This is a genomic window from Microbacterium sp. SLBN-111, assembly GCF_049739645.1.
Classification (GTDB): domain Bacteria; phylum Actinomycetota; class Actinomycetes; order Actinomycetales; family Microbacteriaceae; genus Microbacterium.
This window is the reverse complement of the sequence record NZ_JBMGQH010000001.1, coordinates 343,688-401,064: the sequence shown is the minus strand read 5'-3', so window position 1 is coordinate 401,064 and position 57,377 is coordinate 343,688. Positions and strand designations below refer to the sequence as shown.

At 70.4% G+C, this 57,377-nt stretch carries 48 protein-coding genes, 2 pseudogenes and 1 riboswitch (2 of these 51 running past the window's edge); of the genes and pseudogenes, 17 read left to right on the top strand and 33 right to left on the bottom strand.

The genetic code is table 11. From position 1 onward, the window contains the following. The 3 genes in view from hpaE to RKD05_RS01840 are tightly spaced (at most 44 nt apart) and all read right to left on the bottom strand, a layout consistent with a single transcriptional unit that may run on beyond the window. A protein-coding gene (gene hpaE, locus RKD05_RS01850) for a 5-carboxymethyl-2-hydroxymuconate semialdehyde dehydrogenase (RefSeq protein ID WP_424707666.1) crosses the window boundary here: on the bottom strand, positions 1-1,185 show its 5' portion. It extends 312 nt beyond the left edge of the window; only the first 1,185 of its 1,497 coding nucleotides appear in the window; it begins with the start codon at positions 1,183-1,185; the stop codon falls past the left edge of the window. Positions 1,186-1,229: 44 nt separating this feature from the next. After that, on the bottom strand, positions 1,230-1,952 hold the full coding sequence (locus tag RKD05_RS01845) for a GntR family transcriptional regulator (RefSeq protein WP_424707665.1): 723 nt from the start codon (positions 1,950-1,952) through the stop codon (positions 1,230-1,232). Beyond that, on the bottom strand, positions 1,952-3,409 hold the full coding sequence (locus tag RKD05_RS01840) for a fumarylacetoacetate hydrolase family protein (RefSeq protein WP_424707663.1): 1,458 nt from the start codon (positions 3,407-3,409) through the stop codon (positions 1,952-1,954). The genes RKD05_RS01845 and RKD05_RS01840 overlap by 1 nt, the downstream gene beginning before the upstream one ends. A gap of 117 nt (positions 3,410-3,526) precedes the next feature. Between RKD05_RS01840 and RKD05_RS01835 the strand changes: the two genes are divergently transcribed. Continuing rightward, positions 3,527-4,909: an MFS transporter gene (locus tag RKD05_RS01835; protein ID WP_424707662.1), complete on the top strand. Its 1,383-nt coding sequence runs from the start codon at positions 3,527-3,529 to the stop codon at positions 4,907-4,909. A 176-nt stretch (positions 4,910-5,085) separates the two neighbouring features. On the opposite strand, the pseudogene RKD05_RS01830 reads toward RKD05_RS01835, so the two are convergent. From RKD05_RS01830 to RKD05_RS01810, 5 genes and pseudogenes are all read right to left on the bottom strand, one after another. Then, a pseudogene (locus RKD05_RS01830) lies at positions 5,086-6,733 on the bottom strand (thiamine pyrophosphate-binding protein). Positions 6,734-6,865: 132 nt separating this feature from the next. Beyond that, positions 6,866-7,729: an SGNH/GDSL hydrolase family protein gene (locus tag RKD05_RS01825; protein ID WP_424707660.1), complete on the bottom strand. Its 864-nt coding sequence runs from the start codon at positions 7,727-7,729 to the stop codon at positions 6,866-6,868. Between the two features lie 35 nt (positions 7,730-7,764). Beyond that, positions 7,765-8,730, bottom strand: a complete 966-nt coding sequence (locus RKD05_RS01820) for an ABC transporter permease (RefSeq protein WP_424707659.1) — start codon at positions 8,728-8,730, stop codon at positions 7,765-7,767. A 54-nt stretch (positions 8,731-8,784) separates the two neighbouring features. Then, a complete protein-coding gene (locus RKD05_RS01815; protein ID WP_424707657.1) occupies positions 8,785-9,768 on the bottom strand; it encodes a sugar ABC transporter substrate-binding protein in 984 nt (327 codons plus the stop codon). Positions 9,769-9,839: 71 nt separating this feature from the next. Continuing rightward, on the bottom strand, positions 9,840-10,616 hold the full coding sequence (locus RKD05_RS01810; RefSeq protein WP_424707656.1) for an ATP-binding cassette domain-containing protein: 777 nt from the start codon (positions 10,614-10,616) through the stop codon (positions 9,840-9,842). Between the two features lie 191 nt (positions 10,617-10,807). On the opposite strand from RKD05_RS01810, the gene RKD05_RS01805 reads away from it, so the two are divergent. The 3 genes from RKD05_RS01805 (at position 10,808) to RKD05_RS01795 (ending at position 13,291) form a co-directional block, all read left to right on the top strand. After that, positions 10,808-11,980: an ROK family transcriptional regulator gene (locus tag RKD05_RS01805; protein WP_424707654.1), complete on the top strand. Its 1,173-nt coding sequence runs from the start codon at positions 10,808-10,810 to the stop codon at positions 11,978-11,980. A gap of 73 nt (positions 11,981-12,053) precedes the next feature. After that, positions 12,054-12,653, top strand: coding sequence for a TetR/AcrR family transcriptional regulator (locus RKD05_RS01800; RefSeq protein WP_424707652.1), 600 nt, complete (start codon positions 12,054-12,056; stop codon positions 12,651-12,653). Continuing rightward, entirely contained in the window at positions 12,650-13,291 is a 642-nt protein-coding gene (locus tag RKD05_RS01795; RefSeq protein WP_424707651.1) for a zinc ribbon domain-containing protein, read from the top strand. The genes RKD05_RS01800 and RKD05_RS01795 overlap by 4 nt, the downstream gene beginning before the upstream one ends. Positions 13,292-13,298: 7 nt before the next feature. On the opposite strand, the gene RKD05_RS01790 is transcribed toward RKD05_RS01795, so the two are convergent. Beyond that, positions 13,299-14,003, bottom strand: coding sequence for an IclR family transcriptional regulator (locus RKD05_RS01790; RefSeq protein ID WP_424707650.1), 705 nt, complete (start codon positions 14,001-14,003; stop codon positions 13,299-13,301). A 117-nt stretch (positions 14,004-14,120) separates the two neighbouring features. Here RKD05_RS01790 and RKD05_RS01785 point away from each other — a divergent pair, with 117 nt between their 5' ends. Both RKD05_RS01785 and RKD05_RS01780 read left to right on the top strand, forming a co-directional pair. Then, positions 14,121-15,956: an FAD-dependent monooxygenase gene (locus RKD05_RS01785; protein WP_424707649.1), complete on the top strand. Its 1,836-nt coding sequence runs from the start codon at positions 14,121-14,123 to the stop codon at positions 15,954-15,956. 257 nt (positions 15,957-16,213) lie between these two features. Further along, on the top strand, positions 16,214-17,686 hold the full coding sequence (locus RKD05_RS01780; protein ID WP_424707647.1) for an NAD-dependent succinate-semialdehyde dehydrogenase: 1,473 nt from the start codon (positions 16,214-16,216) through the stop codon (positions 17,684-17,686). 79 nt (positions 17,687-17,765) lie between these two features. On the opposite strand, the pseudogene RKD05_RS01775 reads toward RKD05_RS01780, so the two are convergent. Then, positions 17,766-19,216 (bottom strand): annotated as a pseudogene (locus RKD05_RS01775) (helix-turn-helix domain-containing protein). Positions 19,217-19,333: 117 nt separating this feature from the next. Between RKD05_RS01775 and RKD05_RS01770 the strand changes: the two are divergent. Next, complete coding sequence (locus RKD05_RS01770) at positions 19,334-21,220, top strand: phosphoenolpyruvate carboxykinase (GTP) (RefSeq protein ID WP_424707645.1); 1,887 nt, start codon at positions 19,334-19,336, stop codon at positions 21,218-21,220. Positions 21,221-21,459: 239 nt separating this feature from the next. On the opposite strand, the gene RKD05_RS01765 is transcribed toward RKD05_RS01770, so the two are convergent. From RKD05_RS01765 to RKD05_RS01725, 9 genes are all read right to left on the bottom strand, one after another. Next, entirely contained in the window at positions 21,460-23,340 is a 1,881-nt protein-coding gene (locus RKD05_RS01765) for an ABC transporter ATP-binding protein (protein WP_424707644.1), read from the bottom strand. Positions 23,341-23,579: 239 nt separating this feature from the next. After that, positions 23,580-25,034, bottom strand: a complete 1,455-nt coding sequence (locus RKD05_RS01760; protein ID WP_424707642.1) for an MFS transporter — start codon at positions 25,032-25,034, stop codon at positions 23,580-23,582. Between the two features lie 179 nt (positions 25,035-25,213). Next, positions 25,214-25,567, bottom strand: coding sequence for a Fe-S protein (locus RKD05_RS01755; protein WP_424707641.1), 354 nt, complete (start codon positions 25,565-25,567; stop codon positions 25,214-25,216). An 86-nt stretch (positions 25,568-25,653) separates the two neighbouring features. After that, positions 25,654-26,127 carry a 6,7-dimethyl-8-ribityllumazine synthase gene (gene ribH / locus RKD05_RS01750; protein WP_022879280.1) on the bottom strand — a complete coding sequence of 158 codons (474 nt, stop codon included), beginning with the start codon at positions 26,125-26,127 and terminating at the stop codon, positions 25,654-25,656. After that, on the bottom strand, positions 26,127-27,395 hold the full coding sequence (gene ribA / locus RKD05_RS01745) for a GTP cyclohydrolase II (RefSeq protein ID WP_424707639.1): 1,269 nt from the start codon (positions 27,393-27,395) through the stop codon (positions 26,127-26,129). Before ribA ends, ribH begins: the two co-directional genes overlap by 1 nt. Next, entirely contained in the window at positions 27,392-28,048 is a 657-nt protein-coding gene (locus tag RKD05_RS01740; protein ID WP_424707638.1) for a riboflavin synthase, read from the bottom strand. The genes ribA and RKD05_RS01740 overlap by 4 nt, the downstream gene beginning before the upstream one ends. Beyond that, entirely contained in the window at positions 28,048-29,079 is a 1,032-nt protein-coding gene (gene ribD, locus RKD05_RS01735) for a bifunctional diaminohydroxyphosphoribosylaminopyrimidine deaminase/5-amino-6-(5-phosphoribosylamino)uracil reductase RibD (protein ID WP_424707637.1), read from the bottom strand. The genes RKD05_RS01740 and ribD overlap by 1 nt, the downstream gene beginning before the upstream one ends. A 62-nt stretch (positions 29,080-29,141) precedes the next feature. Continuing rightward, a riboswitch (FMN riboswitch) is annotated at positions 29,142-29,290 on the bottom strand. A 69-nt stretch (positions 29,291-29,359) separates the two neighbouring features. Next, positions 29,360-30,223, bottom strand: coding sequence for an Fpg/Nei family DNA glycosylase (locus RKD05_RS01730; protein WP_424707635.1), 864 nt, complete (start codon positions 30,221-30,223; stop codon positions 29,360-29,362). Between the two features lie 96 nt (positions 30,224-30,319). Next, positions 30,320-31,342 carry an aldo/keto reductase gene (locus tag RKD05_RS01725; protein WP_424707633.1) on the bottom strand — a complete coding sequence of 341 codons (1,023 nt, stop codon included), beginning with the start codon at positions 31,340-31,342 and terminating at the stop codon, positions 30,320-30,322. Between the two features lie 84 nt (positions 31,343-31,426). Between RKD05_RS01725 and RKD05_RS01720 the strand changes: the two genes are divergently transcribed. Beyond that, a complete protein-coding gene (locus tag RKD05_RS01720) occupies positions 31,427-32,005 on the top strand; it encodes a TetR/AcrR family transcriptional regulator (protein WP_424707631.1) in 579 nt (192 codons plus the stop codon). Between the two features lie 99 nt (positions 32,006-32,104). On the opposite strand, the gene RKD05_RS01715 is transcribed toward RKD05_RS01720, so the two are convergent. Beyond that, positions 32,105-32,668 carry a GNAT family N-acetyltransferase gene (locus RKD05_RS01715; RefSeq protein ID WP_424707629.1) on the bottom strand — a complete coding sequence of 188 codons (564 nt, stop codon included), beginning with the start codon at positions 32,666-32,668 and terminating at the stop codon, positions 32,105-32,107. 267 nt (positions 32,669-32,935) lie between these two features. Here RKD05_RS01715 and RKD05_RS01710 point away from each other — a divergent pair, with 267 nt between their 5' ends. Next, positions 32,936-33,748, top strand: a complete 813-nt coding sequence (locus RKD05_RS01710) for an endonuclease domain-containing protein (RefSeq protein WP_424707627.1) — start codon at positions 32,936-32,938, stop codon at positions 33,746-33,748. A gap of 165 nt (positions 33,749-33,913) precedes the next feature. Here the strand turns inward: RKD05_RS01710 and trpS are convergent, their stop codons facing one another. The 7 genes from trpS to sdhC all read right to left on the bottom strand — a co-directional run bounded on the left by trpS (position 33,914) and on the right by sdhC (position 40,744). Next, positions 33,914-34,918, bottom strand: a complete 1,005-nt coding sequence (gene trpS, locus RKD05_RS01705; protein WP_424707626.1) for a tryptophan--tRNA ligase — start codon at positions 34,916-34,918, stop codon at positions 33,914-33,916. Positions 34,919-34,972: 54 nt separating this feature from the next. Further along, positions 34,973-35,821, bottom strand: a complete 849-nt coding sequence (locus tag RKD05_RS01700; RefSeq protein WP_424707624.1) for an exodeoxyribonuclease III — start codon at positions 35,819-35,821, stop codon at positions 34,973-34,975. A 42-nt stretch (positions 35,822-35,863) separates the two neighbouring features. Further along, on the bottom strand, positions 35,864-37,054 hold the full coding sequence (locus RKD05_RS01695) for a YihY/virulence factor BrkB family protein (protein WP_424707622.1): 1,191 nt from the start codon (positions 37,052-37,054) through the stop codon (positions 35,864-35,866). A gap of 127 nt (positions 37,055-37,181) precedes the next feature. Beyond that, positions 37,182-37,967 (bottom strand): succinate dehydrogenase iron-sulfur subunit, encoded by a 786-nt coding sequence (locus RKD05_RS01690; protein WP_022878937.1) that lies wholly within the window; start codon positions 37,965-37,967, stop codon positions 37,182-37,184. Continuing rightward, positions 37,967-39,796, bottom strand: coding sequence for a succinate dehydrogenase flavoprotein subunit (sdhA, locus tag RKD05_RS01685; protein ID WP_424707621.1), 1,830 nt, complete (start codon positions 39,794-39,796; stop codon positions 37,967-37,969). The genes RKD05_RS01690 and sdhA overlap by 1 nt, the downstream gene beginning before the upstream one ends. Before the next feature lie 58 nt (positions 39,797-39,854). Next, the gene (locus tag RKD05_RS01680) at positions 39,855-40,310 is read right to left on the bottom strand and encodes a succinate dehydrogenase hydrophobic membrane anchor subunit (RefSeq protein ID WP_022878792.1); all 456 of its coding nucleotides are present in this window, start codon (positions 40,308-40,310) and stop codon (positions 39,855-39,857) included. Beyond that, positions 40,310-40,744 (bottom strand): succinate dehydrogenase, cytochrome b556 subunit, encoded by a 435-nt coding sequence (sdhC, locus tag RKD05_RS01675; protein WP_022878791.1) that lies wholly within the window; start codon positions 40,742-40,744, stop codon positions 40,310-40,312. The genes RKD05_RS01680 and sdhC overlap by 1 nt, the downstream gene beginning before the upstream one ends. A gap of 238 nt (positions 40,745-40,982) precedes the next feature. Between sdhC and RKD05_RS01670 the strand changes: the two genes are divergently transcribed. The 8 genes from RKD05_RS01670 (at position 40,983) to RKD05_RS01635 (ending at position 50,591) form a co-directional block, all read left to right on the top strand. Then, positions 40,983-42,101, top strand: a complete 1,119-nt coding sequence (locus tag RKD05_RS01670; protein ID WP_424707619.1) for a mannose-1-phosphate guanylyltransferase — start codon at positions 40,983-40,985, stop codon at positions 42,099-42,101. 193 nt (positions 42,102-42,294) lie between these two features. Beyond that, positions 42,295-43,395, top strand: a complete 1,101-nt coding sequence (locus RKD05_RS01665) for a BMP family lipoprotein (protein ID WP_424707618.1) — start codon at positions 42,295-42,297, stop codon at positions 43,393-43,395. Between the two features lie 157 nt (positions 43,396-43,552). Further along, on the top strand, positions 43,553-45,073 hold the full coding sequence (locus RKD05_RS01660; protein ID WP_424707617.1) for an ABC transporter ATP-binding protein: 1,521 nt from the start codon (positions 43,553-43,555) through the stop codon (positions 45,071-45,073). Beyond that, on the top strand, positions 45,070-46,434 hold the full coding sequence (locus tag RKD05_RS01655) for an ABC transporter permease (RefSeq protein WP_424707616.1): 1,365 nt from the start codon (positions 45,070-45,072) through the stop codon (positions 46,432-46,434). Before RKD05_RS01660 ends, RKD05_RS01655 begins: the two co-directional genes overlap by 4 nt. Next, entirely contained in the window at positions 46,431-47,729 is a 1,299-nt protein-coding gene (locus RKD05_RS01650) for an ABC transporter permease (protein ID WP_424707615.1), read from the top strand. The genes RKD05_RS01655 and RKD05_RS01650 overlap by 4 nt, the downstream gene beginning before the upstream one ends. 44 nt (positions 47,730-47,773) lie before the next feature. After that, positions 47,774-48,175, top strand: a complete 402-nt coding sequence (locus tag RKD05_RS01645; protein WP_022878797.1) for a cytidine deaminase — start codon at positions 47,774-47,776, stop codon at positions 48,173-48,175. Beyond that, positions 48,172-49,461, top strand: a complete 1,290-nt coding sequence (locus tag RKD05_RS01640; RefSeq protein WP_424707613.1) for a thymidine phosphorylase — start codon at positions 48,172-48,174, stop codon at positions 49,459-49,461. The genes RKD05_RS01645 and RKD05_RS01640 overlap by 4 nt, the downstream gene beginning before the upstream one ends. Positions 49,462-49,484: 23 nt before the next feature. Further along, on the top strand, positions 49,485-50,591 hold the full coding sequence (locus tag RKD05_RS01635) for an adenosine deaminase (protein ID WP_424707611.1): 1,107 nt from the start codon (positions 49,485-49,487) through the stop codon (positions 50,589-50,591). 311 nt (positions 50,592-50,902) lie between these two features. Here the strand turns inward: RKD05_RS01635 and RKD05_RS01630 are convergent, their stop codons facing one another. From RKD05_RS01630 to ptsP, 6 genes are all read right to left on the bottom strand, one after another. After that, positions 50,903-51,751: a hypothetical protein gene (locus tag RKD05_RS01630; RefSeq protein WP_424707610.1), complete on the bottom strand. Its 849-nt coding sequence runs from the start codon at positions 51,749-51,751 to the stop codon at positions 50,903-50,905. Between the two features lie 217 nt (positions 51,752-51,968). Next, positions 51,969-52,748, bottom strand: coding sequence for an alpha/beta hydrolase (locus tag RKD05_RS01625; RefSeq protein WP_424707609.1), 780 nt, complete (start codon positions 52,746-52,748; stop codon positions 51,969-51,971). Between the two features lies 1 nt (position 52,749). Continuing rightward, a complete protein-coding gene (locus RKD05_RS01620) occupies positions 52,750-53,901 on the bottom strand; it encodes a mannitol-1-phosphate 5-dehydrogenase (protein WP_424707608.1) in 1,152 nt (383 codons plus the stop codon). After that, positions 53,898-54,335, bottom strand: a complete 438-nt coding sequence (locus tag RKD05_RS01615; protein ID WP_077050468.1) for a PTS sugar transporter subunit IIA — start codon at positions 54,333-54,335, stop codon at positions 53,898-53,900. Before RKD05_RS01615 ends, RKD05_RS01620 begins: the two co-directional genes overlap by 4 nt. A 100-nt stretch (positions 54,336-54,435) precedes the next feature. Beyond that, positions 54,436-56,094, bottom strand: coding sequence for a PTS mannitol transporter subunit IICB (locus RKD05_RS01610; RefSeq protein WP_424707607.1), 1,659 nt, complete (start codon positions 56,092-56,094; stop codon positions 54,436-54,438). A 52-nt stretch (positions 56,095-56,146) separates the two neighbouring features. Next, positions 56,147-57,377 carry the 3' portion of a phosphoenolpyruvate--protein phosphotransferase gene (gene ptsP, locus RKD05_RS01605; RefSeq protein ID WP_424707606.1) on the bottom strand. Its footprint extends 452 nt past the window's final position, so 1,231 of the gene's 1,683 nt are visible here — the last part of the coding sequence; its start codon lies off the right edge, out of view; its stop codon occupies positions 56,147-56,149.

Below are 57,377 nucleotides of genomic sequence, written 5' to 3'. Positions count from 1 at the left end.
GACCGGGCCGAAGATCTCCTCCTGGAAGATGCGGGCGTCGGGCGCGACGTCGGCGAACACCGTGGGACGGACGAAGTTCCCCTCCGGGAAGTCGTCGGGGCGGCCGCCGCCGGCGACGAGGCGCCCCTCGGTCTTGCCGAGCTCGACGTACGACATGACCTTCGCGTAGTGCTCGGGGTGCACGAGAGCCCCGACCTCGGTCGCGGGGTCGTCGGGGTATCCGACCTTCACCCGGTCGGCCTGCGCGGCGTACCGCTCCACGAACTCGTCGTACACGGCCCGCTGCACGAGGATGCGGCTCCCCGCGGTGCAGCGCTCGCCGTTGAGCGAGAAGACGCCGAAGATGGTGGCGTCGATCGCGGCATCCAGGTCGGCGTCCGCGAAGACGATCGCCGGGCTCTTGCCGCCGAGCTCCATCGACAGGCCCTTCAGGAACGGGGCGGCGTTGGCGAAGATGATCTGCCCGGTGCGGCTCTCGCCGGTGAACGAGATGAGCGGCACGTCGGGGTGCTTCACGAGCGCGTCGCCGGCGTCCTCGCCGAGACCGTTGACGAGGTTGAACACGCCCTCCGGCAGCCCCGCCTCCTCGAAGATCGCGGCCCACAGGGATGCCGACAGCGGCGTGAACTCGGCGGGCTTCAGCACGACCGTGTTGCCCGTGGCGAGCGCAGGGGCGAGCTTCCACGACTCGAGCATGAACGGCGTGTTCCACGGCGTGATGAGTCCGGCCACGCCGATCGGCTTGCGGTTGACGTAATTGAGCTGGCGTCCCGGCACCTTGAAGGCGTCGTCGGTCTGCGCCACGATCAGGTCGGCGAAGAACCGGAAGTTCTCGGCCGCGCGGCGGGCCTGCCCGAGGGCCTGCGTGATCGGCAGGCCCGAGTCGAAGGACTCCAGCTCCGCCAGTCGCGCGTCGCGCGACTCGACGAGGTCGGCGATGCGGTGCAGCACGCGCGAGCGTTCGCGGGGCAGCATGCGCGGCCACGGACCCTCGGTGAACGCCGCGCGGGCGGCGGCGACGGCGGCGTCGATGTCGGCCTTCTTGCCGGCCGCGGCGCGGACGTAGGTCTCGTTCGTCACGGGGTCGAGCACGTCGAACTCGTCGCCGTCGATCGAGTCGACGAACGCGCCGCCGATGTAGTGCTGGATGCGCGCGGGCAGGTCTGCCGGGGTGCGGCGGGTCATGGGTGCTCCTTCGATGGAGGGGAGGGATGCCGGTGGCATCCGGTTCAGAAAGCCGGAAGGCCGAGCGACTCGTCGGGGTGCTCGTGGATGAGATAGGCGTCGAGGGTCGCGGACCGGTGTCGCCGGGCCGTCTTCTCGATCTCGGCGAGCGGGGCGCCGTTCTCGATCAGGACGAGGATGTTCTCGTGCTCGCGCACCGACTCGGCGGCGCGACCGGGCACGAAGCTGAAAGTGGAGTCGCGCAGGTGCCCCAGGCGCGCCCATTCCGCGCGGACGAGGTCGAGCATGCGCGGATTCGCGCACTTCTCGAACAGGGTCGCGTGGAACTCCTGGTTCAGCGCGGTGAAGGCCCGCGGGTCGAAGTGGTCGAGCGTCTCGACCATCAGCTCGTTGATGCGTCGCGCGTGGCGGACGTCCTCGGTCGTGAGGGCGCGCGCCGACAGCGCGGTGGCCGCGCCCTCGAGGATGCTCAGCGACTGCATGCTGAACCGGTACTGCGAGTCGTCGACCATCGACACGCGCGCGCCGACGTTGCGTTCGAACGTCACGAGCCCCTCGGCCTCGAGCTGGCGGATCGCCTCGCGCACCGGAACGACGCTCATGTCGAGGTCACCCGCGATCGTGCCGAGCACGAGCCGGTAGCCGGGGGTGAACTCCTGGGCCGCGATCCGCTCCTTGATCCAGTGGTACGCCTGCTGCGACTTGCTCTGCGCGTTCGCCGCGGTCGTGCTCGCCGGGGTCGTGGCGGCGGGGGTCATGGCATCCATTAGGCGTTCCTCTCGGCTTCGTAGCGCGCACGCCAGGCGGCGTTCATCGGGAAGAGTCCGTCGACGGGGTGACCGGATGCCACCTGGCGGGCGACCCACGCGTCCTCTTCTTCTTGCGCGAGGGCGGCGTCGGCGACCTCCTCGGCGAGGTTCGGCGGGATCACGATGACGCCGTCCCCGTCGCCGACCAGGATGTCGCCGGGTTCGACCGTGGTGCCGCCGCAGCCGATCGCGACGTCGGTCTCCCACGGCACGTGCCGACGGCCGAGGACGGCGGGGTGGGCGCCGGCGGAGAACACCGGGATGCCGACCGCCGCCACCGCTTCGGCATCCCGGACGCCGCCGTCGGTGACGATCGCCGCCGCACCGCGCGCGTGGGCGCGGAGCGCGAGGATGTCGCCGAGCGTTCCGGACCCGGTCTCGCCGCGCGCCTCGATGACGATGACCTCGCCCGTGCCGACCGCGTCGAACGCGCGCTTCTGGGCGTTGTAGCCGCCGCCGCGCGCGGCGAACAGGTCTTCGCGGTGGGGGAGGAAGCGGAGCGTCCGCGCGGTGCCGACGAACCGACTGCCGGGGGTCAGAGCGTGCACGCCGTCGATCGTGACGTCGTCGAGCCCGCTCTTGCGCAACTGCGCGCTGAGTCCCGCGACCGGAACGCGTTCGAGCTTCGCGCGGAGTTCGGGCGTGAGGGCGGGGGCCGGCGCCAGGCCCGCCGCCTCGGCGGAACCCCACGCCTCAAGCCGCTGCGTGTCGTCGACCGCGGGGAGGGAGCCGAGGGCGGCGTCGAAGGGTCGTGTGCCCTGGGTCACGGTCGTGCGGAGCCGGCCGGTCGACTGGGTCCCGGCCTCCACCTGCACCTCGACGACGTCGCCCGGCACGACCACGCTCGACCCCGCGGGCGTGCCCATGAGGATCACGTCACCGCTCTCGAGCGTGAAGTGCTGCGACAGGTCGGCGACGATCTGCGCGAGGGGGAAGAGGAGGCCCGCGGTGGAGTCGTCCTGCACCAGCTCGCCGTTGACCCACGTCCGCAGGCGCACCGCGGCCGGGTCGACCGAGCGCGCGTCCAGCAGCGCGGGGCCGAGAGGCGTGTAGCCGTCGCCGCCCTTGGATCGGACGTTCGAGCCCTTGTCGTTCGCGCGGAGATCGTAGAGCCCGAAGTCGTTCGCGGCGGTGAGGGATGCCACGTGCCTCCAGGCGTCGTCGGGGCCCACCCATCGCGCGGGCTCGCCGATGACGAGCGCGATCTCGCCCTCGAACGCGAGCAGCTCGGTGCCGGCGGGCCGCTCGATCTCGGCGCCCGAGGGGGCGAGCGAGCTGGACGGCTTGAAGAAGTACGAGGGCGCGGCGGGCCGGCGACCGCGCTGGTCGGCGCGCGAGGAGTACGAGAGGTGGACCGCGACGATCTTTCCCGGCCGGGCGCCCAGGACGGCGAAGCGGGGGTCGGTGGTGGTCATGAAGCTCCCTTGCGTCGTATTCGAAATCGTATATGATCCAGAAACGCTCCCGCAACTCGCACCGTCGGCGTCGACGGCGAAGCGGTGAGTCGACGACGACGTCACGAAGGAGTCCCCATGTCTCGCCCCTCATCCCCGGGCTTCACGCCCACCGGCACGATCTCGACGACCGGCGACCGGCGCCGCGTCGTCTTCGCCACCGTGGTCGGCACCACCGTCGAGTGGTACGACTTCTTCCTCTACGCCTCGGCGGCGGGCCTGGTGTTCGGCCAGCTGTTCTTCGCCCCTGCGGGTCAGGGGATCGCCCAGATCCTGTCCTTCTTGACGGTGGGTCTGAGCTTCCTGTTCCGCCCGCTCGGCGCGTTCCTGGCCGGGCACCTGGGTGACAAGTACGGCCGCCGGGTCGTGCTCATGCTGACGCTGATCCTCATGGGGGCCTCGACCACGCTCATCGGCGTGCTGCCTACGTACGAGGTCATCGGCGTCGCCGCCCCGGTGCTGCTGATCCTGCTGCGCGTGCTGCAGGGTATCTCTGCCGGTGGAGAGTGGGGCGGTGCCGTGCTCATGGCCGTCGAGCACGCGCCCAAGACCAAGCGGAGCCTGTTCGGTGCCTCGCCGCAGCTCGGCGTCCCGCTCGGCCTGCTGCTCGCGAGCGGCATGCTCGCGCTCATGGCGTTGATCGCTCCCGGCGACGCGTTCCTCGCGTGGGGTTGGCGCGTGCCGTTCCTGCTGTCGTTCGTGCTGATCCTCGTGGGCTACTACGTGCGCAAGAAGGTCGAGGAGAGCCCCGTGTTCCTCGAGCTCGCCGAGCGCAAGGAGAAGACCCGGATGCCGATCGTGCAGCTGTTCCGCAAGCACGCGCTGCTCGTGCTCGTCGCCGCGCTCGTGTTCGCCGGCAACAACGCCGTCGGCTACATGACCACGGGCGGCTACATCCAGCGGTACGCGACCAACCCGAACGGTCCGATCGGTCTCGCGACCGCCGACGTGCTCGGCGCGGTGACCCTCTCGGCGGTGTCGTGGCTCGTGTTCACGTGGCTCGGCGGGTGGATCGGCGACAAGATCGGCCGCCGCAACACGTACCTCCTGGGCTGGGCCGCCCAGCTCGTCGGCGTCTTCCTGCTGTTCCCGCTCGTGAACACCGGCAGCATCGGTCTGCTGACCCTCGCGCTCGTCGTCCTCACGGTCGGTCTCGGCCTCACCTACGGTCCGCAGGCGGCGCTGTACGCCGAGCTGTTCCCGGCATCCATCCGCTTCTCCGGGGTCTCGATCTCGTACGCGATCGGGGCGATCCTGGGCGGAGCGTTCGCCCCGACGATCGCGGAGGCGCTCGTCAAGGCCACGGGCACGACGATGTCGGTCACCTGGTACCTCGCGGGGATGACGGTGGTCGGTCTGCTCGCGACGCTCGTGCTGCGCGATCGCAGTGGCATCCCGCTGGGTCCGGACCACGAGGCGGAGCAGGAGCAGAGCCCGATCCGCGGCCTCGCGAAGGTCTGAGGCCTGTGCACCGGCCCCGCCGCACCTGCGCGGCGGGGCCTTTGCGTTTCGTGCGCGGCGGGGCCTTGCGTCGTGCGGGGCGACCCTCGTCCCACTTCTGACAGATCATGTCCCAGAACGTGCCGCTCAGGCGGCCCCGCGACAGCAAAAAGTGGGACGAGGGTCGTCAGGCTCCGTCACTGCGCGGCGATCTCCTCCCAGAACGGCGCCACGACCGCCGCGCTCACTCGCAGGTCCAGGAGCAGGAACGGCCGATCCTCGGCATCGCGGGAGGCCCAGGATGCCAGGGCCTCGAGGTCGTCGGCATCCCGGACGACCACGCCCTCCGCGCCGAGGCCGCGCGCGACGGCGGCGAAGTCGACCTCGGGGATGAGCATCGGGTCGGGGTGCAGTCCCTTCTTGCCGTAGTTGAGGACCTCGGCTCCGTACTGCGCGTCGTTCCACACGACGGCGACGCCGCGGCCGCGCGCGACGCGGATCGCGGTCTCCAGGTCGGCGATCGCCATGAGACCGCCGCCGTCGCCCGTGGTCAGCACGATCGTCGACTCCGGCCGGGCGACGGCTGCTCCGGGCACGCTGGGGAAGCCCAGGCCGATCGACTGGTACGCGGTGCCGACCATGAGGTTGCGGTCGGGGGAGGCCACGGGCCAGTACATGTTCGACCAGCCGAGGAAGTGTCCGCCGTCCGACACCACGACGCGATCCTCGGGGAGGAGCTCGGCGATGCGCGCCGCCGCCGTGCGGGGGTCGAGTCGTCCGTCCGGTCCGACGCCCTCGCCGGGCGCCTGCCGACGGGCGGCCTCGAGATCGAGCCCGGAACCCCACGTCGAGGGCGCGGAGCCGCGGGCGCGCAGGCGCCGCACGATCTCGCCGGCCACCTCGGCCGCGTCGCCGCGGACGTACCCACCGACATGCGGGTGGGTCGCGGTGGGGGAGAGGTCGACCTGGAACACCCGCGTGCCCGGTGCGAACAGTTCGCCGAATCGCATCGTGAACTGATTGAGTCGGGCGCCGAAGACGACGGCGACATCGGCGTCCCGCACGAGCCGCATCGCGCCCGGAGCGCCGAAACCGCCGGCGACGCCGAGGTCGCGCTCGCCGTCGGGGAACAGCCCGCGGCCGAGCGCCGTGGTGGTCGTGAGGGCCACCGGTCAGGGCCGCGAGTTCCCCCAGCGCGGGTCCGGCCCCGGCGAGCCAGGCACCGCGCCCGCCGAGCAGCAGCGGACGTTCGGCGGTCGCCAGGGCGTCGACGATCGTGTCGATCACGCCGTCCGCGTAGGGGCCGAGGGGCGGGTGCTCCGGCGTGATCCGCGGGGCCGCGGCATCCGTCACCGGTCCCGCTTCGCGCGTCGCGACGTCGTACGGGATGCCGAGGACCACCGGCAGCCGGTACGTGAGGGCGTGCTCGATCGCGATGACGACGGTGGCGGCGGCGTCGCGATGCCCGACGGTGTAGGTGCGCGCGCCGACTCCGGCCGCGAGCGCGATCTGGTCGACGCCCCACGGCCGCGGGCCCGAGGTGGGCTCGTCGCCGACGATGAGGACGAGCGGAGTCCGGGCCTGCACGGCTTCGGCGAGGGCGGTGAGCGTGTTCGTGAACCCGGCGCCGTAGGTGGCGGTGGCGGCGGCGAGGCGCCCGCTCGCGCGGTAGTGCGCGTCGGCGGCGACGACCCCGGCTGCTTCGTGCCGGACGGCGACGAAGCCGGACGCCGTGTCGCGACCGAGGGCGTCGAGGAAGTAGGCGTTGCCGTTGCCCATGACCCCGAAGACGGTGTCGATGTGGCGGGCGAGGGTGTGCGCGACGTGCGCGGAGACGGTGGGCATGGCGAAGCGAGCCTTTCGAGACGGACGGAATGGATGCCGTATGTGTCTCGCGCTCGTCGTGCGCTACGTGCCCCTTTTTCGAGCAGCGACGCACGACCCCGTGCGCCTGACGGGATCGAGTATAGGTCGGCGTCAGCGCGGCGGTGCCGCCAGCGCCTTCAGCACGGTCTCGACGATGAGGCGCTGACCCACGAGGGTCGGGTGGACGCCGTCGGGCAGCAGCCATCCGACGGGGGCGTCGCGGAGGCTGGTGTGGACGTCGACCACGTGACCCGGATGTGCCCGGACGGCGTCGGCGATCTCGGCCACGTCGGCTTCGCGCCATGTGATCCGCTCGTCGCGGAAGGGCGCCCACGCGTCGGCGTCGCTTTCGACGACCGGCGGCGGGGTGAGGCAGACGTATTCGGCATCCGTCTCCGTCGCGATGAGTTCGGCGAGCAGCCGGAGATTGCGGCGGGTCTCGTCGATCGACTGCATGCGTGCGCCGATGCGCCCGTGGCGGCGCGCGTCGTTCGTTCCCAGCATCTGGATCACCCACGTGGGACGTTCGGCGGCGATGCGATCGATGCGCGCGAGAGCCTCCTGTGTCGTATTGCCCGTGATGCCCGCGTTGATCACGCGGATCCCGTCGGCCGGACGGTGACGGTCGAGATACGCCTGCAGGTGGAACGCCCAGGACAGGGAATCGTCGGTGATCGAGTCTCCGAGCGCCAGGATCCGGTCTCCCGCCGCGAAGGGGAGGCTGGAGGCGAAGCGTGCGTCGATGAGCGCCGCCGACCGCTCGACGTCGGCCGCGAAGGCGCTCTCGTAGGCGGCGAGAACGGACGCGTTGATTCCCGCCAGCGCGGCCGCGAAGGGCGCCGCGCCTTCCGCATCGACTCCCGCGCGCTGGACGAAGGGCTGACGGGCGGGGTGCACGAACCGGGCCGACACCCTGTTCGGGTCGGCGAACTCCTCGAGCGCCTCGGGGGTGTGCCGGGGCGGTGACACGGTCATGAGCGGTCCTTCCGTGATCGGTTCGAGGGCGGCGGTCACGCCGAGCGCACCGCGAAGCGGCGCTTGCGACGCAGGTGGTCGACGGCGACGGCGGTGACGAGGATGACGCCCGTCGCGACGTTCTGCCACTGCGGGTTCGTGTTCGTCAGGGCCAGGGAGTTGTTGATCACGGCGAACAACAGCGCTCCCAGTGCGGTGCCGGTGATCGTGCCGACGCCGCCGAACAGGCTGGTCCCCCCGATGATGACCGCCGCCAGCACCTGGAAGGCGAACCCGGTGCCGCCGGCGCCGGGATCGGCCGTTGCGACGCGGGAGGCCAGCAGCACCCCGCACAGGCCGGCGACGACGGCGCTGATCACGTAGAGCGAGATGTTCATGCGGGATGCGCGGATGCCGTTGGCCCGTGCCGCGGTGGCGCTGCCGCCGAACGCGCGGATGTTGTAGCCGAAGACCGTGTGCTGCAGGACGACGTGCGCGAGCACACCGATCGCCACCGCGTAGAAGACCAGGAGCGGGATGCCGAAGAGGTTCAGCTGCGCGAGGTCGGTGAACCCGGTGGGGAAGCCGAATCGGGGAACGCCGCCGGTGGTGACGACGACCACGCCGCTCGCGGCGAAGAGCATGCCCAGCGTGGCGATGAAGGGAGGAACCCCCACCCAGGTGATGAGCGCGGCGTTGACCAGACCCAGGACGCCGCACACCAGTAGGGCGAGGAGGATCGCCAGCGGCCAGGGCACGCCCGCGTTCATCGCGATCCCCGCGGACACTCCGCCCACGGCGAAGAGCGAACCGATCGAGAGGTCGAGGCCGCCACCGACGAGGACGAGCGTGGCGGCGCTGGCCCCGATGAAATACAGCGCGCTGGAGCGCAGGATCTCCACGATGTTCGCCGGCGCGAGCGCCTGGGGATTCGCCGACTGCGCGATCAGGATGAGGAGGACGATGATGACGATCAAGCCCAGCTGCGGGGCGGCGGCGATGCGTCGAAGGACGTTCTTCACGGGTGGTTCGCTCTCTCCAGGCGGGGCCCGGCGTTGGCCGGGCCCCGCGGTCGATCACTGGGCGGGCAGGTTGGACTTGTCGTAGAAGGTGCTGGTCGTGGCGATGAAGTCCGGGAGGGTCTTCCCCTCGGAGAGGTCCTTGACCGCCTGAACGGACTTGGTGCCCGCCTCGCACCACCCCTGTTCGCCCACGCCGAGGAGCGTGCCGTCCTCGATCGCCGCGCGGTGATCGGCGGTGAGGTCGTTCGCGACGACCTGGACCTTTCCGGTCAGTCCGCGCTCCTTGACCGCGGTGATCGCCGCGGCGACGGAGGTGCCCTCGATCGGGAACAGCGCCGTGATCTCGGGGTGGGCCGTGAGCATGTTGCTGAAGAGCTCGGGGGCCTTCGTCGGGTCGCCGTTGGTGTAGTCGCTGGCGACGACGCTCATGTCGGGGAAGTTCTTCTTGGCGTCTTCGGTGAAGCCCTCGATCTCCTGCACGTGGGGGGTCGTGCTCGCCGATCCCGACAGGATGCCGACCTTGGCCGACGGGTTCGTCTTGCCCAGCCCCTCGGCGATCAGGGCGCCGAGTTGCTTGGCATCCGTCCCGACCTGCGTCTGCTGACCGGTGCTCGGGTCTCCGGCGTTCTGCGCGACCACGTAGATCCCGGCGCTGCGCGCCTGCTGGATCACGGGCGTGAAGAGCTCGGGGATCGTGGGGAACACGACGAGCGCGTCCGTGCCGTTGGCGATGGCCTGCGAGATGAGGTCGATGGCGCCCTGGTTGTCGACGGCGCTGCCCGAGGTGCCGACCTCCACCGGAGTCCAGCCGTTCGCCTTCGCGGCGTCTTCGAAGCACCGGCCGACGTCGTCGAATGCCGGGTAGAAGGGGGCGGGGTTGACGTACGTGATGGTCTTGACCTCGCGCAACGCGCCCGACGCGTCCGGCGAGGCGGCGATGGAACCGCCGGAGAGCGCGCCGCAGCCGGTGAGGGCGGCGGCGAGGGCGGAGGCGGTCAAGACCGCGGCGGAGGCGCGGCGTACGGGGGTGGAGAACATGCGAGGACCTCTCTGTCGTTCGTATGAGGCGGCGAGGGGAGTCGCCGCCGTTTCGGGTGTTCGGGAGTGCGTCAGGGAGTGGTGCCTGCCGGTGCGGCGGGCGTTTCGTCACCGGTGACGGCGCCGGTGATGAGGCCGATGATCTCGTCGCGCGAGGTGTGGGTCCGTTCGCGGACTCCGGCCACGCGCCCGAGTCGCATGACCTGGATGCGATCGGCGAGATCGAACACGAGGGACATGTCGTGGCTGACGATGATGACGGTGTTGCCGCGATCGCGCAGGGTGCGGATCATGTCCGCGGCCTGCGCCGTCTCGCGAACGCCCAGGGCGGCGGTGGGTTCGTCGAGCAGCACGATCCGGCCGCCCGTGCGCATGGCGCGCGCGATCGCGACGATCTGTCGTTGCCCGCCCGAGAGCATCCCGATCTCGGTCCGCACCGAGGCGACGGAGACGCCGAGCTCGTCGAGGAAGGCCCGCGTCTGGCGTTCCATCGCACGGCGGCGGACGAACGGACCCCGACGGGGATACTGCCCGATGAACATGTTGGTGGCGACGTCGAGCACCTCCACGAGGGCGAGGTCCTGGAAGACGGTGGCGACGCCGGCGGCGCGCGCCGCAGCCGGATTCGCGAAGACCTGATCTCTCCCGTCGACGCGCACGGTTCCCTCGTCGGGTCGATACACGCCGCTGATGGTGCGGATGAGACTGGACTTCCCCGCGCCGTTGTCGCCGACGACGGCCAGGATCTGACCGGCGTAGGCGGCCAGGTGCACGTCGCTCAGGGCGGCGACATGGCCGAAGCGCTTGGTGATGCCGCGCAGCTCGAGGCTCGGCGGAAGCGTGGTCATTCGGGCCTCCCGGATGATCGATGACACGTCGGTGTGCCACCGGCGAGACGGGTGTTCCGTCGGGGCGAGGCTCAGTAAATCCTTCACCGGGAGAACATGTCAAGCAAAGATTTGGACACATTCGTGCTCGGGTCTTCATTTGGTGAAGTTTTCCGCTGGCGTGCCGCCGACTCTGCCGTTATGTTTCCGTCATGAGAACCTTCGCCGACGTCGCCGGAGACGATGCGGCCAGTACCAGGTATCGCGTCCTCGCCGCGGTGCGCGACCACGGGCCGCTCAGTCGGGCCGACCTCGCGCGCGCCACCGGCCTCGCCGCCTCGACGATCACCGCGGTGACCAAGACGCTCGCCTCGGAAGGAGTGCTGAGCGAGGCGGAAGAACTCGCTGAGCAGTCGGTGCGCACGGGCCCGCGGGGTCGCGGGCTCGCCATCGACCCGTCCTTGGCCTCGGTGGCCGGTGTCGACTTCGGGTTCCGTACCGTCCGGGTGGCCATCTGCGATCTGCATGCCCGCGTCCTCGTGACGCGTGAGAGCCGGCTCGCCGAGCGCTACTCCAGCGACGAGGGACTCACGGTGGCCGCGCGGCTCTACCGTGAGGCGTCTGCTGCCCTGCCCGCGGGGCAGGGGGAGGTGGTCACCGTGGGGGTGGCCCTTCCCGGTCCGATCGATTCCGGCGGCCAGCGGGTCATCGGCTCCTCGGTCCTGCCCGGCTGGGCCGAGACCACCGGCGTCGAGCTGACCGAGACATTCGGCGTGCACACCGTCATCGAGAACGACGCGAATCTCGCGGCGCTCGGTGAGCACACGTTCGGGGCGGGTCGTGACGTGGCGGACTCGCTGACCGTGAAGTTCCACAGCGGGATCGGCGCGGGACTCATCGTGCGCGACCGCCTCATCGGCGGAGCGGGATCGGGGGAGATCGGGCACTTCGCCGTCGCCGCCGAGGGGGCGGTCTGCCGCTGCGGGAAGCGCGGATGCCTCGACACGTTCGCCTCGATACCCGCTCTGCTGGCCGCGGTGGCCGGAGGGAACGAGGCGGTCGAGCTCGGCGACGTCCTGCGGGCCACGCAGGCCGGGGACGCCCGCACGACCCGCATCGTCGGCGACGCGGCCGAACTCGTCGGGGACGCTGCCTCGCGCGCGTGCCTGCTCTTCGCGCCACAGCGCGTGATCGTCGTCGGCGCGATGGCCGATGCCGGCGATGCGGTACTCGAGCCGTTCGCGCGGGCCCTGCGGCGGGGGCTCCTCCCCGAGGCGGCGACTCCGCCCGAGATCGTGCGCGGTGCCCTCGCCGAGCGCTCGACCGTCATGGGTGCCGTGGCGCTGGCGCTCACCGCCTCGGGATGGTTGGCCGCGGGCGGCTGAACCGACGGGTGACGGCGAGAAGCCCGCGCTGTATTATCAAGCGATAACACCGCCTCCCCCGGAAGAATCGCGGATGCCGATCCCCCGACGACCTCCCGCGCGCGATGCCGAGTTGCTCGCGGCATCCGTCCGCGCGTTCGCCGCGCGGGGCTACTTCGGCACCTCGACCGCGCAGGTCGCCGCCGAGATGGGAGTGTCGCAGCCCTACGTGATCCGCACGTTCGGTTCCAAGCTCGAGCTGTTCGTGCGCACGCACGCGTTCGCCGCCGCCGCGATCGTCGAGGCGTTCAGTGCTGCGGTCGCGGACGGTTTCGACGGTGACCGGCTGGGTTCGGCCTACCGGCAGCTGGTGCTGTCGAACCCCGCGGCCCTGTTGGTGTGGGCTCACGCCTTCTCGGCGGCGACGGCCGAGCCGGTGATCGGGGCGGAGTCCCGGCGCCAGTTCGACGACGTCTACCGGACCCTGCGCGCCACCGGCGCGTCCGACGCCGAGCTGTGGGCGTTCATGGGTCGCGGAATGCTCATCAACAACCTGCTTCTCATGCAGGCTCCGCGCTTCGCGGATGACTACGACTTCGCGCCGCTCGTCGACCTCGTGTTCGGCGGTCGACCCGCGGCATCCCCCCATCCGGCGCCGCTGGCGCCCCCGCCCCCCCCATCAGGAGTGACATGAGCGATCTCGTCCCGTTCACCGACAACTTCACCGACCTGTCGAACACCGACGGCTACCAGTTCGAGTTCCGCTGCGAACGCTGCGGCAACGGCTACCGGTCCGCCTTCCGGGCCGACCCGCGGGCCGCCGGTCAGCGCCTCGCGCGCGGCATCGGCAACCTCTTCGGCGGCCAGCTGTCGCAGTTCACGTCGATGGCGGACCGTCTCCTCGACCGTGGGACGAATTCGCCGGCGAAGGACCAGGCGTTGCGGGCCGCGACGGCCGAGATCGCGCCCAAGTTCCACCAGTGCCGGGCGTGCAGCGACTGGGTCTGCGACGACGTGTGCTGGAACGACGGTGTCGGGCAGTGCGTGCGCTGCTCGCCCATCGCGGTCGAGGAACTCGCGCAGCTGCAGGCCGAGGCGCGGCGCCGCCAGGTGCAGGAGCGGCTCGAGACGATCGACCTCGTCGGCGGCACGGATCTGAAGACGCAGGCGCGCCCGCGCTGCGGCGCATGCGGCGCGCAGTCGCAGGGTGGCAAGTTCTGCGGGGAGTGCGGGTCGCCGCTCGTGGTCGTCGCGACCTGCACCGGCTGCGGTTCCGAGAACCCGTCGGGCGCGCGCTTCTGCTCCTCGTGCGGAACGGGCCTCGCCACCTGACCCCGGGCTAGAACGCCACGCTCACGGCGTCCGCGGCCGTCGCCAGGCGCGCGGCGATCGCCGTGTCGTCGAGGTCGGTCGCGACGTACACGGCGGCGACCGAGGCGGGCTGGCGCCCGTGCACGCTCAGGGGCACGGCCACCGCGCGGAGCGACGGAACGACTTCGTCGTGGCTCGTCGCCCATCCGCGCTCCGCCGTTTCGGCGATCTCGGCGGCGAGCCGGGCGTCGACGGTGTCGGGCCAGCGGCGCGGCGGCAGCTGGGCGAGGATCGCCCGGCCGGGTGCGCCCCGGGTGACGGGATGCCGTGCGCCCGGCCGCTGCGCCACGGCGGTGACCGAGTGCCGCGGTTCGACGCTGGTGAGCGTGACGCACTCGTCGTGGTCGAGCACGACGAGGAAGCACGTCATGCCGAGGTCGTTCGCTGCCGCGGTCAGCTCGGGGAGGGCTTCCGCCTGCAGGTCGGCGGCCACGCCGGCGGCCAGCGCGGCGAGGCCGGTTCCCAGGCGCACCGCGCCCGCGGCATCCCTCGTCACGAGCCCGTGGTCTTCGAGGGTCCGCAGCAGTCGGTACGCGACCGAGCGGTGCAGGCCGACGCGGCCGGCGAGATCGTCGATCGACAGGGGAGCGCGCGCGTCGGCGAGCTCTTCGAGCAACCGGATGCCACGGCTCAACGTCTGCGATGCGGGCGACGCATCTTGCCGTGCGGGCATGGGCGGGCTAGCCTCTCGTTCGATAGAAGAACGGTGTGTTCGAATATAGAACACGCGCGTTCGGATTCGCAAGCGCCGCGCCGTCGCGGTGACCCCGACATCGACGTCAGGAGAACCATGCAGTTCCACCACCACGGCTACGTCTCCGGCGACCCGCGCATCCAGCCCGCCGCGGGCACGGGCATCGACCGACCGACCGCGCTGCCCGACGAGGTGGACGTGCTCATCGTCGGGTCCGGACCCGCCGGGATGCTCCTCGCCGCGCAGATGTCGCAGTTCCCGCAGGTCACGACGCGCCTCATCGAGAAGCGCGACGGACGCCTCGTGCTCGGCCAGGCCGATGGCATCCAGCCCCGCAGCGTCGAGACGTTCCAGGCCTTCGGCTTCGCCGACCGCATCACCGCCGAGGCGTACAACATCGGGTGGATGAACTTCTGGGCGCCCGACCCCGCCGCGCCGGATCGCATCGTCCGCACGACGCGCACCGAGGACTACGCGCTCAAGATCAGCGAGTTCCCGCACCTCATCGTCAACCAGGCGCGGGTGCTGGACTACTTCGCCGAGGCGGCCGCGCACGGACCGGCGCGCATCGTGCCGGACTACGGCGTGGAGTTCCTGGGGCTCACGGTCGGCGACGACGACGTCGAGGTGCGCGTACGCACGGTCGAGGGCGAGCGCACGATCCGGGCGAGATACGTCGTCGGCTGCGACGGGGCCCGCAGCGGGGTGCGCCAGGCGATCGGGCGCACGCACGTCGGCGCCGCCGCGCAGCACGCGTGGGGCGTGATGGACGTGCTGGTGGAGACGGACTTCCCCGACTGGCGCATCAAGTGCGCGATCACCGCCGCCGCCGGGAACATCCTGCACATCCCGCGCGAGGGCGGGTACCTCAGCCGGATGTACATCGACTTGGGCGAGGTCGCCGCCGACGACGACCACCGCGTCCGGCAGACGCCGATCGAGGAGATCATCCGTCTCGCGAACGAGATCCTGCACCCCTACTCGATCGACGTGAAGCAGGTCGCCTGGCACAGCGTGTACGAGGTGGGTCACCGCGTGACCGACCAGTTCGTCGACGACTTGGAGAACCCCCGCGTCTTCCTCACCGGCGACGCGTGCCACACGCACAGCGCCAAGGCCGGGCAGGGCATGAACGTCTCGATGCAGGACGGCTTCAACCTCGGCTGGAAACTGGGACACGTGCTCACGGGCCTCGCTCCCGCTGAGCTGCTGCGGACGTACGACGACGAACGGCGCCCGGTCGCCCAGCAACTGATCGACTTCGACCGCGAGTGGTCCTCGCTCATGGCCCGCAAGCCCGGCGAGATCACCGACCCCGACGAGCTGTCCACCTACTACCTCGCCACCGCCGAGTTCCCCTCCGGGTTCATGACGCAGTACGGTCCGTCCCGGATCGTCGCTGCGGACGCGGCGCAGGAGCTGGCATCCGGGTTCCCGATCGGCAAGCGATTCCACAGCGTCGAGGTCGTTCGCGTGTGCGACGGCAACGCCGTGCACCTCGGCCACCACGCGAAGGCCGACGGCCGGTGGCGGATCTACGCCTTCGCAGATGCCGACGGCTCGGCGCTCCGCTCCTGGGCCGCTGCCGCGCGGGGGATCGTCGAGCAGTTCACACCGGACGGAGCCGACCTCGACGCGGTGTTCGATGCCAAGGTCGTGTACCCCGGGCGGTGGGAGGACGTCGCCGACGTACCCACGCTGTTCCGGCCGCGCTCGGGCCCGCTCGGACTCACCGATCACGAGAAGGTGTTCGCTGCGGCGCCCTCGGCCTGGACGAGCGCCGACATCTTCGCCGAGCGCGGCATCGGCGCCGACGGGGCGGTGGTGCTCGTCCGCCCCGACCAGTACGTCGCGCACGTGCTGCCGCTGTCGCAGCCGGAGGCGCTGGAGCGGTTCCTCGCCGGCGCGATGGTCGTCGGCGCGTCCAGGTGAGCCGGCGCGCGTCCCCCTACTCGGGCGCATCCGTGGTCGGCACCCCTCCCCCCATAAACGCTCCCGCTCGGCGGAAACGCCCGGACGCGGCGTTTCCGCCGAGCAGCAGCGTTTATCCGGAGGGCGGCGGCGGGGTGGATGCCACGGCCTGGACGCGGCGGCGACGAGCGGCGCCCAGTTGTACGCAACGTATATCGGCGCGGCCCGGCGGGCTGGCCAGAATGAGCGGGGAGACCCGCACCGACCCAGGAGGACCCATGACCGATTCGCGCGAGAGCGAACTGCTGGCATCCGTGCCCACCGGCTTGCTGATCAATGGCGAGTGGCGCGCGGCGGAGGGCGGCAAGACCGTGAAGGTCAGCGACCCCGCGACCGGCGAGGTCATCCGCGAGATCGCCGACGCCTCGGTCGCCGACGGTGTGGCCGCGATGGATGCCGCGGCGGACGCGTTCCCGTCCTGGGCGGCGACTCCCGCGCGCGAGCGTGCCGAGATCCTCCGTCGCGCGTTCGACCTGCTGCAGGAGCGTAAGGAGGACGTCGCGCTGCTGATGACCCTCGAGATGGGGAAGCCCCTCGCCGAGGCGCGCGGCGAGGTCGGCTACGGCGGCGAGTTCCTGCGCTGGTTCAGCGAGGTCACCGCCCACACCCAGGGCCGTTACGGCGCGAACCCCGAGGGCACCGGTCGCATGATCGTGACGCAGCACCCGGTCGGGCCCTGCTACCTCATCACCCCGTGGAACTTCCCGCTCGCGATGGCGACGCGCAAGATCGCGCCCGCGCTCGCCGCCGGCTGCACCGTCGTGATCAAGCCAGCGACGCTCACGCCCCTCACGACGCTGTTCTTCGCGCAGATCCTCCAGGACGCGGGCGTCCCGGCCGGTGTCGTCAACGTCGTGACCACCACGAGCACCGGCCCCGTCTCGGAGCGCATCATCTCCGATCCGCGCCTGCGGAAGCTGTCGTTCACCGGCTCCACGCCGGTCGGCGTGAAGCTGCTGCAGCAGGCCGCCCCCGGCGTGCTCCGCACCTCGATGGAACTCGGCGGCAACGCCCCGTTCGTCGTGTTCGACGACGCCGACCTCGACAAGGCGGTCGACGGCGCGATGCTCGCGAAGTTCCGCAACATCGGCCAGGCGTGCACCGCGGCCAACCGCTTCATCGTGCAGCGCTCGATCGTCGAGGAGTTCACGCGTCGCGTCACCGAGCGCGTGCAGGGCATGAAGATCGGGCGCGGCACCGAGGAGGGCGTACAGATCGGACCCCTGATCGACGACCGCGCGGTGGACAAGGCGAAGACCCTCGTCGGGGATGCCGTCGAGCGCGGCGCCACGGTCACGACCGGCGGTTCGCCGGTCGACGGACCCGGAACGTTCTTCGAGCCCACCGTCGTGTCGGACGTGCAGCCCGGCAGCGAGATCCTCCGCGAGGAGATCTTCGGACCGGTGCTCGCGATCGTCCCCTTCGACACCGAGGACGACGCCGTGCGGATCGCCAACGACACCGAGTACGGCCTCGTGTCCTACGTCTTCACCGAGTCGCTCGCGCGCGGACAGCGCATGATCGAGCGCCTCGAGACCGGGATGATGGGCCTGAATGTCGGGGTCGTCTCCAACGCCGCGGCCCCGTTCGGTGGCTGGAAGCAGTCCGGCCTCGGCCGCGAGGGCGGCGACGAGGGCATCCACGAGTACCTGCAGACGAAGTACACGCTCACGGCGAACCCCTACGCCTGATACCCCGGATGCCACGGCCCCGCGCTCTTCGGAGCGTCGGGGCCGTGGCATCCGCCGTTCTCAGGCGTCGCTACCGGCCCTACGCGTCGGACGGGGAGGCGTGCCGGTCGAGGAATGCGAAGACCTCGGCGTCGTCGACGCCGGGGAACATGCCGCGGGGGAGCGGCGAGAACATGTGCCGGTGCACGCGGGCGCTCGGCCACGCCTTGCCCTGCCAGCGCTGCGCGGCCTCGGAGTCGGGGCGGCGGCAGCACGACTCGTCGGGGCAGCGCGAGATGCCGCGGGTCGTCGTCTCGCGGCCGCGGAACCACCGGGCGTCGTCGAACGGCACACCGACGGTGATGGAGAAGTCGCCGTCCGAGGTCGTGCCCGTCTGGGTCGAGCACCAGAACGTCCCGGCGGGGGTGTCGGTGTACTGGTAGTGCTCGGTGGTGCGGTTGTGCTCGGCGAACGCGGCGCGCGCCGAGAACTTCTTGCACACGATCTGCCCCTCGACCGACCCCGTGACATCCGTCGGCAGCGGGAGCCCGTCGTTCTCGTAGACGCGTGAGATCGCCCCGTCGCCGTCGACCCGCAGGAAGTGCTGACGGATGCCGAGATGCGTCGTCATGAGGTTCGTCATGCGCATCGCGGCGGCCTCGTGCGTCACGCCGAAGGCGTCGCGGAAGTCCTCCACCGCGAGGTTGCGGTCTTTCTTCGCCTGCGCGAGGAACGCGACGGAGTTCGTCTCGGGCATGAGGCAGCACGCGGCGTAGTAGTTGATCTCCAGCCGCTGCTGCAGGAAGTCGGCGTAGTCGGTGGGCGGGCGGTGGCCGAGCAGACGGTGCGCCATCGCTTGTAGCGCCATGGAGCGCAGGCCGTGTCCGCCCGGGGATGGATGCCGGGGGGAGGTAGATGCGTCCGTTCTCGAGGTCGGTGACCGACCGCGCCGAGTGGGGCAGGTCCGCCACGTAGATGAGCTCGAACCCCAGCTGCTCCGCCATGACGCTCACCGTCCGGTGGGTCAGGGCGCCCGAGGTGTGCCCGGCGGCTCGGAGCTGCTTCTCGGCGAGCTTCTCGATGTCGGGGAGGTGATTGTCGAGCGCGCGCATGCGCAGACGCAGTTCGGTGTTGGCGCGCCGCGCTTCCTCCGGGCTCGCGATCGTCTCGCGCTCGCGTCGCTGCAGCTCGCGATGCAGGCCCAGCACTGCCTCGATCGTCTCGTCGCTCGTGCCTTTGGTGACCCGGATCGGAGGAATGCCGAGCTGTCGGAAGAACGGGCTGGATTGGGCCCGCTCGAGTTCGATCTCGAGTGCCGCGCGACGGTTCGGCGGTTCCGTGGAGAGCAGCTCGGTGACCTCGGTCTCGGTGGCGCGCGCGATCTCCTGGAAGGAGCGACAGCTTCGGTTCGCGCTTGCCGTTCTCGATCAGGCTGAGCTGGCTGCCGGCGACCCCGACGAGGGCCCCGAGCTCGTCGAGCGTGTATCCGCGCGCGAGTCGGTGGTGACGGATCCGGTGTCCCAGCGTGGTGAGTTCGAGCGACGAGGCCATTCCTTGACGATAGCGAAAGATCGACGTTTCTTGCGCCGGAAATCCCTCGAAAGTCGTGTCTCAGAGTCGCACAGTGGAGGAAGACCACCGAATTCGCTCTCAATCGAGGAGATCGACATGGCACTCGCCGACATCTTCGCCGGACGCCCCTCCGGCCGCACGGCCCCCTCTTCCCGCTCCGCCCGCCCGGGCCATGGCATCCGTCCTTCCGTCGAGGGTCCCGGACTCGCCGCCCTCACCGCCTGGGTCGACCAGGTCGCCGCTCTCACCCAGCCCGACCGCATCCACTGGGTCGACGGCTCGGCGGCCGAGAACGACGCGCTGCTGCGCGAGATGGTCGACGAGGGCAAGCTCATCAAGCTCAACCCCGAGTGGCGGCCCGGCTCCTACCTGGCCCGCTCGCACCCGAGCGACGTCGCCCGACTCGAATCGCGCACCTACATCGCCTCGGAGAGCGAAGAGGATGCCGGACCCACCAACAACTGGATCGCCCCGGCCGAGATCCGCGAGACGCTGGACGGTGTCTTCGAGGGCTCGATGCGCGGACGCACGATGTACGTCGTGCCCTTCTCGATGGGGACGGTCGGCGGTCCGCTGAGCCACATCGGCGTGCAGATCACGGACAGCGCCTACGCCGTGGCATCCATCGGCATCATGACGCGCGTCGGCACCGCGGTGCTCGAGCGGATCGCCGCGGGCGCGCCGTGGGTCAAGACCGTGCACTCGGTCGGTGCGCCCCTCGGGCCCGGCGAGGCGGATGTCGCGTGGCCGTGCAACGACGAGAAGTACATCGTGCACTTCCCCGACACGCTCGAGGTGTGGTCGTTCGGCTCGGGCTACGGCGGCAACGCGATCCTCGCGAAGAAGTGCTTCGCGTTGCGCATCGCGTCGGTGATCGGCCGCGACGAGGGCTGGCTCGCCGAGCACATGCTCCTCATCCGCGTCATCGACCCGAAGGGCAAGGCGTACCACGTGGCGGCGGCGTTCCCGTCGGCGTGCGGCAAGACGAACCTCGCGATGCTGCGGCCGACGATCCCCGGCTGGCGCGTCGAGACGCTCGGCGACGACATCACCTGGATCCGCCCCGGCGAGGACGGGCGCCTCTGGGCCATCAACCCCGAGGCCGGCTTCTTCGGCGTCGCTCCCGGCACGGGCGAGTCCACGAACGTCACCGCGGTCGAGACCCTGTGGGGCAACACGATCTTCACGAACGTCGCGCTGCGTCCCGACGGCGACGTGTGGTGGGAAGGGCTGACCGACGAGGCTCCGCCGCAGCTCATCGACTGGGAGGGCAAGGACTGGACCCCGGCGTCGGGTCGACCCGCGGCGCACCCCAACTCGCGCTTCACCGTCGCGGCCGCACAGTGCCCGCAGATCGCGGTCGACTGGGAGACGCCGGAGGGTGTCCCGCTCGACGTCATCCTGTTCGGCGGTCGTCGTGCCACGAACGTCCCCCTCGTGCTCGAGGCCACGGACTGGTCGCACGGCGTCTTCCTCGGCTCGACGGTGTCGAGTGAGAAGACCGCCGCACAGGAGGGCACCGTCGGCGAGCTGCGCCGCGACCCGTTCGCGATGCTGCCGTTCTGCGGGTACAACATGGGCGACTACTTCGGCCACTGGCTCAAGGTCGGCGAGAAGCTGCGCTTCGACCGCGCGCCCCGCATCTTCCAGGTCAACTGGTTCCGCAAGGGCGACGACGGCCGGTTCCTGTGGCCCGGGTTCGGCGACAACGCGCGCGTGATCGACTGGATCATCCGCCGCGTCGACGGCCAGGTCGGTGCCGTGGACAGCCCCATCGGCCGTCTGCCCAAAGTCGAGGACCTCGAGCTGTCGGGTCTCGACCTGCCCGCCGCCGACCTCGAGGAGCTCTTCGCGATCGACACCGCGTCGTGGCTGGCCGAGGCCGACCTCACCGAGGAGTTCTTCGACACCTTCGGCAGCCACCTCCCGGCCGCCCTTCGCGCCGAGCTGGCCTCGCTCCGCTACCGCCTGCAGCGCGGCTAGCCCACCGACCCGCCCGCCTCGCCCGCCGTGTCGCGGCGCGAGGCGGGCGCGAACTCGACGCCCCTCCCTGCTCTTGGCGCGCGGGAGGGGCGTCGTCTTTCGTGCGTGAGCGTTGCGGCCGCGCGGCGCGGGGGTCCCGGTCGCGCGGTTCCGCGAGACTGCACGCGCCTGACGAAACCGCCGCAGGCTGCAACCGAGATGTCACGCGCATGCAGTCTCGGCGCCGCGCCGGCGCGGCCTCACACCAGCAGCTGGTGCTTCGCGAGCTCGCGGTAGAGGGGGACGGATGCCACGAGCTCGCTGTGCGTACCCTGGCCGACGACGCGTCCGTGCTCGAGGACCACGATGAGGTCGCTGTCCACGACCGTGGAGAGGCGGTGCGCGATGACGAGCAGCGTCCGGCCGGTGGCGACGGCGTCGATCGCCTCGCGCATGCGCTGCTCGTTCACGCCGTCGAGCGACGACGTCGACTCGTCGAGCAGGAGCACCGGGGGAGCGGCCAGCAGCGCCCGCGCGATCGCGAGCCGCTGACGTTCGCCGCCGGAGAGCATCACGCCGTCCTCGCCCACTGGGGCGTCGACACCGAGCGGGCTGCGCTCCAGCACGTCGCCGAGGTTGACCGCGCGCAGCACGCGCTCGCACTCGGCGTCGGATGCCTCGGGCGACGCGAGCCGCAGATTGTCGGCGATCGTGCCGGCCAGGGTCGGGGCGTCCTGCTCGACGTAGCCGAAGCGGGCGCGCAGCGCCTCGCGCGGGAGTTCGCGGGCGTCGACACCGTCGACCAGGATCGCCCCCGCCGTCGGGTCGTAGAACCGCTCGACGAGCGACAGCACGGTGCTCTTGCCCGCGCCGGAGGGACCGACGAGCGCGACGCGCGCGCCTCGCGGAACGGTGAATGACACCCCGCGCAGGACCTCGCGCTCCTCGTCCGCCGCCTCGGTCGTGGCCTCCTCCGCGGCGCGATCGAGGTGCGCCTGCGCGAGCACGGATCGCGCCTCCTGCGCCGCGGCCTCGCGCGCCTTCACGACGTGGTCGGGGTAGCGGAACCGCACGTCGCGGAACTCGATCGCCGCGGCATCCGCTCCGGGCTCCGTGGTTCCGGGCTCGTCGCCGTCCTCTTCGAGGGGGAGGTCGAGCACCTCCTGGATGCGGCCGAGCGCGCCCAGGGCCTGGTTCACGGACGTGATCGCGCCGATCGCCGAGGCGAGCGGCTGCACGAGCAGGAACAGGAAGATCACGAACGTGACGAGAGACGCGACGTCGATGGCGCCGGATGCCACGCGGAACCCGCCGACACCGAGCACGACGAGCAGCGACACCTGCAGCGCGATCCCCGCGACCGGCACGATCATCGCGGAGACGCGCGCGATGCGCACGCCCGCGCCGTACGCCTCGGTCGCTGCGGCGGTGACGTTCGCGACCTCGCGGTCGGTCGCGCCCGCGGCCCGGATCGTGCGGATCGACCCGACCGCGCGTTCGACACCGGATGCCAGCTCCCCGACCTTCTCCTGCTGCGCCGCCGACGCGGCCCGGATGCGCGTGCTGAGGATCCCCACGGTCGCGATCGACGCGCCGAGGACGAGCACGATGAGCCCGAGGAGCAGCGGGTCGATGAACGCCATCGCGATGACCGCCCCGACGAGGATGAGCGCGTTGCCGACCGCATCCGCGAGCCCCTGCGTGAGGACGGCGTAGAGGAGGGTCGTGTCGGTGCCGACGCGCGAGACGAGGTCGCCGGTTCGGCGAGCGTCGAACTCGCTGATCGGCAGGTGCAGGATCCGCGCGATGAGCCGGCGCCGGCTGGAGTACACGACCGCGGTGCCGGTGCGCTGCAGCAGATAGTGCTGGTAGCCCGAGATCAGCGACGACAGCACGACGAAACCCACCAGCAGCCACACGAGCGCGCCGAGCGGCACGGACTGCTGCACGCGCGAGATGACCTGGCCGACGAGCAGAGGCTGCACCAGGGTGGCGCCGGCGCCGAGGATGCTCAGCACCCCGACGACGATCAGCGTGCGCGTGTGCTCGGCGAGGAAGGGCAGCAGTTGGCGGAAGGACGCGCGCGGGCCCTCGGGTGCGCGGCGGCCGCGGCGGCCACGGGCGGGAGCGGACAGAGACATGCTCACCTCGGGGTAGAAATGCGATCCCTCCGACCGTACCTCGCCCCGCCGACACCGCCGGTCGACTCCGTTCGTCGGTGTGCCGAACTCCGGAGATTCGACCCGCAACTCGGCAATCGGCGCGAGCGAGCGACCGCGACACACGAAATCTCCGGAGTCCGGCACACCCCATCGACGGAAGAGCGACGGATGCCACGAGGCCGAGGCCCCGTGGCATCCGATGTTCTCCGCGGAACCGGTTACGGCGCGATCGCTCCGGCGGCGAGGTTGTCGTCGTACGCGACGTCCTTCGTCTCGGGAGAGAGCGCGACGGCGATGAGCGTCAGGACGCCCATCACGGAGAGGTACACGCCGACGAGCCACGGGTTGCCACCCCCGGCCGCCCACAGGGCCACCGCGACGATCGGCGCGAGCGCGGCACCGAGGATCGACGAGACGTTGTACGAGATCGCCGAACCGGTGTAGCGGGTGTTGGTCGGGAACAGCTCGGGCAGGACCGCGCCCATCGGGCCGAACGTCGTGCCCATCAGCAGGAACCCGATGATGAGGAACGCCTGCACGTACACGCGGGTGAGACCGGCATCCGCCTGCGGCAGCAGGAAGAACGCGAACGTCAGGCCGAACAGGATGATCGCGACGGTGACGCCGAGGAGCAGACGCTTGCGCCCGATGCGGTCGGCGAGCGGCCCGGACAGGAGCGTGAAGATGCCGAAGAACACGACCCCGACGATCTGCATGATCACGAAGTCCGTATAGCCGAAGCCGAGGCCGGGCACGTAGGCGGCGGCGTCGAACGGCGTCCCCGCCTTCTCGGCCGCGGCAGCCGCCGCGGCCTCCGTCGGCTTGGTGCCGTACGACAGCGTGAAGCTCGTCATGAGGTAGAAGAGCACGTACGTCGCCAGCATGATGAACGTGCCGAGGATCAGCTGCACCCAGTTGCGACGTATGACCTCGCCGAGCGGGAACTTGCGGATCACGCCGCTCTTCTCGGCCTTTGCGAACGACTCGCTCTCGACGAGGCGGAGACGCACCCACAGGCCCACGATCACCATGACCGCCGAGAACAGGAACGGCACGCGCCAGCCCCACGCGAGGAACTCGGCGGACCGCTGCGCGGTGCCGTCCGGGTGCGGGAGCGCGAAGTTGATGATGAGGAAGATGCCGTTGGCGATGATGAAGCCGATCGGCGCGCCGAGCTGCGGGAACGTGCCGTACCAGGCGCGCTTGCCCTTCGGGGCGTTCTCGGTCGCGACGAGCGCCGCGCCCGACCACTCGCCGCCGAGGGCGAAGCCCTGCGCGAGGCGCATGATCAGCAGCAGGACGGCCGCCCACACGCCGATCTCGTTGACCGTCGGGAGGCATCCGATCAGGAAGGTGGCGACACCCATCGTGAGGAGGGATGCCACGAGGGTGGCCTTGCGACCGAATCGGTCGCCGAAGTGGCCGAAGACGATCGCGCCGAGGGGGCGCGCGACCATGGCGGCGCCGAAGACGCTGAAGGAGAGGAGGAGCGACGTCGTCTCGTTGCCGGTGGGGAAGAAGAGCACCGGGAAGACGAGGACCGCGGCCGTCGCGTAGGCGTAGAAGTCGTAGAACTCGATCGTCGTGCCGATGAGGCTCGCGGTGATGACACGCGAGCGGGGATTGGCGGGAGCCGACGAGGAGCGGGTTGCAGGGGTGGACGAAGTGGTCATGGGGGCCTGACGAGAGATCGAGCGATCGCGTCCGTCGTGAGGGCGCAGCGGTGGCGTGGAGCGGACGCGGCAGGTGTGCGTGTCCGGGCGCGCGGCGGGGGGCACCGGGAGGGACCCGGGTGTGGGTCCAGACCCTCCAGTCTATGCGCTCGCCGAGAGGGCCCCGGCGGTCTGCGGAGTCAGCGCCAGATGACGGCGATCGCCGCGTTCAGCAGCGTCAGCGGGCCGACGAGCCAGAAAAGCACCGGCGGAACGGACCCCGTGCGCTTCTGCCGCGCCGAACCGATGCCGAGGAGCGCACCGATGACGATGAGCACCACGAGCTTCACGCCGAGCTTGGTGTAGTTGAGCTCGTACTCGAGCCCCCACGGTGCGGCCAGAATGAGGCCGGCGACGAGCGAGATCAGCAGGCCGTAGCTCATCAGGCGCGTGACCTGGACCCGGCGGGCGACGGCCTCGACGACCCATGCGCCGAACAGCACCGCGAACCCGACCAGGTGGATGACGACGACGACGTGACGCAGGATCTCCATGCCCGTCACCTTAGGGATGCCACGGCCCCCGCGCCAGCAAGGCGCGCCTCACCGTGACGGGGAGACGCGCCGTGCGGTGTCGGGGCTCAGCCGCGCAGGTCGCGCAGCACCAGAGCGGTGCGGAGGGCGGCGTCGGCCGCCTCGGCGCCCTTGTCCTCCTTCGAGCCCTCGAGCCCGGCGCGGTCCAGGCCCTGCTGCTCGTCGTCGAGGGTCAGCACGCCGAAGCCGACGGGCTTCCCGGCGTCGATCGCGACGCGGGTGAGGCCGTCGGTGGCCGCCGACGAGACGTACTCGAAGTGCGGCGTGCCGCCGCGGATGATGACGCCCAACGCCACGACCGCGTCCGCCCCGCCCTCGAACGCCGCCACCGCGGCGACGGGCAGCTCGAACGAGCCCGGCACGCGCACGACGCGGTACGTCGCGCCCGTGGCATCCAGGACCCGCTTCGCTCCCGCGATCAGTCCGTCGGTGATGACCTCGTGCCACGTGCCCGCGACGACGACGACGTTCAGTCCCGTCGCGTCGATTCCGCCGGTCTCGGGTGCTCCGCTTCCCGCCATCAGACGAGTCCTTCCTTCATGTGCGCGAGCGCGTCGCGCAGATCGTCCTCGGCGATGATGTGACCCATCCGGTCACGCTTCGTCTCGAGGTACTGGTGGTTGTTGGGGCCGACGCCCACGAGCAGGGGGACCTGCTCGACGACGTCGAGGCCGAAGCTGCGCAGCTGCGCCACCTTGTCGGTGTTGTTCGTCAGCAGACGCACCTGCTCGACACCGAGGTCGGTCAGGATGCCAGCGGCGGCGGCGTAGTCGCGCGCGTCCGCGGGGAGGCCCAGGGCCAGGTTGGCATCCACGGTGTCCAGGCCCCGCTCCTGCAGGCTGTACGCGCGCAGCTTGTTGATGAGGCCGATGCCGCGCCCCTCGTGGCCGCGCATGTAGATGACGATGCCGCCCTCGCGGTCGATCGTGTCGAGCGCGGCATCCAGCTGCGGGCCGCACTCGCACTTGAGCGAGCCGAATGCCTCACCGGTCAGGCACTCCGAGTGCACGCGTACGAGGGGGGCCTCGTCGGTAATCTCGCCGGAGACCACTGCGAGGTGGTCGGTGCCGGTGACGCGGTCCTTGTACGCGAGGAAGCGGAACGTGCCGTGCGACGTCGGGACGTTGGCCTCGGCGCGCAGGCTCACGCGACGGCGGGGGACCGGCGCGGCCTCGACGGGCTCGGTCTCGTTCAGGTACGCGATGAGCATCTCGATCGTGATGACCGGGATGCCGTCGCGCTCGCCGAGCTCCATGAGGCCGGGGAGACGCATCATGCTGCCGTCCTCGGCCACGACCTCGGCGATCGCGCCGACCGGCTGCAGACCCGCGAGGCGCATAAGGTCGACGGCCGCTTCGGTGTGACCCGCGCGCTCGCGCACGCCGCCGTCGACCGCGCGCAGGGGCAGCACGTGACCGGGGCGGATGAGGTTCGACGGCACCGACTCGGGGTCGGCGAGGACGTTGAGCGTGTGCGCGCGGTCGGCCGCGCTGATGCCGGTGCCGACGCCCTCGGCCGCGTCGACGCTCACGGTGTACGCGGTGCCGCGGGCGTCCTGGTTGACCTCGACCATCGGGGGGAGGTCGAGGCGGTCGGCCCAGTCGGCCGGCATGGGGGCGCAGACGTAGCCGCTCGACCAGCGCACGGTCCACGCGAGCCACTCGGGCGTCGCGAGCTGTGCGGAGATGATGACGTCGCCCTCGTTCTCGCGGTTCTCGTCGTCGGCGACCAGGACCGGGCGCCCGGCGCGGAGGGCCTCGAGGGCCTCGGGGATGGTGGACAGGCTCATTCGGAGCCCCTCTCGGTCGATGCGGCCGGGGCCGCGGGGTTCTCGGTGCTGCGGAAGGCCAGCAGGCGCTGCACGTGCCGGGCCAGGATGTCGGTCTCGAGGTTGACGGGGGTGCCCGCCTCGGCGCGGCCGAGGGTCGTCGCCTCGAGCGTCTCGGGGATCAGCGACACCTCGAGCCACGGCTCGGGGTCGGCGGCCTCGCTCACGGAGCTGACGGTCAGCGAGACGCCGTCGATCGCGATCGACCCCTTGTCGACCACGAGCGGAGCCAGGTGCGGAGGGATGCCGATGCGCACGACGCTCCACTGCGCGCCCGGTCGCACCTCGCGGACGACACCGGTGCCGTCGATGTGGCCCTGCACGATGTGACCGCCGAGGCGACCGTGCGCGGCGGTCGCGCGCTCGAGGTTGACGGCGCGACCCGCGCCGACGCCCGCGAGCGTCGACATGTCGAGCGTCTGCTTCATGACGTCGGCGGTGAACCAGTCGGGGCCCTGGTCGACGACCGTGAGGCACACGCCGCTGACCGCGATCGAGTCGCCGTGGCCGGCGTCCGACACGGAGAGCGGGGCCTTCACGGTCACGCGTACGCCGTCTCCGGCGGGCTCGACCGCGGTGATCTCGCCGATCTCTTCGACGATTCCGGTGAACATCAGGAGTCTCCCTGGGTGTCGTGGACGGGACGGGCGACGACGCGGATGTCGTCGCCGAGGATGTCGATGGATGCCACCTCGAGCCGCCGGGCCGAACCGATGTCCGGCACGCCGAGGTCGCCGAGCGCGAGCCGCGAGCCGCCCAGCAGCACGGGGGCGAGGTAGACGAGCACCTCGTCGGCCAGCCCCTCGCGCAGCATCGCGCTCTCGAGGGTCGGACCGCCCTCGACGAAGACGGTCTGGATGCCACGGCCGCCGAGGTCGTCGAGGACCGCGCCGAGGTCGTGCGTGGGGAAGAAGAGCGCCTCGCGCGGGTGGCGGTGGACCGCGGCATCTTCGGGGATCTCGGACTCGCCCACGATCACGGGGACGGGCTGCTGCGGGAGCAGGGCGCCGTCCGCGTCGCGCGCGGTCAGCGCAGGGTCGTCGGCGAGCACCGTGCCGGTGCCGGCGAGGATCGCGTCCGCGGCGGCGCGGCGGTCGTGCACGTCGCGGCGCGCGACGGGACCGGTGATCCACTGGCTCGACCCGTCGTCCGCGGCGGCGCGGCCGTCGAGACTCTGCGCCCACTTCACGGTCACGCGGGGACGGCCGGTGCGCTGCAGGTGCACCCAGTCGCGGACGAGCTCGGTCGCGGCGTCGCGCTCGAGGCCCGCCTCGACGTCGACGCCTCCGTTCCGGAGCCGCTCGGCGCCGCCGGCCGCGGCATCCGTGGGGTCGTCGAGGGCGTACACGACCCGCGAAACCCCCGCCTCGAGCAGCGCGACCGCGCAGGGCCCGGTGCGTCCGGTGTGGTTGCACGGTTCGAGCGTGACGACCGCGGTCGCACCGCGGGCTTCGCCGGGCGCGAGCTTCGAGAGCGCGTCGACCTCGGCGTGCGCGGTGCCCGCGCCGCGGTGGTAGCCCTCGGCGAGCACCTCGCCGGCGGGGGAGAGGATCACGGCGCCGACCTGCGGGTTGAGACCGCGGGGGCCGTTCCGCGCGAGACGCAGCGCGCGGCGCATGGCGTCTGTTTCGGCGGCGGATGCCATCTTCCCTGTCCTTCCCCTCGTGAACGGGGCAGGAGCGCAGGGTGGCACGGCGCGGCGCGCCGACCGTGCTGCCTCCTATCCGGACTAGAGGAGATCACTCGCCTCATCACCGTCGGTTCCGGAATTCCACCGGATCGGCCCCACCGCCGGAGCGGAGGGGTTCGCGGACTGTCACCGCCGGTTCGGATTCACACCGACCCCGGAGCACGTATTGCTTGGTCGAAGTCTAATCAACACCGCCGACACGGATTCATTCCCGCCGACTCGGGACGAAACCGTGCTATTTCAGGAGGCGCGACAGGCGCCGGTCGGCGAGGATCTTGCCGCCCGTCTGGCACGTCGGGCAGTACTCCAGCGAGTTGTCGGCGAAGAAGACGCTGCGCACCTCATCGCCGCACACCGGGCACGCCTCGCCGCGCCGGCCGTGCACGCGCATGCCCCGCCGCTTGGCATCCTTCAGGTCGGCCGGGGGCTTGCCGCGCGCGGTGTCGATCGCCTCGGTCAGGGTGCTGATCATCGCGGCGTACAGAGTGTCGATCTCGGCATCCGTGAGGTTCGCCGCCAGCGCGTACGGCGACATCTTCGCCGCGTGCAGGATCTCGTCGGAGTACGCGTTACCGACGCCGGCGATGATCGACTGGTCGCGCAGGACGCCCTTGATCTGGGTGCGCCGCCCCGCGAGCAGAGCGGCGAACGCGTCGCGATCGAGGGCGTGGTCGAGCGGGTCGGGACCGAGCCGCGCGATGCCCGGCACGTCCGCGGGGGAGCGCACGGCGTAGACGGCGAGCGACTTCTTCGTCCCGGCCTCGGTCAGGTCGAACCCCGAGCCGTCGTCGAACCCCACGCGCAGCGCGATCGGCGTCTTCCCGGGCTTGATGATGGTCGAGGGCAGCGTGTCGTACCAGCGCAGCCAGCCCGCCTTCGCGAGGTGGAACACGAGATGGATGCCACCGTCGGTGGCGACGTCGAGGAACTTGCCGTGCCGCTCGACCCCGGTCACGGCCGAACCGACGAGCGCGTCGATCGGCGGATCGTAGGTCTTGAGCGCGCTGATCGCGGACACGCTCGCCTTCGTGAAGGTCAGCCCGGTCACGCGACCGCGCAGGAACTCGACGAGTCCTTCCACCTCGGGCATCTCGGGCATGCCGAACATCATGGCATCCCCTCCCGACAGCGGGGAGGGGGTGGCGAGGCGCCGATCGGCGGGGTCACCGGGGCGATGCCCGATGACCCCGGAGCGTCACGCGGCGGATCGATCCTGCGGGGGCCGCCGTCGCAGGGACGGGTCCAGAACGTCGGGGCCGCGGTAGACCATGTCCATCGCGCCGATGGACTCGCCCGGCGGGACGATCTCGTCGATCCGGTCGAGGACGTCGTCGCCGAGCACGATGTCGACGCCCGCCAGGGTGTCCTCGAGCTGTTCCATGGTCCGGGGGCCGGCGATGGCCGCGATGACCCCCGGGTGGCTGATCGCGAACGCCATCGCGAGATGCGTCAGCGGCATCCCGGCATCCTGAGCCAGTTCCACCAGCTGCTCGATGACGGCGAGCCGGCGCTCGTCGCGGAAGTGCCGCATCCCCGTCGAGGCGCGGAAGTTGGCGTTCTCCTGCCCCGCACGGTAGCGGCCGCTCAGGGCGCCGCCGGCCAGCGGGCTGTAGACCAGCGAGCCCATTCCGTAGCGCTGGAGCACGGGCAGGATCTCCCGTTCGATCTCGCGGTCGAGGATCGAGTAGTTGGGCTGCTCCGTGCGGAAGCGCTCGAATCCGCGACGGTCGGCGGTCCACTGCGCCTCGACGATCTCCGAACCGCGCATCGACGACGTGCCGATCGCGCGCACCTTGCCCTGGCGGACGAGATCGGTGAGCGCCGAGAGCGTCTCGTCGATGTCGGTATCCGGATCGGGGCGGTGCAACTGGTACAGATCGATCCAGTCGGTGCGCAGATTCCGCAAGGACCGCTCCACGGCCTGCACGATCCACCGTCGGGAGGCGCCGCGGTGGTTGATGTCGTCGTCCACGGGGCTGAAGAACTTCGTCGCGAGGACGACCTCGTCACGGCGTCCCTGGATCGCCTCACCGACGACCTCCTCGGAGTCGCCGTAGCGGTCGGCGGTGTCGATGAAATTGATGCCGGCGTCGAGAGCGCGTCGGACGATGCGGACGCCTTCCTCGCGGTCGGGGTTTCCGAACGAACCGAGCATCATCGCGCCCAGCGCGAACGGCGTGACCTTGATTCCCGTGCGACCCAGGTTTCGGTACTGCATAGCGTCTCCTCTAAGCTTGAGCGGAACGGTGTTCCGGATTGGACTATACGGAACATTGTTCCGTTTACGCAAGAGGAGACGATCATGCCGCCGACACCGGCTCGTGCCGCGCGCGCGGATGCGCGCCAGAACCTCGCCGCTCTGCTCGACGCCGCGCGGACCGTCTTCGCCCGCGCGGGCGTCGACGCGCCCGCACGCGAGATCGCCGCCGAGGCCGGCGTCGGAGTCGGGACGCTGTACCGGCACTTCCCGAATCGCGCGGCTCTCGTCGCCGCGGTCTTCACCAACGAGATCGACGCCACCGCGGCGGCGGCCCAGGAGCTGTCAGCCGCGCACCCGCCCGGGCGGGCCCTCGACCTCTGGGTCGAGCGGTTCACGCGGTTCGTCGCCACGAAGCAGGGTCTGTCCGCCGCGCTGAACTCCGGCGATCCCGCCTTCGACGAGCTTCCGACTCACCTTCGGGAGACGCTCGGGCCAGCGCTCACGGCGCTGCTGGACGCCGCCGTCGCCAGCGGAGAGGTGCGCTCGGGCGTCGATCCGCTCGACTTCCTCATGGCGATCGCCGACCTGAGCCACCGCGCGCCGGCCGCGGGCGGGGAGCCGAACGCGATGGTCCGGCTGCTGCTCGACGGCCTGCGCACCCACCCCGCCGGCCCGCGCTGACCCCCTCGCGCGCCCGACCTCCCCGTCGAGTGTCCAAGACACGCCGCACGGGGTCGACGTGATGCGGCGTGTCTTGGACGCTCGACCCCTCCGGGACGCCTAACCCAGGTCGAGCGGCCAGTCCTGCGGGGTCCGGTCGTCGTGGCGGAGGAGGCCGCCGATCCAGAGATCGGCGCGGCCCAGGCTGTTGACGTGGGCCTGACGCAGCAGCCCCTCGTACCGGAAGCCGAGGCGCCGGGCGATCCGGGCCGAGCCGATGTTGCCGACCACGGCGCGCCACTCGACGCGCTCGACCGCGGGACGGTCGTCGGCGAAGGCCCAGTCGATCACGGCGGTCGCCGCCTCGACGGCGACGTTCTGCCGACGCGCGTCGCGGGCGATCCAGTAACCGATTTCGGGTGCCCCGGTGTCGAGCTTCGCCAGCCCGATCATTCCGGCCAGGCTCCCGTCGCGGCGGATGGCCCACGTCGGCTGCGTGCCGTCCGCCCACCACTCCGCCGTCAGCGCGACGAAGCGCTCGGCATCCTCGAGGAGGTACGGCGACGGCACCGTCGTGTAGCGCTGCAGGTCGGCATCCTGGCACGCTGCGTGAATCGCCGCGACGTCCGCGGTAGTCGGCGCCGAGAGCTCCAGCCGGGGCGTCTGCAGGTGGTCGGGTTCCATCCGCCCACGCTACCGGCCGGCTCCAGCAGGTCCCGTCGACCCCGCCAGTACACAACGAAGGAAAGCTGACGTCAGACTGCGCGAGGCCTTCTGAAACCGGCGCCCCTTCGCCCGGATTTCCTTCGTTGTGTCACGGATCACCCCTCCTCCCCAGCGCCAGTTATCCCCAGCCGGATGGTCGTGGCGCTCACGCCTCCGTTCTGGCACGGCATCCTCACGGGGTGACGACGGATCCACCAGCACTGCCCACCGACCGCATCATGACGTATGCAGAGCTTCGTTCGGACGGCCTTTCGCGGGCAGGGCTGCGAAACGCCTTGCGCGACGGTGCGATCCTGCGCGCGCGACGGGATGTGTATCTGGCGGGAGGGGTTTCCGATCGTGTCTTTTGCTGCCCAGCGAGTCGGGGGACGGCTGGACTGTGTCTCGGCGCTGGCGGAACTCGGCGTCTTCGTGCTGAGTTCTCGCCCGCTGCACGTACAGGTCGAGCCGAATCGCGCCCGACAGCGCTCGCCGCATTCACGGCGCGTCCGGATGCCACGGGACGGGTCGGTCGTCCTTCACTGGAGAGGGGAGGACCTCGGGGATGCCCACACCGTCGGGGTCATCTCGGCCCTCGTATGCGCCGTGCAATGCCAGCCGCCACGCGCCGCGGTGGCCACACTCGACAGTGCGCTGCACCGAGGCGTCATCGGTGAGGACGACCTGGCGGAGGTGTTCGCCGCAGTGCCGGAGAAGTACCGCGTGCTTCGACCCCTCGTAGACGGGCGGGCCGAGGCGGGATCGGAAACGCTCGCGCGCCTCTTGGTGCGAGGGCTCGGGCTGCCGGTCGAGATCCAGAAGGTGATCGAGGGGGTTGGGCGGGTCGACCTCGTCGTGGACGGGTGGTTGGTCATCGAGTGCGACAGCCGCGCGCATCACGGAGGGTGGATCGCGCAAGAGCGGGACAGGCAGCGCGATCTCGCCCTGGCGGAGCGTGGATACGTGTGCATCCGGCCGACCGCCCAGATCATCTTCACCCGACCCGACCAGCTCTTGCGCGCGGTGCGCGGACTGCTGCAGGGACGTCGGCCCCAGTAAGCCGCGCCGCGGCGCGGCATGAGTACACAACGAAGGAAATCTGCCGCGCACACATGGTCAGGTGTGGGTGGATGCCGTCGAAGTCGACAGATTTCCTTCGTTGTGTCCCCGGTGGTGACGCCGGGCCAGACGCGTCGTCACCGCCCGGCGGCACCGCGCGCGGGGTCAGCCGCGGCGCAGGAGGCCGATGCGGTCGTAGACGTCGGCGAGGGTCTTCTCGGCGACGGATGCCGCCCGCTCCGCGTTCGACGCGAGGACGCGGTCGAGCTCGGCGGGGTCGGCGAGCAGCTCGAGCGCGCGCTCGCGCACCGGTTCGAACTCGGCGACGACGACCTCGGCCAACCCCTTCTTGAAGTCGCCGTAACCGCGGCCCGCGTACTCGTCCTCGATCGAGGAGATCTCGCGGCCGGTGAGGGCCGAGTAGATCACGAGCAGGTTCGAGACACCGGGCTTCTCCTCGCGGTCGAAGCGCACCGCGCCCTCGGAGTCGGTGACGGCGCGCATGATCTTCTTGGCGCTGACCTTGGGCTCGTCGAGCATCCACAGCACACCCGCGTCGGACTCCGCCGACTTCGACATCTTCGACGTGGGGTTCTGCAGGTCGTAGATGCGGGCCGTCTCGCGCTGGATCATGGGCTTCGGCATCGTGAACGTCTCACCGAAGTTCTTGTTGAAGCGCTCGGCGAGGTCGCGGGTGAGCTCGATGTGCTGCTTCTGGTCGTCGCCGACCGGCACCACATCGGTCTGGTAGAGCAGGATGTCTGCTGCCATCAGCACCGGGTAGGTGAAGAGGCCGACGTTCGTGGCATCTGCTCCGTACCGGGCCGATTTGTCCTTGAACTGCGTCATGCGCCCGGCCTCGCCGAAGCCCGTGAGCGTCGACAGCACCCACTGCAGCTCAGCGTGCGCGGGGACGTGCGACTGCACGTACAGGGTCGAGCGCGACGGCTCGATGCCCGCCGCGATGTACTGTGCCGCCGTGCGCCGCGTCTTCTCGCGGCGCTCGGCCGGGTCGCCGGGCTGCGTGAGGGCGTGGAGGTCGACGACCGAGAAGTACGCGTCGTACTGGTCTTGCAGCTCGCGCCACTGGAGGAGCGCCCCGATGTAGTTGCCGATCTGGAGGCTGTCGGCGGAGGGCTGCATTCCGGAGTAGAGGCGCTGCTGGGTCACCGTTCGATCCTAGGCCGCTGCGGACATCGGCACGGCGCCGGCGACCCGCCTCGCTCAGCGGCCCAGCGTGTAGTCGGCGATGACGGGGGAGTGGTCGCTCCAGCGGGTGTCGTACGACGGCGCGCGGTCGACGCGGTAGTCGGTGACCCGCTCGGCCAGGGCCGGGGTCACGACGTGGTAATCGATCCGCCACCCCGAGTCGTTATCGAAGGCCTTTCCGCGCATCGACCACCACGTGTACGGCCCCTCGACCTCACCCGCGTGGCGACGGCCCACGTCGACCCATCCGAGGCCCGTGCCGGTCGAGCCGTCGGCGCCCTCGACGGACTCGCCCGCGGGACCGAAGAACCGGTCGAAGTAGGCGCGCTCACGGGGGAGGAATCCGGCGTTCTTGCGGTTGCCCCGCCAGTTCTTGATGTCGAGCTCGCGGTGCCCGACGTTGAGGTCGCCCATGACGATGGCGAGCGGCTGCGTGGCCCCGAGCTCGGCGAGACGCGCCTCCATGGCATCCAGGAAGAGCCACTTGGCCTCCTGCTTCGGAGTGTCGACCTCGCCGCTGTGCACGTAGGCGCTCACGACGGTCAGGGTCTCGCCGTCGATGTCGAAGTCGGTCTCGATCCAGCGACCCGACGCGTCGAGCGGCTCGGGTCCGAGGTGGGTGCGGGTCTCGACGCCGGGCAGGCGGCTGACGATCGCGACGCCCGCACGGCCCTTCTGCAGCGCCTCGTCGTTGACGATCTGCCACCCGGGCAGCGCTTCGGCGAGCTGCTCGGCGGTCGCGCGCACCTCCTGCAGCGCGAGGATGTCGGCGCCCGAGGCGTCGAGCCACTCGGTCATGCCCTTGCGGACGGCGGCACGGATGCCATTGACGTTGACGGAGACGATGCGTACGGAACGAGCCACCCCACGAGCGTAACCGGGGCCTCCGACATGGGGCCCGACCGTTCAGTCCAGAGGGAGCGTCGACCGCCGGGGTGCGGGCAGTTCCGCCTCGACCCGCTCGAGGTGCGCGCGCGCCGCGCGCAGCCGTCGCCGCGCGAGCCACCGTCGCGGCCAGCGCGACAGGGCCGCGGTCTCCTCGGCCTCGCGCACGGCCACCTGCGCCGCGATCACGAGGGCCGCCTGCTCCATCGCACGTCGGTCCTCGAGCGAGCGGAGCGGGACGTCGCGGTCGTCGGCCGCGACGGCGATCCATGCGGCGGCCACCAGGATCACGATCCCCACCAGCCGGAACCACAGCAGGAAACCGATGAGCACCGTGAAGGTGGCCAGCAGCGGGTTCGCGGGGGAGTAGACGAACAGGAAGCCGGCCCCGATCTGGAGCGCCACCATGCCGGCTGCGCCGACGATCGCGCCGGGCCAGATCCGCCGCCACGGCAGCGCCGTGCCGGTCAGGAAGCGGAAGAGCGACGCGAGCGCGAGCGTGTTGATGCCGAAGGCGACCACGAGCGAGATGGCGCGGGCACCGAGCGTCCACCCGAGGGTCTCGCGCGTCCACCCGATCCATCCGAAGACGAGGTCGATGGCACCGGTGGTGATCGAGCCGAGCAGCGCGCCGAGGAGGAGCGCCAGACCGAACAGCAGGGAGGCGACGAAGTCGCGCGCCTTCAGCAGCAGGTAGTTGCGCGCGTCGAAGGGCAGCCCGAAGGTGTCCCGCACGGCGCGCCGCGTGAAGGTGACGAAGCCGATCGCGGTCCAGATGACCACGACACCGGCGACGCTTCCTGTGACGCCGAGGAGCTTGCCGCTCTCCTGCGCGACGGCCTCCACCTGCTCGCGCTTGATGAGGCCGGTGTCGCTGATGATCCCGGGGATGTAGCCGTTGACGATCCGGATCAGACCGTCGATGGCCGCTTTGCTTCCGCCCAGCCAGATCCCGACGCCCGCGAATGCGAGGTACAGCGCGGAGAACAGCGTGAACAGGCCCTGGTAGCTCATGCCCGCCGCGAGCAGGAATCCGTTGTGACGCAGGAAGTGCCGCCACACCCGGATCGGGAACACCTGCGCGATCTTCGCGGCCCGCGCGATCGGCTGGTCGAGGCGTTCCCGCACCGCGGTCTCGAGCCGCTCGCGCAACGGCGTCTCCTCAGGCGCCGCGCCGGGCAGCGGGCGGGAGTCGTGGCGGCTGTCGGTCACCCGCTCGAGCCTAATGAATGGATGCCACCCCCTCCCGGCATCCGTCACGGGCGGGTACCCGGTGGCATCCGGTCGGAACGACGAACGGCGGGGCGCCGAAGCGCACCCGCCGTTCGAGGAGTGGGGCTCAGCGACCGCGGAGGACCGCCTGCTTGACCTCGGCGATGGCCTTGGTGACCTCGATGCCGCGGGGGCACGCCTCGGTGCAGTTGAAGGTCGTGCGGCAGCGCCACACGCCTTCCTTGTCGTTGAGGATGTCGAGGCGCACGTCGCCCGCGTCGTCGCGCGAGTCGAAGATGAAGCGGTGCGCGTTGACGATCGCCGCGGGGCCGAAGTACTGGCCGTCGGTCCAGAACACGGGGCAGGACGACGTGCACGCGGCGCAGAGGATGCACTTGGTGGTGTCGTCGAAGACCTCGCGGTCGACGATCGACTGGATGCGCTCCTTGCCGGGCTCCGGCTTGCTGTTCGCGATGAGGAAGGGCTGCACCTCGCGGTAGGAGGCGAAGAACGGCTCCATGTCGACGATGAGGTCCTTCTCGAGCGGCAGACCCTTGATCGCCTCGACGTAGATGGGCTGCGAGATGTCGAGGTCCTTGATCAGCGTCTTGCACGCCAGGCGGTTGCGGCCGTTGATGCGCATGGCATCCGATCCGCAGATGCCGTGCGCGCACGAGCGGCGGAACGACAGCGAGCCGTCCTTCTCCCACTTGATCTTGTGCAGCGCGTCGAGCACGCGGTCCGTGGAGTAGAGCTCCACGTCGTAGTCGACCCAGCGCGGTTCGTCGTCGACCTCGGGGTCGAAGCGACGGATGTTGAACGTGACCAGGAACGACTGGATGCCGGTGTCCTCGGGGGACTGCTCGATGTCGGCGGGGGCGTCGGTCGTGGTGTCGAGCGCGGTCGCGGCCATCAGTACTTCCTCTCCAGGGGCGGGTAGCGCAACTCGCCGGCGTCGTTCTTCGTGAACACCACCGGCTTCCATCCGAGTTCGATGTGGTCGGCGGGGTGCGACGAGTGCGGGTCGCCGGTCAGGTACGCCATGGTGTGCTGCATGTAGTTCTCGTCGTCGCGCGTCGGGAAGTCGTCGCGCATGTGACCGCCGCGGCTCTCCTCGCGGTTCTGCGCGGAGTAGACGACGACCTCGGCGAGGTCGAGCAGGAAGCCGAGCTCGACGGCCTCGAGCAGGTCGGTGTTGTACCGCTTGCCCTTGTCGTCGACGTGGACGTTCTTGTAGCGCTCACGCAGGTCGGCGATGATGTCGAGCACCTCGGCGAGCGAGTCGTGGGTGCGGAACACCTGGGCGCCCTTGTCCATCTCGTCCTGCAGCGTCTTGCGCAGGACCGCGATGCGCTCGGTGCCCGAGTTGGCGCGCAGGCCCTCGATCATCTCGCGGACCTCCTTCGCGGGGTCCTCGGGGAGGGCCACGAAGTCGGCCGTCTGGACGTACTCGACGGCGTTGCGGCCGGCGCGCTTGCCGAAGACGTTGATGTCGAGCAGCGAGTTGGTGCCGAGGCGGTTGGAGCCGTGCACCGAGACGCACGCGCACTCGCCGGCGGCGTAGAGACCGGGGACGACGGTGTCGTTGTCGGAGAGCACCTCGGCCTTGATGTTGGTCGGGATGCCGCCCATCGCGTAGTGCGCCGTCGGCATGACCGGGACGGGCTCGACGACCGGGTCGACACCCAGGTAGGTGCGGGCGAACTCCGTGATGTCGGGGAGCTTCGTCTCGAGGACCTCGGCACCGAGGTGCGTGCAGTCGAGGAGCACGTAGTCGCGGTGCGGGCCGGCGCCGCGGCCCTCCGCGACCTCCTGCACCATGCAGCGGGCGACGATGTCGCGCGGCGCGAGGTCCTTGATCGTCGGGGCGTAGCGCTCCATGAAGCGCTCACCGCTGGCGTTGCGGAGGATCGCGCCCTCACCGCGCGCGCCTTCGGTGAGCAGGATGCCGAGACCCGCGAGTCCGGTGGGGTGGAACTGGAAGAACTCCATGTCCTCGAGCGGGAGGCCCTTGCGCCACACGATGCCCACGCCGTCACCGGTGAGGGTGTGGGCGTTGGACGTGGTCTTGAAGATCTTGCCGAAACCACCCGTGGCGAAGACGACCGCCTTGGACTGGAAGACGTGCAGGTCTCCGGTGGCGAGCTCGTACGCCACGACACCGGCGACCTGGGTCTTGCCCGCGTCGTCCTTCACCGTGATGAGGTCGAGGACGTAGAACTCGTTGAAGAAGTTGATGCCGAGCTTGACGCAGTTCTGGAACAGCGTCTGCAGGATCATGTGACCGGTGCGGTCGGCGGCGTAGCACGCGCGGCGCACGGGGGTCTTGCCGTGGTCGGCCGTGTGCCCGCCGAAGCGGCGCTGGTCGATCTTGCCCTCGGGCGTGCGGTTGAACGGCAGGCCCATGTTCTCAAGGTCGATGACGGCGTCGATCGCCTCCTTGGCGAGGATCTCCGCAGCATCCTGGTCGACGAGGTAGTCGCCGCCCTTGATGGTGTCGAAGGTGTGCCACTCCCAGGAGTCCTCTTCGACGTTCGCGAGCGCGGCGGCCATGCCGCCCTGCGCCGCACCCGTGTGCGAGCGCGTGGGGTAGAGCTTGGAGATCACGGCCGTCTTGGCGCCCGGACCCGCTTCGATCGCCGCGCGCATGCCGGCGCCGCCGGCGCCGACGATCACGATGTCGAACTGGTGGTAGTGCACGCCGTCCTTGACGATCGTGTCCGCGCTGTTCTGAGTGCTCACGTGTGCAATGCCTCTGTTGTCTCAGTCGGGAAGGAGGATGCCGCTTGGATGCGGTGGCTCACGGCTGGCAGATCTCCCAGAGGGAGCTGCTCTCGGTGACGCCCAGGCAAGGGTCGAAGGTGAAGACCACGAGCGTGCCCAGGAGGATGAGGAACGCGGATGCCAGGACGATCGCGCCGATGAGGACGCGACGCACCTGGACGGTGGTGACGTAGTCGTTGACGATCGTGCGCATGCCGTTCGCGCCGTGGATCAGGGCGAGCCACAGCATCAGGACGTCCCACCACTGCCAGAACGGCGAGGAGAGCTTGCCGGCGACGAACGCGAAGTCGATCTGGTGGATGCCCTCGCCGGTCATCAGATTGACGAAGAGGTGCCCGAAGATCAGGACGATCAGCAGCACGCCGGAGGCGCGCATGTAGATCCATCCCCACTTCTCGAGATTGGAGCCCTTCTTCCGCACGGCGGGCGTGCGGGGGGCGGGGATCGTGCTGGCTTCCTGGGCGACGGACATCAGTGGCTCCCCGTGACGGCGCTGAAGACGTTGATGAGGTGGCGCGGCGTGAAGCCGGCCATCGTGACGACCCAGAGACCCAGGACGCCCCACCAGAGCTGACGCTGGTGACGCGTGGCCCACGGCCAGAGGTCGACCGCGATGATGCGCAGACCGTTGAAGGCGTGGTACGCGATCGCGCCGACGAGGGCGACTTCGCCCAGGCCCATGATCGGGTTCTTGTAGGTGCCGATCACCGCGTTGTACGCCTCGGGCGAGACGCGGATGAGCGCCGTGTCCAGGATGTGGACCAGGAGGAAGAAGAAGATCGCGACACCGGTGATGCGGTGCAGGACCCACGACCACATGCCCTCGCGGCCGCGATACAGAGTGCCGCGCGGCCTCTTCGAGGTGGTCTCTTTCACCGACGGCGTGGCACGTGCTGGTGCTGACACGGTCGTCCTCCCTGATCGAACACGGTGTAGAGGGCCCGCGCAGGCCCCCAGCGTCACACGGGCGCCTTTGGATACTACGTCCGGGCTATGAATCCGGGGGATGAGGGTCGCCTAACACTCTCTCGATGTCGAGATAGTTTGGCACTCGATGACGAGAGAGTTTCTCGGCAATTTCCGTTTCGAGTTGTTTGCGTACCGTGCGCGGAAATGCGAGGACGGGCCAAGTAGGGTCTGTGCCATGGCCGAACCTGCTATCGACGACTTCTACGCCGTGATCCCCGCTGGGGGAATCGGCAGCCGCCTGTGGCCGCTCTCGCGCGCGGATGCTCCCAAGTTCCTGCACGACCTCACCGGATCCGGCCAGACGCTGCTGCGCGACACGTGGGACCGTCTCGCCCCGCTGTCGGGTGTGGACCGGATCGCCGTCGTCACCGGGCGCGCGCACCGCGCCGCCGTCGAGCGTGAGCTCCCCGGCGTCCCCGACCACAACGTCTTCCTCGAGTCCGAGCCGCGCGACTCGAGCGCCGCGATCGGACTCGCCGCCGCGATCCTCGTCCGCCGCGAGCCCGACGTCATCATCGGTTCGTTCGCCGCCGACCACGTCATCCGCCAGACGCGGCAGTTCGACTTCGCCGTGCGCCAGGCCGTTGCGGTCGCGCGAGCCGGATACATCTGCACCATCGGCATCCAGCCCGCCGAACCCTCGGTCGGGTTCGGGTACATCAAGCAGGCCGACGAACTCATCGTCGACGGGGCGCCCGAGGCCTACACGGTCGAGCGTTTCGTAGAGAAGCCCGACCTCGACACGGCCAAGGCGTACTACGCGGACCGCTCGTACCTCTGGAACGCCGGCATGTTCATCACGCGCGCAGACGTGCTGCTCGCCGAGCTGGCCGTGAACGAGCCCGAGCTGCACGCCGGCCTGATCGAACTCGCCGAAGCGTGGGACGACCGCGACCGCCGCGGTCCCGCGGTCGACCGTATCTGGCCCGGCCTGAAGAAGATCGCCATCGACTACTCCGTCGCCGAGCCCGCGGCCGAGAAGGGGCGCCTCGCGGTCATCCCCGGGCACTTCGACTGGGACGACGTGGGCGACTTCGCGAGCCTCTCCAAGCTCAACTCCTCCGGGGGCCGAAACGAGCTGGCGATCCTCGGCGAGGACGCGCGCGTGCTCGCCGACGCGTCGAGCGGCATCGTCGTGACGCAGACCAAGCGCGTGATCAGTCTCATCGGCGTCCGCGACATCGTCGTGGTCGACACCCCCGACGCCCTTCTCGTGACCACCAGCGAGAACGCGCAGCGCGTCAAGGGCGTCGTGGACGCGCTGAAGCTCACCGGGCGCGGCGACGTCCTCTGATACCGGATGCCGTCGTCGGCGGTATCCGGTCCCTCTTCCGGGGCGTCGTGTGGCGGTCGCATCACGCGAGATTGCGTCTTTGTAACCATTGCCGCCCACGGGCCGTCGCGGCCCGCAAGCGATTCGTCACAGTGGGTAACGTGACTCCATCGTCCCCCGAACCCGTTGGGGGCATCGTCTTGGAGGACCATTCGTGAAGACCACGAAGAAGGCCGTCGTCAGCGGCCTTGCGATGATCGGCGCGGCCGTGCTGCTGGCCGGCTGCGGCGCCGCTCCGGAGAGCACCGCCTCGTCGGCGGCTGCCGGCGCCAGCAACTACCTGCCCTGCATGGTTTCGGACTCGGGTGGGTTCGACGACAAGTCGTTCAACCAGCTCGGCAAGGAGGGCCTGGACCAGGCCGCCGCCGAACTCGGTTCGAAGAAGCCCATCGAGGTCCAGTCGCAGGCCGAGACCGACTTCGCCTCCAACCTCTCGAGCCTCGTCGACCAGGGCTGCAACACGATCATCACGGTCGGCTTCCTCCTGGCCCCCGCCGCCCTCGAGTCGGCGCAGGCCAACCCCGACCTGCAGTACGTCTCGATCGACGACACCGTCGACCAGAACTTCGACGGCAAGACCGACGCGCCGAACATCAAGCCGATCATCTTCGACACCGCTCAGGCGGCCTACCTCGCGGGCTACCTCGCCGCGGGCGTCTCGAAGACCGGCGTCGTCGGCACCTTCGGTGGCATGAACATCCCGACCGTCACGATCTTCATGGACGGCTTCGCCCAGGGCGTCGAGAAGTACAACGCCGACAACGGCACCTCGGTGCGCGTCGTCGGTTGGGACCGCGCCGCCAAGGACGGCTCGTTCACCGGCGGCTTCGAGGCCAACGACACCGCGCGTCAGACCGCGCAGGCGATCATCGACCAGAACGTCGACGTGCTGCTGCCCGTCGGTGGCCCGATCTACCAGTCGGCCGCCGTCGCCATCCAGGACTCCGGCCGTCAGATCGCCATGGTCGGCGTCGACGCCGACGTCTTCCAGACCGACCCCTCGGTCGGCAGCCTGCTCCTGACCTCGATCCTCAAGGGCATCGACGTCGGAACCAAGGACGCGATCGTGTCCGCCGGTAAGGGCGAGTTCGACACCACGCCGTTCGTCGGCACGCTCGAGAACGAGGGCGTCGGCATCGCGCCGTACCACGACTGGTCCGACCGGGTGCCCGCCGACCTCACCAGCAAGGTCGACGCGCTGAAGGCCGACATCGTCAGCGGCAAGATCAAGGTCGAGTCCTACCTCGCCGGCTGAGAGATCCACTCTCCAGGGGAGGCCGGCTCCGTGCCGGCCTCCCCTCCCTTATGGGGCCGCGACCGTCGTCCCCGCACGTCCGGACGGCATCCGCTCACGAGGCGGTCCGTCCCCGCCGCACCCCGTGTGCGGCACCGCAGAACTTAGGATCGGGAACATGAAGCTCGAACTCCGCGGGATCACGAAAACCTTCGGGTCCCTGGTGGCGAACGATCACATCGACCTCACCGTCGAGGCCGGAGAGATCCACTGCCTGCTCGGCGAGAACGGTGCCGGCAAGTCCACCCTGATGAACGTCCTCTACGGCCTGTACCAGGCCGACGGGGGAGAGATCCTGCTGGACGATGCCGTCCAGCACTTCGCCGGACCCGGCGACGCGATGCGCGCCGGAATCGGCATGGTGCACCAGCACTTCATGCTCATCCCCGTCTTCACCGTCGCCGAGAACGTCATGCTCGGCCACGAGCCCACGAAATTCGGCGGCCGGCTCGACCTCGCGGCGGCGCGCGCGAAGGTCAAGGAGATCTCCGACCGCTTCGGGTTCGACGTCGACCCCGACGCACTCGTCGACGACCTGCCGGTGGGCGTGCAGCAGCGCGTCGAGATCATCAAGGCGTTGTCGAGGGATGCCAAGGTGCTCGTGTTCGACGAGCCCACGGCCGTCCTCACCCCGCAGGAGACGGACGAGCTGATGGCGATCATGCGTCAGCTCAAGGCATCCGGGACCTCCATCGTCTTCATCACCCACAAGCTCCGCGAGGTGCGCGAGGTCGCGGACCGCATCACGGTGATCCGCCTCGGCAAGGTCGTCGGCGAGGCCGACCCGCGCGCCTCGAACGCCGAGCTCGCCTCGCTGATGGTGGGTCGCGCCGTCGAGCTCACCGTTCACAAGGAAGCGCCGACCCTCGGCGACGTCGCCCTGTCGGTCTCCCACCTCACGGTGGTGGACGCGATCGGCCAGCTCGTCGTCAACGACGTCAGCTTCGACGTGCGCCGCGGCGAGGTCCTGGCGATCGCGGGCGTGCAGGGCAACGGGCAGACCGAGCTCACCGAAGCGCTGCTCGGTCTCCAGGAGCGCGTCGAGGGATCCATCACGCTCGACGGCACCGAACTGCAGGGACAGAGCGTCCGGGCCGTTCTCGAGGCCGGCGTCGGATTCGTGCCGGAAGACCGCAAGGAGGACGGACTCGTCGGGGAGTTCTCGATCGCCGAGAACCTCATGCTCGACCGCGCCGACGGTGCCCCGTTCGTCAAGGGCGGTGCTCTGCAGCTGTCCGCCCTCGCCGACTTCGCGCGCGAGAAGGTCGAAGAGTTCGACGTGCGCACGCCCTCGATCGAGACGCCCGTCGGGCGTCTGTCGGGCGGTAACCAGCAGAAGGTCGTCCTGGCCCGTGAATTGAGCCGCGACCTGCGCCTGTTCGTCGCGGCGCAGCCGACCCGCGGCGTCGACGTGGGCTCGATCGAGTTCATCCACAAGCGCGTCATCGAGACGCGCGACACCGGCGTTCCGGTGATCGTCGTCTCCACCGAACTCGACGAGGTCACCGCCCTCGCCGACCGCATCATGGTCATGTACCGGGGCCGCGTCGTCGGCATCGTCCCGGGCGACACCTCGCGCGACGTCCTCGGCCTGATGATGGCCGGCGAAGCGCCCCAGAACGAAGGAGTCGCCGCGTGAGCGATTCGCACAGCCCGCACGACCCGACGGCCGCCCGCGCGGATCGCGCCGCCGAGGTCGCCGCGGCGACCGACGCCGACGTGGCCCTCGAGGGAAGTGTCGCCGTCGACTCGGCCGCGGGCGCCCGCGTCGTGACGCCCCCGCCGGCGACCGAGGAGAACCGGTGGAGCCGCGCTCTCCGCGAGATCGCGACCGGGAACGCCATCATCTCGGTCCTCGCCATCGTCCTCGCCCTGCTCGTCGGCGCGATCATGATCGCCGCCACGGACGAGAACGTGCAGGCGGCATCGGCGTACTTCTTCGCCCGACCCGGTGACACGCTCGCCGCCATCTGGCAGTCCGTTTCGGGCGCGTACGCGTCGTTCTTCCAGGGCGCGATCTACAACTTCCGCCGCCCGGAGTTCGCGACCGGCATCAAGCCGCTGACCGAGACGCTGACCTTCGCGACGCCGCTCATCGCCGCGGGTCTCGGTGTGGCCCTCGCGTTCCGCGTCGGCATGTTCAACATCGGTGGCCGTGGGCAGATGCTCGTCGCCGCTGCGGCAGCGGGCTGGGTCGCGTTCTCCTTCGACCTGCCGTGGGGCGTGCACATGATCATCGCGCTCGTCGCGGGTGTGGTCGCCGGCGCCATCTGGGCGGGTATCGCGGGCGTCCTCAAGGCGCGCACCGGCGCGCACGAAGTCATCGTCACGATCATGCTCAACTACGTGGCGTACTACCTCGTGTACTACATGCTGCGCACGCCCGGCCTGCTCCAGGCGCCGGGGTCGAGCAACCCCACGACCCCGCCGATGAAGGACACCGCGGTCTTCCCCGACCTCTTCGGCTCGGGCTACAACCTGCACTTCGGTTTCATCCTCTCGATCATCGCCGTGGTGGTCGTGTGGTGGATCCTCGAGCGGTCGTCGCTCGGTTTCCGCTTCCGTGCCGTCGGCCTGAACCCGAACGCCGCACGCGTCGCGGGCATCAACGTCAAGTCGATGTACATCTACTCGATGCTCATCTCCGGAGCGCTCATCGGCCTCGCCGGCGTCGATCAGGTCCTCGGCACCGTGACGACCGGGTTCTCCAGCGGTATCGACGCGGGCATCGGATTCGACGCGATCACGGTGGCGCTGCTCGGACGATCCACTCCCGTGGGTGTGCTCGTCGCCGGCATCCTGTTCGGTGCGTTCAAGGCCGGTGGCTTCGCGATGCAGGCCGCCAACGGCGTGCCGATCGACATCGTCCTGGTCGTCCAGTCGCTCATCGTTCTGTTCATCGCGGCACCCCCTCTGGTACGCGCGATCTTCCGTCTGCCGGCACCCGGGGCGCGCAAGCCCCAGGTCCGCGCCGCCAAGAAGAAGGAGGCGGCCCGGTGAGCACCACCGCCGCACATTCCGAGACCGCCCCCGCGGCCGACGCGCTCGACACCGCCGTCGTCGTCAGCTGGAAGGCCCCGATCGTCTACGGCGTCATCACGGTGCTGGCCGCCGTGCTGTTCGTCATCGCGCGGCAGGACGGCGACGCCGTCTTCCGCATCTCCAGCCCGGGGGAGTTCATCCAGCTCCCCGAGCTGGTGCTCGGAGGCGTCCTCACGGGGGCGGTGTGCACCGTCCTCCTCGCGCTGGTCACCGTCGCGAGCGTCCTCATCGTGCGCGCGCACCGTCGCCCTCCGATCTGGCTGGCCGTGGTCTTCGCCGTCGTGTTCATGGTCGGGTTCCTCACCTGGGCCGCCGCGGGTGCGACGACCGCGGTCATCCCGCTGACCGGACTCCTGGCCGGTGGCCTGAGCCTGTCGGTGCCCCTCATCTTCGGTGCCATGGCGGGCGTGCTCAGCGAGCGCGTCGGCGTGGTCAACATCGCCATCGAGGGGCAGCTGCTCGCGGGGGCGTTCACGTCCGCGGTCGTCGCGACCGTGACGGGCAACCCGTACCTCGGCCTCATCGCGGCCGCGGTGGCCGGTGTCCTGGTGTCGTTCATCCTGGCCGCCTTCGCGATCAAGTACTTCGTTGACCAGGTGATCGTCGGCGTCGTGCTGAACGTGCTCGTCGTCGGTCTCACGAGCTTCCTGTTCTCGCAGCTGCTCTCGCCGCACGCCGACACGCTGAACTCGCCGCCCCGCTTCCCGCGCCTGCCCATCCCGGTGCTGGCCGACATCCCGATCATCGGCCCGATGCTCTTCAACCAGACGATCATCGTCTACCTGATGTACGTCACCGTGGCCGCGGTGTACGTCGGGCTCTTCCACACCCGCTGGGGTCTGCGTCTGCGCGCGGTCGGCGAGCACCCGCAGGCGGCCGACACCGTGGGCATCAACATCGCCCGGACGCGGTTCTGGAACGTCTCGCTGGGTGGCGCGATCGCCGGTCTCGGTGGAGCCTTCTTCACGCTCGGCTCGGTCGGCGCGTTCAACAAGGAGATGACGGCCGGTGCCGGTTACATCGCGCTCGCGGCGGTCATCTTCGGTCAGTGGGACCCGATCCGCGCGACGCTCGCGGCGCTGCTGTTCGGCTTCGCCTCCAACCTCCAGAACACCCTCGGCGTCATCGGATCTCCCGTGCCCAGCGAGTTCATGCTCATGCTGCCGTACGTCGTGACGATCTTCGCCGTCGCCGGTCTCGTCGGGAAGGTCCGCGGCCCCGCGGCCGCCGGCAAACCGTACGTCAAGGGCTGACCCGGCCCGCCTTCCCCCTTCACGAGAGGACCCTCCGCTCCACGATGACCGACATCGACTGGGACGAACTCCGTTCCGCCGCCACCGAGGCGATGCACCGCGCCTACGCCCCCTACTCCCGTTTCAAGGTGGGCGCCGCGGCGCTCGTCGCCGACGGGCGCATCGTCGCGGGGTGCAACGTCGAGAACGCCTCCTACGGTGTGACTCTGTGCGCCGAGTGCGGTCTGGTGTCCGAGCTGCACATGTCCGGGGGCGGTCAGCTCGTGGCGTTCGTCTGCGTGGACGGCGAGGGGCGCACGCTCATGCCGTGCGGTCGGTGCCGTCAGCTGCTGTTCGAGCACGCGATCCCGGGCATGCTGCTCGAGACCGTCAGTGGCATCCGGACGATCGACGAGGTCCTTCCCGACGCCTTCGGTCCGCGCGACCTCGAGGAGGCGGCCCGGTGAGCACCGAGCAGTACGACGCGGTCGACATCATCCGCGCGCAGCGTGACGGTCGCGCGATCTCCGAGGGGGAGATTCGCTGGCTCGTCGACGCGTACACGCGCGGCTACGTGATGGACGCGCAGATGTCGGCGTTCACGATGGCCGTCCTCTTGAACGGTCTCGGCCGTGATCAGATCCGGGTGCTGACGGATGCCATGATCGCCTCCGGCGAGCGGATGGACTTCTCGTCCCTCGGCAAGCCCACCGTCGACAAGCACTCCACCGGCGGCGTGGGCGACAAGATCACGCTGCCCTTGGCCCCGCTCGTCGCCGCGTTCGGCGTCGCCGTCCCCCAGCTCTCGGGTCGCGGCCTCGGCCACACGGGCGGCACGCTCGACAAGCTCGAGTCGATCCCGGGTTGGCGTGCGGCGCTGTCCAACGACGAGATCCTGGCGCAGCTCGCCGACGTGGGCGCGGTGATCTGCGCCGCAGGCACGGGCCTCGCTCCGGCCGACAAGAAGCTGTACGCGCTGCGCGATGTCACCGGCACCGTGGAGGCGATCCCGCTCATCGCCTCGAGCATCATGTCGAAGAAGATCGCCGAGGGGACCGACTCGCTCGTGCTCGACGTGAAGTTCGGTTCGGGCGCGTTCATGCAGGACATCGACCGCGCGCGCGAGCTCGCCGAGACGATGGTCGCCCTGGGCACCGATTCGGGCGTCAACACGACCGCGCTGCTCACCGACATGAACACCCCGCTCGGGCGCGCGATCGGCAACGCGAACGAGGTGCGCGAGTCGGTCGAGGTCCTCGCCGGCGGCGGACCCGCCGACGTGGTCGAGCTCACCGTCGCCCTCGCCCGCGAGATGCTGACGCTCGCCGGTCAGCCCGACGCCGACGTCGAGGCCGCCCTTGCCGACGGCCGCGCGATGGACGTGTGGAAGCGCATGATCCGCGCGCAGGACGGCGACCCGGATGCCGCGCTCCCCACGCCGCGCGAGACGCACACGGTCGTGGCCGACCGCGCGGGTGTCGTCACCCGCGTCGAAGCGCTGCCGTTCGGCATCGGCGCCTGGCGGCTGGGCGCTGGTCGCGCGCGCGCCGAGGACGCCGTCGTGCACGCCGCGGGCATCGACCTGCACGTCACGGTCGGCGATTCCGTCGCCGCCGGTCAGCCGCTGTTCACCCTCTCGGCCGATGATGAGACGCGCTTCGAGCGTGCCCTCGCGGCCGTCGAGGGCGCGTGGGAGATCGGCGACACCGCTCCCGCGCGCACCCCGCTCGTGCGCGAGCGCATCACCGCGTGATGGCATCCGACCCGAGGAGCACCATGGCCACCGACGACGTCCGCATCCAGGGCAAGAAGCTCAAGAACCTGCCGAAGGTGTCGCTGCACGATCACCTCGACGGTGGCATGCGCGCGCAGACGGTGCTCGAGCTCGCCGACGACCTCGACCTCGAGGTGCCCGCCGACGACGCGGACGGTCTGGCCGACTGGTTTTCCGACCACGTCGAGTCGGGCTCGCTCGAGGACTACCTCGAGAAGTTCGCCCTCACCGTGGGCGTCCTGCAGACCCGCGAAGGCCTCGTCCGCGCGGCGAAGGAGTTCGTCGAAGACCTCGCGGACGACGGCGTCGTCTACGGCGAGGTGCGGTGGGCCCCCGAGCAGCACCTCACGCGCGGCCTGAGCCTCGACGACGTGGTGGATGCCGTGCAGGAGGGCATCGAGGAGGGCGAGGATGCCGCGGACGCCCGCGGCAAGGACATCCGCGTGGGCCAGCTGCTCACCGCCATGCGGCAGGGTTCGCGGTCGCGCGAGATCGCCGAACTGGCGGTCGCGTGGCGCGGGCGCGGCGTGGTCGGCTTCGACCTCGCTGGTCCCGAGGACGGGTTCCCGGCCTCGAACCACCGTGCGGCCTTCGACTACCTCGCCGAGCAGTTCTTCCCCACGACGGTGCACGCCGGTGAAGGGGCGGGATTGGCATCCATTCGGTCCGCCCTCATCGACGGCCGGGCCGTGCGCCTCGGCCACGGCGTGCGGATCGCCAACGACCTCGACGTCGTGTCGCGCGAGGGCGAGGAGGTGCTCGTCACGTTCGGCGACATGGCGCGGTGGGTGCGCGACCGTGAGATCACGCTCGAGCTGTCGCCGACGTCGAACCTGCAGAGCGGCGCGATCACGGCCTGGGGCGACACGCTCGACGCCCACCCGTTCGATCTGCTGTACCAGTTGGGCTTCTCGGTCACGGTGAACGTCGACAACCGCCTCATGAGCCGGACGACGCTGACCCGCGAGCTCGGACTGCTGGCGCAGGCGTTCGATTACGACCTCGACGACCTCGAGGCGTTCCAGCTCAACGCCGCCGCCGGTGCGTTCCTGCCGGTGGAGGAGCGCGAGGAGCTCATCGAGATCATCGCCGAGGGCTTCCAGCGCTGAGCCGCCGCGGGGTTGCCGGTGTCGGCGGCGCCCCTTCGTGACGGGACGCGCCGCACGGGTGCGAAACTCCTGAGATTTGTGCTCTAGCGGTCCGCGCGGCGCCGTTCGGGCCCGTCGCCGCCCGATTCCTCAGGAGTTTCGCCCGCTCTCACGCCCGGGCCGGCGCCGACCCGCCGTTCGGGTCGGTGGCCGCTCGACCTGTGGCGCCCCGCGGGCGCGCCGGCGGCGGCGCGGCCGAGCGGGCGAAACTCCTGAGATCTCGGCCATTTCGGCGGGCTCGGCCGGCGTGGAGGGTCCTGCGGGACGGAAAGTCAGGAGTTTGGCCCGGGCGCGCCGTGTGCCAGGACGCGCTGGAGTGCGGCGCGGACGCGGTCGGGGCGGTAGAGGATGTCCTCGGCGAGCAGACGGAGCGTCGCGTACCCGCGCTCGAGAGCGGCCATGTCGCGGCGCCGGTCGTTCTTGTGCGCGTGCCAAGTGCCGTGGAATTGCGCACTGTCGCACTCGACAATGAGCCAGCCGTTCACCAGCAGATCGACGCGCCCGACGCCGTCGATGCGTACCTGCACGTCGACCCGACAGCCGAGATGTCGCAGGAGGAGTCGGACGAGCGTTTCGGTCCCCGCCTCGGCACGCGGATCCAGCAGTCGCCGCAGCGCCTGGAATTTGCCGGGCACGCGGGCGAAGACCTCACCGATGTCTGCCTCGTCGACGAGGCCGAGGTGCCACGCGCTGTCGAGCGTCGCGACAGCCGATCGCGGCGGTTGGCACCGGATCGCCTGCGCGAGGGCTTCCACGACACGGACCACGGATCGGTCTCGCGGCGCGGCGCTCGATCTCCAGTGGTAGACGACCCCGCAGGGTGCCGGTGGGCGTCGGCTGGCCAGGGGATCCTGCTGCACGTGGCGGTCCGTGTGGTGGTGAACGAACACGCCGTACAGCGCCAGGAGGCTGATGCAGTCGAGCCGCCCGCCCAGACGTGCCGCCGTGACGATGGAGTCGGGGGTGCCTGCCACGACGAACCTGCCCTGGCGCACGCGTACAAGGGTGCCGTCGGCAATGGCACGGGCGAGAGTACGCCGCGACCACCCCGCCGCATGGAGGTCGCGTGTCGCCCACACCACCTCGTGGTCGTCGTCGGTTCGACGGTCTGCGGATGCCATGAGCACACCCTGGCCGCTTCGCGAGGTGTCGCGTGGTCACGGGCGCCCGAGCTGTGGATAACGGCCGCCGAGTCCTCCCGGGCCGGCCCCGGGCGAAACTCCTGAATTCGGAGGCGGTCTGAGCGATCTGCGGCAGTGGTGCCGCAGAATTGGCCGGTTTTTCAGGAGTTTCGCCCGCGCGTCACGCCGCGCGCACCGGCACGGCCCCGGCCGCGGGTCAGCGCGTCGGGAGGAACTCCGCCAGCTGCTCGGCGATGACGCGGTCGACCTCGGCGGGGTCCGCCGTCGGGGTGCCGTCGCCGGGCTGCGGGCCGTAGGCGCCGAACGACGCGTGCGAGGCGCCGGGGATCTCGACGAACACCGCGTCGGCGGGGAGCTCCTTCGCCGCGTCCGCGATCTTCTGCGGTGTGGACAGGCCGTCCTCGGAACCGGAGAGGCTCAGCACCGGCAGCCCCGACCCGGACAGGTCGTTCGCGCAGTACGAGGCGAACAGCACGAGGGCGTCGGCGTCGGTCGCGAGCTGACACGCGCGCACGCCGCCGAGGGAGTGGCCGCCCACGGCCCACACCGAGACGCCGGGAGCGAGGTCGGTGAAGGTCGAGAGGGGGCGCGGGTCGAAGAACGCGAGGTTCAGCCACGGGCGCGTGATCACCACCGTCACGCCGTCGTCGACGACCGTGTCGGTCAACGTCGCGACGTACCCGAGGGCGTCGACCTTCGCGCCGGGGATGAACACCAGGCCGCGGCCGGTGTCGCCCGAGGTCGGCGTCAGGATCACCGCAGTCGCATTCTCGGTGATCGTGAGGCCGGGGTTCGCGCGCGCCTCGGCGAGCGGATCGGGTTCGGCACCCATCACGCCGACCTGGCTGTAGATCAGGATGCCGACGACCGCCAGCACCACGAGGGCGCCGAGGCCGCCCAGGATCCAGCGCAGGACACGAAAACGCCGACGGGGCGCTCGGGGCGCCCCGTCGGCGGACGGTGGGGTGTCGGTCACCTCACGAGCGTAATGCGGCCTGTCGCGCGGCGACGATCTCCTCGACGCGGGCGAACAGCGGGTGCTCCGGCTCCAGGCCGGTCACCTGCGCGGTGAAGGCCGTGGCATCCAGTTCGCCGAGGAGTCGCTGCAGCTCGACGGCCTGGACGTCCTCGGCATCCTGGAACTCCAGGGCCGCGGCCATCGCGGCGACGAGTGCGTCGACGGGCAGGCCCCGCTCGATCGCCTCGGCGGCGGGACCCACGAAGCGCTCGTGACGCGAGAGCTTCCGCAGCGGCTGCCGACCGACGCGCCAGACCGTGTCGGGGAGCGCCGGGTTGCGGAAGCGGCGGAGGATCGTGTGGCGGTACTGGCTCTGTACCTCGGGGTCGAGTTCGTGCTTCTGCACGAGCAGCGCGCTCGTCTCCTCGAGAGTCGCCTCGACCTGGGCCGCGATCGCCGGGTCGGCGAGGGCGTCGGAGATGCGCTCGATGCCGGCCCGCGCGCCGAAGTACGCCGTGGTCGCGTGCCCGGTGTTGACGGTGAAGAGCTTGCGCTCGATGTACGGGGTCAGGTCGTCGACGAAGTGCGCGCCCGGGATGTGCGGCGGGTTGTCGCCGAACGGTCCGCGCTCGATCGCCCACTCGTAGAAGGGCTCGACCGTCACGTCGACGCCGCCGACGGCCTGGGCCGGGACGATCCGGTCGACGGCGGTGTTGGCGAACACCGCGCGGGCTTCGAGGGCGTCCCACGCCTCGCCGGCGAGGTCGATCACGTGCTCGCGCAGCTGGTCGGTCGCGCCGATGGCGTTCTCGCACGCCATGATCTGCAGGGGAGCGAGCGAGGGATCGCGAAGCGCCAGGCCCGCGACGATGTGCGGGGCCACGAACTTCAGGATCGTGGGTCCGACGGCGGTGGTCACCACGTCGGCGGTGGCGATCTCGTCCACCAGGGTCTCGGCATCCGTCGAGCTGTCGATGGCGCGGAAACCCGTCACCGTCTTGTCGGCGCCGCCCTCGCCGACCTCGTGGACGGTGTACTCGGATGCCGCGTTGATCGCCGCGACCAGCGGCGCGGAGACGTCCGAGAAGACGAGGTCGTAGCCGCCCTCGTGGAGCAGGAGGCCGACGAAGCCGCGACCGATGTTGCCGGCTCCGAAGTGGACGGCCTTCATGCGTTGACGGAGCCCGAAAGGGCCTCGAACAGCTCCTCGGGGGAGGAAGCGGCCTTCAGGCGTGCGACGTCGTCCTCTTCGGAGAAGAGGATGGCGATCTGCGACAGGATCTCGAGGTGCTCGTCGCCCTTGCCGGCGATGCCGATGACGAAGGTGACGGGCTCCCCGCCCCAGTCGACGCCGCCGTCGTAGCGGACGACCGACAGGCCGGACGTGAGGATCGCCTGCTTCGTCTCGTTGGTGCCGTGCGGGATGGCGAGTTCGTTGCCCATGTAGGTGGACACCGTCTCCTCGCGCTGCTGCATGGCGGCGAAGTATTCGCCGGTGACCGAGCCGGCGGCTTCGAGCAGATCGGCGGCTTCCTTCATCGCCTCCTCGCGGGTGGCGCTGCCGGGGTGGATGCGAACGGATTCGATGCGGAGGACGTCCGACATGGTTCTCGCCTTTCTCGTCGTGCTGTCCAGCCTCGCAAAACGCGGGCCGGACGGGAAGACGGAAGGGCTGGGGTTGCGCCCCAGCCCTTCCGTGTGGGTATTACTTCGCCTCGTGCTGACTGCGGACCATCTCCACGACCTCGTCGTACTTCGGCGAGTTCATGAAGTTGTCCACCGACACGTGGATGGCGTCGGGGTTCTGCGCCTTGGCGCGGTCGGTGAGCTGGTTCTGCGTGATGACCAGGTCGGCCGTGCCGTCGAGGTTCGCGATCGCCTGGTTGGTGACCGTGACGCCCTCGATGCCCGCCTTCTTGATCTTGTTGCGCAGGACGCTGGCGCCCATCGCCGAGGAGCCCATGCCGGCGTCGCAGGCGAACACGATCGTGTTCAGCTGCTTCGTGGCGACAGCGCCCCCGAGGCCGCCCAGGGCGCCCTCGACGTCGCGGTCGGCGGAGGCGGTGACGTCGTTCGACGTGCGCGAGCGCAGGCCGCCGAGGGCCGCTGATTCCTTGCCCTTGTTGGCCTCGGTCTGGTCGATGGCCGCGGCGAACGCGTCGTCGCCGCCCTCGGCCGCGAGGTCGCGCTTGCGCGAGGCGCGGAGGATGACGCCCGCGATCAGGAACGTGACCACGGCGGCCACGGCGACCGAGAGGTACACGACCAGGAGGTTGCCCGGTCCCGCACCGATCGCGGCGGCGGTCACGGCGATGATGCTGCCGGGAGCGGCCGGGAACACGAGGCCACCGCCGAAGATCATGTTCGTGGTGACGCCGGCGGCGCCACCGGCGATCAGCGCCAGGACGGTCATCGGCTTCGCGAGAGCGTACGGGAAGTAGATCTCGTGGATGCCACCGAGGAACTGGATGACGATCGCGCCCGGGGCCGAAGCCTTCGCCGCGCCGACACCGAAGAAGGTGAACGCGAGGAGGAGGCCGAGGCCGGGTCCGGGGTTCGCCTCGATGAGGAACAGGATCGACTTGCCGGTCTCGGTGGCCTGCTGGATGCCGAGCGGGGTGAAGACGCCGTGGTTGATGGCGTTGTTGAGGAACAGCACCTTGGCGGGCTCGACGATGATCGACAGCAGCGGCAGCAGGTGCAGGTCGACGAGCCAGCCGACCACACCGCCGAGGACCGTGCTGATCCCGAGGAAGACCGGGCCGAAGGCGAAGAAGCCGACGATCGCGAGGATCATGCCGAGGATGCCGGCGGAGAAGTTGTTCACGAGCATCTCGAAGCCGGGGCGGATCTTCCCGTCCCAGATCCGGTCCATCTGCTTCGTGATGTACGCAGCCAGCGGGCCCATGATCATGGCGCCGAGGAACATCGGGATGTTCGTGCCGACGATGACACCCATCACGGCGATCGTCGCGACCACGCCACCGCGCGCGCCGTAGACCATGCGGCCGCCGGTGTTCGCGATGAGGAGGGGCAGGAGGTAGGTGATCATGACGCTGACCAGGCCGACGTAGCCCTGGTAGGTGCTGCCGTCCGCGTTGGCGGTGAGTGCCGTCGCGGCACCCGGCCACCCGATCGTGGCCGCGTCACCGCCGCCGCCGATGATCTCGGCCACGGGGGCCCAGTGCCATCCGAAGGGGCTCTTCGCGCCGAAGAATCCGGCGGGGATGAAGAGCATAGTGATGAAGCCCCACGCGATGAAGGCCGCGATGTTGGGCATGATCATGCCGGAGAGGAACGTGCCGAATCGCTGGACCGCGACGCGTGCACCTCCCGGCTTCTTGGCTGTAGACGCCGTCGTCATTGCTGTGTCTCCTTGTTGTGGGATGCGACCGGGGTCGCGGGGTGTCAGCGGCTCAGGCCGCGGGGGATGCGGAGGCTGCCTGAGCGGCCTCCCGGGCGGAGGCCGCGTCGTCGGCGGCCAGGGCTGCCTCGGCGATGCGGCGCGCGTCGTCGAGAGAGTGGGTGAGGAGCGAGGCGCGGACGTCCGCGAGGGCGGTGGGCGCCATCGACAGCGTGGTCGCGCCGAGGCCGACGAGCACAACCGCGAGCAGCGGGTCCGCCGCAGCTTCGCCGCAGATGCCGACGGGCTTGCCGTTCGCGCGGCCGGCGGCGCCGACCTCGCGGATGAGGCGCAGGACGGCGGGATGCCACGGGTCCTGGAACGACGCGACCGAACCGAGCAGCCGGTCGGCGGCGAGCGTGTACTGCGTCAGGTCGTTCGTGCCGATCGAGGCGAAGTCGGCGATCTGCAGGATGCGGTCGGCGAGCAGCGCCGAGGAGGGGACCTCGACCATGACGCCCGTGGTCTTGAGGCCGTACTCCTTGGCCAGGGTCGTGAAGTAGCGGGTCTCCTCGACGGTGGAGACCATGGGCGCCATGACCCACAGGTCGGCCGGGCCCGCCGCGGACTTCCGGGTCTCGGCATCCGCTTCGGCGAGGGCGGTCAGCTGCTCACGCAGGATGTCCTCGCTCGCGCGGAGGGCGCGCAGGCCCCGGAGACCCAGCGCGGGGTTCTCCTCGTGCGCGTCGTTGAGGAAGGGGAGGGGCTTGTCGGCACCGGCGTCGAGCACGCGCACGACGACCTTCTTGCCGGGGAAGGCGCTCAGCAGCTCGATGTAGGCGGCGCGCTGCTCCTCGACGGTCGGGGCGGAGCTGGAGCTGAGGAACAGGAACTCGGTGCGGAAGAGGCCGACGCCCTCGGCGCCGAGTTCGACGGCCTCGGCGGCGCCGCCGGGCTTGCCGAGGTTGGCGAGCAGCGGGATCTTCGTGCCGTCGGACAACGCGCCGTCCGTGATCGGGGCGGACGCCGCAGCGGCTCGCGCGTCGGCGCGGTTCTTCGCCCGCTCGAGGTCGTCGGCGCTGGGGTCGACCGTGACGACGCCGGCGGCGGCATCCACGATCACCGTCCGACCGTCGACCAGGTCCTTCGCGCCGCTCGCGCCGACGACGGCGACGATCGACTTCTCCCGGGCGAGGATCGCGGTGTGGGAGGTGGGTCCGCCCTCGGTCGTGACGAGCGCGAGCACCTTGTCCAGGTCGAGGAGCGCCGTGTCGGCGGGGGCGAGGTCCTTCGCGACGAGCACG

Excerpts from the sequence above, each read along its gene's own strand:
- RKD05_RS01740 (WP_424707638.1), bottom strand. The coding sequence starts at position 28,048 with ATGTTCACCGGAATCGTCGAAGAGATCGGCGAGATCACCGCGGTCGAG.
- RKD05_RS01770 (WP_424707645.1), top strand. The coding sequence starts at position 19,334 with ATGGCACTCGCCGACATCTTCGCCGGACGCCCCTCCGGCCGCACGGCC.
- RKD05_RS01715 (WP_424707629.1), bottom strand. The coding sequence starts at position 32,668 with ATGGAACCCGACCACCTGCAGACGCCCCGGCTGGAGCTCTCGGCGCCG.
- RKD05_RS01680 (WP_022878792.1), bottom strand. The coding sequence starts at position 40,310 with ATGTCCGTCGCCCAGGAAGCCAGCACGATCCCCGCCCCCCGCACGCCC.
- RKD05_RS01800 (WP_424707652.1), top strand. The coding sequence starts at position 12,054 with ATGCCGATCCCCCGACGACCTCCCGCGCGCGATGCCGAGTTGCTCGCG.
- RKD05_RS01840 (WP_424707663.1), bottom strand. The coding sequence starts at position 3,409 with ATGACCACCACCGACCCCCGCTTCGCCGTCCTGGGCGCCCGGCCGGGA.
- RKD05_RS01660 (WP_424707617.1), top strand. The coding sequence starts at position 43,553 with ATGAAGCTCGAACTCCGCGGGATCACGAAAACCTTCGGGTCCCTGGTG.
- RKD05_RS01730 (WP_424707635.1), bottom strand. The coding sequence starts at position 30,223 with ATGCCCGAGATGCCCGAGGTGGAAGGACTCGTCGAGTTCCTGCGCGGT.
- RKD05_RS01765 (WP_424707644.1), bottom strand. The coding sequence starts at position 23,340 with ATGTCTCTGTCCGCTCCCGCCCGTGGCCGCCGCGGCCGCCGCGCACCC.
- RKD05_RS01755 (WP_424707641.1), bottom strand. The coding sequence starts at position 25,567 with ATGGAGATCCTGCGTCACGTCGTCGTCGTCATCCACCTGGTCGGGTTC.
- RKD05_RS01810 (WP_424707656.1), bottom strand. The coding sequence starts at position 10,616 with ATGACCACGCTTCCGCCGAGCCTCGAGCTGCGCGGCATCACCAAGCGC.
- RKD05_RS01725 (WP_424707633.1), bottom strand. The coding sequence starts at position 31,342 with ATGCAGTACCGAAACCTGGGTCGCACGGGAATCAAGGTCACGCCGTTC.
- ribH (WP_022879280.1), bottom strand. The coding sequence starts at position 26,127 with ATGGCGGGAAGCGGAGCACCCGAGACCGGCGGAATCGACGCGACGGGA.
- ribD (WP_424707637.1), bottom strand. The coding sequence starts at position 29,079 with ATGGCATCCGCCGCCGAAACAGACGCCATGCGCCGCGCGCTGCGTCTC.
- RKD05_RS01795 (WP_424707651.1), top strand. The coding sequence starts at position 12,650 with ATGAGCGATCTCGTCCCGTTCACCGACAACTTCACCGACCTGTCGAAC.
- RKD05_RS01825 (WP_424707660.1), bottom strand. The coding sequence starts at position 7,729 with ATGACCGTGTCACCGCCCCGGCACACCCCCGAGGCGCTCGAGGAGTTC.
- RKD05_RS01760 (WP_424707642.1), bottom strand. The coding sequence starts at position 25,034 with ATGACCACTTCGTCCACCCCTGCAACCCGCTCCTCGTCGGCTCCCGCC.
- ribA (WP_424707639.1), bottom strand. The coding sequence starts at position 27,395 with ATGAGCCTGTCCACCATCCCCGAGGCCCTCGAGGCCCTCCGCGCCGGG.
- RKD05_RS01835 (WP_424707662.1), top strand. The coding sequence starts at position 3,527 with ATGTCTCGCCCCTCATCCCCGGGCTTCACGCCCACCGGCACGATCTCG.
- RKD05_RS01630 (WP_424707610.1), bottom strand. The coding sequence starts at position 51,751 with ATGGCATCCGCAGACCGTCGAACCGACGACGACCACGAGGTGGTGTGG.
- RKD05_RS01805 (WP_424707654.1), top strand. The coding sequence starts at position 10,808 with ATGAGAACCTTCGCCGACGTCGCCGGAGACGATGCGGCCAGTACCAGG.
- RKD05_RS01645 (WP_022878797.1), top strand. The coding sequence starts at position 47,774 with ATGACCGACATCGACTGGGACGAACTCCGTTCCGCCGCCACCGAGGCG.
- RKD05_RS01670 (WP_424707619.1), top strand. The coding sequence starts at position 40,983 with ATGGCCGAACCTGCTATCGACGACTTCTACGCCGTGATCCCCGCTGGG.
- RKD05_RS01710 (WP_424707627.1), top strand. The coding sequence starts at position 32,936 with ATGCAGAGCTTCGTTCGGACGGCCTTTCGCGGGCAGGGCTGCGAAACG.
- RKD05_RS01610 (WP_424707607.1), bottom strand. The coding sequence starts at position 56,094 with ATGACGACGGCGTCTACAGCCAAGAAGCCGGGAGGTGCACGCGTCGCG.
- RKD05_RS01690 (WP_022878937.1), bottom strand. The coding sequence starts at position 37,967 with ATGGCCGCGACCGCGCTCGACACCACGACCGACGCCCCCGCCGACATC.
- RKD05_RS01780 (WP_424707647.1), top strand. The coding sequence starts at position 16,214 with ATGACCGATTCGCGCGAGAGCGAACTGCTGGCATCCGTGCCCACCGGC.
- RKD05_RS01720 (WP_424707631.1), top strand. The coding sequence starts at position 31,427 with ATGCCGCCGACACCGGCTCGTGCCGCGCGCGCGGATGCGCGCCAGAAC.
- RKD05_RS01620 (WP_424707608.1), bottom strand. The coding sequence starts at position 53,901 with ATGAAGGCCGTCCACTTCGGAGCCGGCAACATCGGTCGCGGCTTCGTC.
- RKD05_RS01845 (WP_424707665.1), bottom strand. The coding sequence starts at position 1,952 with ATGGATGCCATGACCCCCGCCGCCACGACCCCGGCGAGCACGACCGCG.
- RKD05_RS01785 (WP_424707649.1), top strand. The coding sequence starts at position 14,121 with ATGCAGTTCCACCACCACGGCTACGTCTCCGGCGACCCGCGCATCCAG.
- RKD05_RS01790 (WP_424707650.1), bottom strand. The coding sequence starts at position 14,003 with ATGCCCGCACGGCAAGATGCGTCGCCCGCATCGCAGACGTTGAGCCGT.
- RKD05_RS01815 (WP_424707657.1), bottom strand. The coding sequence starts at position 9,768 with ATGTTCTCCACCCCCGTACGCCGCGCCTCCGCCGCGGTCTTGACCGCC.
- RKD05_RS01615 (WP_077050468.1), bottom strand. The coding sequence starts at position 54,335 with ATGTCGGACGTCCTCCGCATCGAATCCGTTCGCATCCACCCCGGCAGC.
- RKD05_RS01635 (WP_424707611.1), top strand. The coding sequence starts at position 49,485 with ATGGCCACCGACGACGTCCGCATCCAGGGCAAGAAGCTCAAGAACCTG.